This window comes from Streptomyces chlorus, from assembly GCF_042655885.1.
GTDB classification, from domain to species: Bacteria; Actinomycetota; Actinomycetes; order Streptomycetales; family Streptomycetaceae; genus Streptomyces; species Streptomyces chlorus.
Map to the genome: position 1 here is coordinate 1 of NZ_JBHSOA010000035.1, position 57314 is coordinate 57314.

The 57314-nt window shown below is 71.8% G+C and carries 45 protein-coding genes and 4 pseudogenes (1 of these 49 running past the window's edge); 23 read left to right on the forward strand and 26 right to left on the reverse strand.

Going from position 1 to position 57314, the window contains the following annotated elements:
• Positions 1–562: 562 nt before the first annotated feature.
• Positions 563–2038 (reverse strand): bifunctional aminoglycoside phosphotransferase/ATP-binding protein, encoded by a 1476-nt coding sequence (locus ACFPZI_RS16565; protein ID WP_381363746.1) that lies wholly within the window; start codon positions 2036–2038, stop codon positions 563–565.
• Positions 2039–2141: 103 nt separating this feature from the next.
• Entirely contained in the window at positions 2142–3020 is an 879-nt protein-coding gene (locus ACFPZI_RS16570; RefSeq protein WP_381363747.1) for a universal stress protein, read from the reverse strand.
• A 1115-nt stretch (positions 3021–4135) separates the two neighbouring features.
• On the opposite strand from ACFPZI_RS16570, the pseudogene ACFPZI_RS16575 reads away from it, so the two are divergent.
• Positions 4136–4423 (forward strand): annotated as a pseudogene (locus ACFPZI_RS16575) (dsRBD fold-containing protein); the annotation flags it as partial.
• A gap of 43 nt (positions 4424–4466) precedes the next feature.
• Here ACFPZI_RS16575 and ACFPZI_RS16580 read toward each other — a convergent pair.
• A complete protein-coding gene (locus ACFPZI_RS16580) occupies positions 4467–5141 on the reverse strand; it encodes a CBS domain-containing protein (protein WP_381363748.1) in 675 nt (224 codons plus the stop codon).
• A 197-nt stretch (positions 5142–5338) separates the two neighbouring features.
• Between ACFPZI_RS16580 and ACFPZI_RS16585 the strand changes: the two genes are divergently transcribed.
• Positions 5339–6268, forward strand: a complete 930-nt coding sequence (locus ACFPZI_RS16585; RefSeq protein ID WP_381363750.1) for a pyridoxamine 5'-phosphate oxidase family protein — start codon at positions 5339–5341, stop codon at positions 6266–6268.
• Between the two features lie 56 nt (positions 6269–6324).
• Here ACFPZI_RS16585 and ACFPZI_RS16590 read toward each other — a convergent pair whose 3' ends face one another.
• Both ACFPZI_RS16590 and ACFPZI_RS16595 read right to left on the reverse strand, forming a co-directional pair.
• Positions 6325–7011, reverse strand: coding sequence for a CBS domain-containing protein (locus ACFPZI_RS16590; protein ID WP_381363752.1), 687 nt, complete (start codon positions 7009–7011; stop codon positions 6325–6327).
• 20 nt (positions 7012–7031) lie between these two features.
• Positions 7032–7400, reverse strand: coding sequence for a cyclic nucleotide-binding domain-containing protein (locus tag ACFPZI_RS16595; protein ID WP_381363754.1), 369 nt, complete (start codon positions 7398–7400; stop codon positions 7032–7034).
• A gap of 274 nt (positions 7401–7674) precedes the next feature.
• On the opposite strand from ACFPZI_RS16595, the gene ACFPZI_RS16600 reads away from it, so the two are divergent.
• From ACFPZI_RS16600 to ACFPZI_RS16610, 3 genes are all read left to right on the forward strand, one after another.
• Positions 7675–8550, forward strand: a complete 876-nt coding sequence (locus ACFPZI_RS16600; protein ID WP_381363756.1) for a universal stress protein — start codon at positions 7675–7677, stop codon at positions 8548–8550.
• A gap of 75 nt (positions 8551–8625) precedes the next feature.
• A complete protein-coding gene (locus ACFPZI_RS16605) occupies positions 8626–11025 on the forward strand; it encodes a glycoside hydrolase family 65 protein (protein WP_381363758.1) in 2400 nt (799 codons plus the stop codon).
• Positions 11026–11155: 130 nt separating this feature from the next.
• Positions 11156–11455 (forward strand): hypothetical protein, encoded by a 300-nt coding sequence (locus ACFPZI_RS16610; protein WP_381363760.1) that lies wholly within the window; start codon positions 11156–11158, stop codon positions 11453–11455.
• 129 nt (positions 11456–11584) lie between these two features.
• On the opposite strand, the gene ACFPZI_RS16615 is transcribed toward ACFPZI_RS16610, so the two are convergent.
• The 6 genes and pseudogenes from ACFPZI_RS16615 to ACFPZI_RS16640 all read right to left on the reverse strand — a co-directional run bounded on the left by ACFPZI_RS16615 (position 11585) and on the right by ACFPZI_RS16640 (position 18747).
• Positions 11585–13597: a helix-turn-helix domain-containing protein gene (locus tag ACFPZI_RS16615; RefSeq protein WP_381363762.1), complete on the reverse strand. Its 2013-nt coding sequence runs from the start codon at positions 13595–13597 to the stop codon at positions 11585–11587.
• A 198-nt stretch (positions 13598–13795) separates the two neighbouring features.
• A pseudogene (locus tag ACFPZI_RS16620) lies at positions 13796–14620 on the reverse strand (3-hydroxybutyrate dehydrogenase).
• A gap of 54 nt (positions 14621–14674) precedes the next feature.
• A complete protein-coding gene (locus tag ACFPZI_RS16625) occupies positions 14675–15154 on the reverse strand; it encodes an NUDIX hydrolase (RefSeq protein WP_381363764.1) in 480 nt (159 codons plus the stop codon).
• Positions 15155–15228: 74 nt separating this feature from the next.
• Positions 15229–16833, reverse strand: coding sequence for an apolipoprotein N-acyltransferase (gene lnt, locus ACFPZI_RS16630; RefSeq protein ID WP_381363766.1), 1605 nt, complete (start codon positions 16831–16833; stop codon positions 15229–15231).
• A 464-nt stretch (positions 16834–17297) separates the two neighbouring features.
• On the reverse strand, positions 17298–17843 hold the full coding sequence (locus ACFPZI_RS16635; RefSeq protein WP_381363767.1) for a YdbT family protein: 546 nt from the start codon (positions 17841–17843) through the stop codon (positions 17298–17300).
• Positions 17844–17961: 118 nt separating this feature from the next.
• The gene (locus tag ACFPZI_RS16640; protein ID WP_381363769.1) at positions 17962–18747 is read right to left on the reverse strand and encodes a glutamate racemase; all 786 of its coding nucleotides are present in this window, start codon (positions 18745–18747) and stop codon (positions 17962–17964) included.
• 57 nt (positions 18748–18804) lie between these two features.
• Here ACFPZI_RS16640 and ACFPZI_RS16645 point away from each other — a divergent pair, with 57 nt between their 5' ends.
• Positions 18805–19980 (forward strand): glycosyltransferase, encoded by a 1176-nt coding sequence (locus ACFPZI_RS16645; RefSeq protein ID WP_381363771.1) that lies wholly within the window; start codon positions 18805–18807, stop codon positions 19978–19980.
• Between the two features lie 67 nt (positions 19981–20047).
• On the opposite strand, the gene ACFPZI_RS16650 is transcribed toward ACFPZI_RS16645, so the two are convergent.
• Complete coding sequence (locus ACFPZI_RS16650; protein ID WP_381364089.1) at positions 20048–21334, reverse strand: TerD family protein; 1287 nt, start codon at positions 21332–21334, stop codon at positions 20048–20050.
• Between the two features lie 292 nt (positions 21335–21626).
• On the opposite strand from ACFPZI_RS16650, the gene ACFPZI_RS16655 reads away from it, so the two are divergent.
• The 4 genes from ACFPZI_RS16655 to ACFPZI_RS16670 all read left to right on the forward strand — a co-directional run bounded on the left by ACFPZI_RS16655 (position 21627) and on the right by ACFPZI_RS16670 (position 26431).
• A complete protein-coding gene (locus ACFPZI_RS16655) occupies positions 21627–22058 on the forward strand; it encodes a DUF6643 family protein (protein ID WP_381363773.1) in 432 nt (143 codons plus the stop codon).
• A gap of 117 nt (positions 22059–22175) precedes the next feature.
• Entirely contained in the window at positions 22176–23006 is an 831-nt protein-coding gene (locus tag ACFPZI_RS16660; RefSeq protein WP_381363775.1) for an MOSC domain-containing protein, read from the forward strand.
• A gap of 278 nt (positions 23007–23284) precedes the next feature.
• The gene (locus tag ACFPZI_RS16665; protein WP_381363777.1) at positions 23285–23890 is read left to right on the forward strand and encodes an Rv1733c family protein; all 606 of its coding nucleotides are present in this window, start codon (positions 23285–23287) and stop codon (positions 23888–23890) included.
• Positions 23891–23998: 108 nt separating this feature from the next.
• A complete protein-coding gene (locus ACFPZI_RS16670) occupies positions 23999–26431 on the forward strand; it encodes a right-handed parallel beta-helix repeat-containing protein (RefSeq protein WP_381363779.1) in 2433 nt (810 codons plus the stop codon).
• 34 nt (positions 26432–26465) lie between these two features.
• Here the strand turns inward: ACFPZI_RS16670 and ACFPZI_RS16675 are convergent, their stop codons facing one another.
• Entirely contained in the window at positions 26466–28805 is a 2340-nt protein-coding gene (locus ACFPZI_RS16675) for a hypothetical protein (protein ID WP_381364091.1), read from the reverse strand.
• Between the two features lie 331 nt (positions 28806–29136).
• On the opposite strand from ACFPZI_RS16675, the gene ACFPZI_RS16680 reads away from it, so the two are divergent.
• On the forward strand, positions 29137–29976 hold the full coding sequence (locus ACFPZI_RS16680) for a DeoR/GlpR family DNA-binding transcription regulator (RefSeq protein ID WP_381363781.1): 840 nt from the start codon (positions 29137–29139) through the stop codon (positions 29974–29976).
• 118 nt (positions 29977–30094) lie between these two features.
• On the opposite strand, the gene cds1 is transcribed toward ACFPZI_RS16680, so the two are convergent.
• Entirely contained in the window at positions 30095–31237 is a 1143-nt protein-coding gene (cds1, locus tag ACFPZI_RS16685) for an L-cysteine desulfhydrase Cds1 (protein WP_381363782.1), read from the reverse strand.
• Between the two features lie 346 nt (positions 31238–31583).
• Here cds1 and ACFPZI_RS16690 point away from each other — a divergent pair, with 346 nt between their 5' ends.
• Positions 31584–31907 carry a hypothetical protein gene (locus ACFPZI_RS16690; RefSeq protein WP_381363784.1) on the forward strand — a complete coding sequence of 108 codons (324 nt, stop codon included), beginning with the start codon at positions 31584–31586 and terminating at the stop codon, positions 31905–31907.
• A gap of 195 nt (positions 31908–32102) precedes the next feature.
• Positions 32103–32648, forward strand: a complete 546-nt coding sequence (locus tag ACFPZI_RS16695) for an ATP-binding protein (protein WP_381363786.1) — start codon at positions 32103–32105, stop codon at positions 32646–32648.
• Between the two features lie 33 nt (positions 32649–32681).
• Here ACFPZI_RS16695 and ACFPZI_RS16700 read toward each other — a convergent pair.
• From ACFPZI_RS16700 to ACFPZI_RS16720, 5 genes and pseudogenes are all read right to left on the reverse strand, one after another.
• Positions 32682–32870: pseudogene (locus tag ACFPZI_RS16700) on the reverse strand (hypothetical protein); the annotation flags it as partial.
• A 341-nt stretch (positions 32871–33211) separates the two neighbouring features.
• Complete coding sequence (locus tag ACFPZI_RS16705) at positions 33212–33634, reverse strand: PPOX class F420-dependent oxidoreductase (protein WP_381363788.1); 423 nt, start codon at positions 33632–33634, stop codon at positions 33212–33214.
• A gap of 111 nt (positions 33635–33745) precedes the next feature.
• On the reverse strand, positions 33746–34633 hold the full coding sequence (locus ACFPZI_RS16710; protein ID WP_381363789.1) for an NAD(P)-dependent oxidoreductase: 888 nt from the start codon (positions 34631–34633) through the stop codon (positions 33746–33748).
• Positions 34634–34797: 164 nt separating this feature from the next.
• Positions 34798–36036, reverse strand: coding sequence for an ROK family protein (locus ACFPZI_RS16715; RefSeq protein WP_381363791.1), 1239 nt, complete (start codon positions 36034–36036; stop codon positions 34798–34800).
• A 35-nt stretch (positions 36037–36071) separates the two neighbouring features.
• A complete protein-coding gene (locus tag ACFPZI_RS16720) occupies positions 36072–36725 on the reverse strand; it encodes an alpha-ketoglutarate-dependent dioxygenase AlkB family protein (protein WP_381364093.1) in 654 nt (217 codons plus the stop codon).
• 85 nt (positions 36726–36810) lie between these two features.
• On the opposite strand from ACFPZI_RS16720, the gene ACFPZI_RS16725 reads away from it, so the two are divergent.
• Complete coding sequence (locus ACFPZI_RS16725; protein WP_381363793.1) at positions 36811–37953, forward strand: methyltransferase; 1143 nt, start codon at positions 36811–36813, stop codon at positions 37951–37953.
• A gap of 144 nt (positions 37954–38097) precedes the next feature.
• Here ACFPZI_RS16725 and ACFPZI_RS16730 read toward each other — a convergent pair whose 3' ends face one another.
• Complete coding sequence (locus ACFPZI_RS16730) at positions 38098–38952, reverse strand: class II fructose-bisphosphate aldolase (protein WP_381363795.1); 855 nt, start codon at positions 38950–38952, stop codon at positions 38098–38100.
• Between the two features lie 23 nt (positions 38953–38975).
• On the reverse strand, positions 38976–39857 hold the full coding sequence (locus tag ACFPZI_RS16735) for an SIS domain-containing protein (protein ID WP_381363796.1): 882 nt from the start codon (positions 39855–39857) through the stop codon (positions 38976–38978).
• Positions 39858–40049: 192 nt separating this feature from the next.
• On the opposite strand from ACFPZI_RS16735, the gene ACFPZI_RS16740 reads away from it, so the two are divergent.
• Both ACFPZI_RS16740 and ACFPZI_RS16745 read left to right on the forward strand, forming a co-directional pair.
• Entirely contained in the window at positions 40050–40829 is a 780-nt protein-coding gene (locus ACFPZI_RS16740; protein WP_381363798.1) for a DeoR/GlpR family DNA-binding transcription regulator, read from the forward strand.
• A gap of 106 nt (positions 40830–40935) precedes the next feature.
• Positions 40936–42771 (forward strand): glycoside hydrolase family 15 protein, encoded by a 1836-nt coding sequence (locus ACFPZI_RS16745; protein ID WP_381363800.1) that lies wholly within the window; start codon positions 40936–40938, stop codon positions 42769–42771.
• A 3-nt stretch (positions 42772–42774) separates the two neighbouring features.
• Here the strand turns inward: ACFPZI_RS16745 and ACFPZI_RS16750 are convergent, their stop codons facing one another.
• Positions 42775–43809 (reverse strand): hypothetical protein, encoded by a 1035-nt coding sequence (locus ACFPZI_RS16750; protein WP_381363801.1) that lies wholly within the window; start codon positions 43807–43809, stop codon positions 42775–42777.
• A gap of 219 nt (positions 43810–44028) precedes the next feature.
• Between ACFPZI_RS16750 and ACFPZI_RS16755 the strand changes: the two genes are divergently transcribed.
• Together ACFPZI_RS16755 and ACFPZI_RS16760 are read left to right on the forward strand one after the other, a co-directional pair.
• A complete protein-coding gene (locus tag ACFPZI_RS16755; RefSeq protein WP_381363802.1) occupies positions 44029–46317 on the forward strand; it encodes a heavy metal translocating P-type ATPase in 2289 nt (762 codons plus the stop codon).
• Between the two features lie 298 nt (positions 46318–46615).
• Complete coding sequence (locus ACFPZI_RS16760) at positions 46616–47287, forward strand: phosphatase PAP2 family protein (RefSeq protein WP_381363804.1); 672 nt, start codon at positions 46616–46618, stop codon at positions 47285–47287.
• A 201-nt stretch (positions 47288–47488) separates the two neighbouring features.
• Here ACFPZI_RS16760 and ACFPZI_RS16765 read toward each other — a convergent pair.
• The 3 genes and pseudogenes from ACFPZI_RS16765 to ACFPZI_RS16775 form a co-directional block, all read right to left on the reverse strand.
• Positions 47489–47823 (reverse strand): annotated as a pseudogene (locus tag ACFPZI_RS16765) (gfo/Idh/MocA family oxidoreductase); the annotation flags it as partial.
• A gap of 60 nt (positions 47824–47883) precedes the next feature.
• Positions 47884–48693 (reverse strand): response regulator, encoded by an 810-nt coding sequence (locus ACFPZI_RS16770; protein WP_381363806.1) that lies wholly within the window; start codon positions 48691–48693, stop codon positions 47884–47886.
• Positions 48690–50483 carry a sensor histidine kinase gene (locus ACFPZI_RS16775; RefSeq protein ID WP_381364095.1) on the reverse strand — a complete coding sequence of 598 codons (1794 nt, stop codon included), beginning with the start codon at positions 50481–50483 and terminating at the stop codon, positions 48690–48692. The genes ACFPZI_RS16770 and ACFPZI_RS16775 overlap by 4 nt, the downstream gene beginning before the upstream one ends.
• Before the next feature lie 354 nt (positions 50484–50837).
• Here ACFPZI_RS16775 and ACFPZI_RS16780 point away from each other — a divergent pair, with 354 nt between their 5' ends.
• From ACFPZI_RS16780 to ACFPZI_RS16800, 5 genes are all read left to right on the forward strand, one after another.
• Positions 50838–51821, forward strand: coding sequence for a Bug family tripartite tricarboxylate transporter substrate binding protein (locus ACFPZI_RS16780; protein WP_381364096.1), 984 nt, complete (start codon positions 50838–50840; stop codon positions 51819–51821).
• Entirely contained in the window at positions 51818–52354 is a 537-nt protein-coding gene (locus ACFPZI_RS16785) for a tripartite tricarboxylate transporter TctB family protein (RefSeq protein WP_381363808.1), read from the forward strand. Before ACFPZI_RS16780 ends, ACFPZI_RS16785 begins: the two co-directional genes overlap by 4 nt.
• 1 nt (position 52355) lies before the next feature.
• On the forward strand, positions 52356–53849 hold the full coding sequence (locus tag ACFPZI_RS16790) for a tripartite tricarboxylate transporter permease (RefSeq protein ID WP_381363810.1): 1494 nt from the start codon (positions 52356–52358) through the stop codon (positions 53847–53849).
• 257 nt (positions 53850–54106) lie between these two features.
• Positions 54107–55198, forward strand: coding sequence for a GDSL-type esterase/lipase family protein (locus ACFPZI_RS16795; protein WP_381363811.1), 1092 nt, complete (start codon positions 54107–54109; stop codon positions 55196–55198).
• A gap of 174 nt (positions 55199–55372) precedes the next feature.
• The gene (locus ACFPZI_RS16800) at positions 55373–57052 is read left to right on the forward strand and encodes a cellulase family glycosylhydrolase (protein WP_381363813.1); all 1680 of its coding nucleotides are present in this window, start codon (positions 55373–55375) and stop codon (positions 57050–57052) included.
• A gap of 103 nt (positions 57053–57155) precedes the next feature.
• On the opposite strand, the gene ACFPZI_RS16805 is transcribed toward ACFPZI_RS16800, so the two are convergent.
• Positions 57156–57314: the end of a class F sortase gene (locus ACFPZI_RS16805; RefSeq protein WP_381363815.1), read on the reverse strand. Its footprint extends 537 nt past the window's final position; 159 of the gene's 696 nt are visible here — the last part of the coding sequence; its start codon lies off the right edge, out of view; its stop codon occupies positions 57156–57158.

A 57314-nucleotide genomic window follows, 5' to 3' on the forward strand; every position in this document is an offset into this window, starting at 1 on the left:
TCCTCGATCACCGGATCCATGACCGTGTCCCAGGCGATCTGTCCGGGGCCGTGGTAGACGAGTGCTCGCATGATCACCCACTCCCTGACTCCCCCGGCTGCCTCCCCTCCACCGTCGCTCTCGCAGCACGTCCGGGCAACTGGGACTGGCGGACTTTGTGTGCGGCTGGGCCGCAATGGCGGACCTGTGCGGTACAGCCATCTCGCCCGGCCCGCTGCAGGACCCTTCGCCCAGCCACTGCCGAGGCGGTTCTCCCAGTACACCCTGGCCGAGGCGCCGTCGGCTGGGCGCAGCCGCGTTCCCAGGCGGTCCTGGGCGGTCCATCGGGAGGTGGCTTCAGTGCTGCGCGAGCAGCGGGAAGGGGGTGAGGAAGCAAGCAGCCACGGCCCGCCAGGGTCAGGAGTCCCGGTTCACCCACGGCGGCCTCCTCGCTTGAGGCCGTGACGGACATACGGTGCGTGGCCCTGCCGGATCGACTCGGAAACGCGCACACCACACTGCACACCACACCACACCAACGAGCTGAATCACGGGAAGCAACAGGTTGATTCTCTGCGAGCCCTCAGTCCGGCTCCGTGCAAGGGCGACGGAAGACCGGGGCCCGGCAGTCGACGTGGGGGCGAATCGCTGCCAGTGCCTGGACCACAGCGGTCTCCAGGGGGCCGCTCGTGTCGACCTTGACGGCTTCCCACCACGGCGGTTCCACGGCCGCCATGACGGTGGCCACGTCGGGACCGGCATCGGACGCCCCGGGTGCGCGGCTGGTGAGGCGGCTTGTGGTCACCTCGTCCGGAGCCTGGCAGTGCAGGGCCACCACATCGGCGTGGGTGCGTTCCGCCATCTGCAGGGCGGCTTGGCGCTGCCCCGCATCGACCCATGTGGCATCGAGGACGACGGACTCGCCGCGGGACAGCAGGGCCGACGCACGGTTGAGCAAGGCCGCGTATGTCTTGTCGGTCCACTCGGGTGAGTACAGGCCTTCGCCGTAGCCTGCGGTCGCCGACTGCTCGACCGGGATACCCGCCAGTTCCTTGCGGAGACGGTCGCTGCTGAGCAGGGTGACGCCCAGCCGGTCGGCCAGCGCGCCGGAGAGCGTCGACTTCCCACTGCCCGGGAGACCACCGACGAGTGTCAGGCCGACAGCCGAGACGCGCAGGTGGCGCAGGGCAGCAGTGATCAGCCGGCGTGCTGCCGGTTCCGCGTCGGGCGTGCCCTGGCGTGCCTGGATCAGGGAGACCTTGGCACGGACGAAGGCGCGGTACGCGACGTAGTGGTGGCGAAGGGAAGGCGGTGCCGGGTCGCCGGAGTACTCGCCGTACGCGGCGAGGAAGAACGCTGCGGCCTCCGGGGCGCCGAGCTGTTCCAGGTCCATGGCGAGGAATGCGGCGTCGTCGAGGCCGTCGACGTAACGAAGAGGGTCGGCGAACTCGATGCAGTCCAGGACGCGCGGGCCGTCGTCGAGGCAGAAGATGTCCTCGGCGAGCAGGTCTCCGTGGCCGTCGACCACCCGCCCTTGTTCGATCCTCCTGTCGAACAAGGGCTCGCGGCCGACGAGATAGCGGCGTACCAAGCGCTCGATCTCCTCCACCCCATCGGGGGCGGTGCCGTCGTCGGACAGGGCACGGACCTGGGCGAAGCTCGCTTCCCAGCGCGACGACAGCGCTTCGCGCGTCCCCTGCTCGTCCACCTCCCGGCTGCGGGGTACGTTCGCGTGGTGGGTTGCGAGCAGCCGGGCGATGGCCCGAAGGGCGTCGTCCACGACCACGCCTCCCCGTACGAGTCGGGAGAGGCGACGCTCGGAGGGCATGCGGCGCATCACCACGACGGGCTCGGGCGTGTCCGTGTCCGGACTGTGGAATTCGCCGACGCCGAGGTAGACGTCAGGGGCGAAGCGGCGGTTGAGGACGACTTCCCGCTCACACGCGGCCCTCCGGGCGGCCACCGTGGTGTAGTCCAGGAACGCCAGGTCGACCGGCTTCTTCACCTTGTAGGCGCGGTCCCCGACGAACATCACCACCGCTGTGTGGGTCTCGAGCACCTCCGCACGCGAAAGCGGCGCAGTCCCACGAGCGGCACCGGGCCGGAGTTCTGACATGTCGGCCCGCCGCTCCGGCACTACCGGCTTGCTGCCCGAGCTCGGCTCAGTCATGGGGGATGACGGCGACAGGGCAGCGCGCGTGGTGAGCGGCTGCCTGGACTACAGGGCCCAAGCGTGGCACCGGGACAGGGTGACTGCGCCGGCCGACGATCAGAAGTTCGGCGCCCTTGGCCGCTGCTACGACGGCCCTGGCGGGGCTGTCGAGACGAATGGTGTCCGTCACGGTCACGCCCGGGAACTTCTCGCGCCAAGGGCGGAGGGTCTGACTCAGGTGCTTCTGCGCGTCCTGCCTTTCCTTTTGGGTCACGGTGTGGTCCACGCCCCAAGGGGCGTACGCGTGGATCGGGATGCTGCGGCCATGGACGGCGCGGAGGGGCACGCCCCGCACCGCGGCGGTGGTGAAGGCGAATTCGAGCAGGTCGTCGCACGCCCCGTGCAGCTTCAGCCCCACCACCACCACCCCGCCTGCCGCACCTGACTCGAACGTCGAGGGCTCTTCTGCACGCTCGTCAGCACGTACGAGGACCACGGGCCGCTCGGCGCGTGCCACGACGGTCATACTGATGTCGCCGAGGAAGTAGCTCTCCACAGGAGTCAGGCCGCGCGAGCCGAGCACGAGCATCTCGGACTCCGACGCCGCCCGGAGCAGCGCGTCCGACGCGTCGTCGGCAACCAGGCTGCCGATGACGGTGAGGCCCGGGTGATGCGTATGGAGTTCCGCCTTGGCGTCGTGCACGAGCCGCTTCGCCCAGTAGTTCTGATCGATTTCCGAAGGGATGCGAGTCGGTTCCGGCGCCAGCAGGGGCCATGCGTGCAGCAGGCGCAGCGTGAGAGTGCGCCGCTCGGCTTCGTCGGCGGCCCAATGGGCGGCGGCAAGGCTCTCGGGTGAGCCGTCGAGGCCCACGGTGACGACTCGTTCCATGGCGACTGCCTCCGTCTCGTACGAAGCGGGAAGAACGGTGTGGGGCTGCTGTCAGGCTGCCGGCGCCCCGAGCGGCGGGGCCGTGCAGGTCGGTCCTGGGGTGTGCTCCGTGCGCCGCATGAGCGTCTGGTCGATGTGTTGAGCACGACGCTTCTCCGTCGAGGAGTACCCCAGATCTCCTCGTAGCGCATGTGGTCCGCGCAACGGTGGCGAACGGACGGGCATGAAGTCCGGCATGAGAGGGAGGCGAAAGCGATGGCGGTTCCTCCGGTGGTTGGCATCGACGGTCCCGAGGCGAGCCTCGAAGCGGTGGACCGGGTTGCGGACGAGGCGCTCCGGCACGGCGTCGCTCCATCTTTCGCCCACAACCGCAGCGGACCACGAGATGTCCGATCCGGTCGCCGCCGCCTCGGGGCAAGCCAGAGAGTGTGCTCCTCCGGTATGGCTGTCGAGTGAGGTGCTGAACAAGGACGCGGCATCTGTCCTGGTCGGCAAAGGGCGCCACGCCCTCGCGCCGGCGCCTGGGTCCAGAAGCCTCGGAGATCTCGCTGGACTGCTCCTCGGCTCGGTGGCCCGGCTGTGGCCGCCCATGCCGCCGGTGCAACACCGAGGCGAAGGCATCGGTGTTGCCGCAGCCACCAACGAAGGGCTGCCGGCCGCCGGCACGATGGCCCACCCGTACATCGAGCGTTCGGGACGGAGGAAGAGGAGGCGTTCCGCGCCTTCGCCCGGGCCCACCCCGGCGCCCCGTGACGTTTCTGGTGGACACCTATGACACCGACAAGGGGGCCGTGTCGCGGCCCGCGTGCTGCGGGACCTGGGTCTTGCGATCGGCTCGGCGCTACGGCTGGACAGCGGAGATTTCGGAGCCCCGGCGCTACGGGCACGCGCCCTTCAGGTTCGCCACTGACCTGGCCGGGCTTCCGTCGGCAGCACGTCCGATCCGGAAACCCCTTGCCCTACGGACGATGACCTCCGGGCGACTGGCCGCACTCACTGGCGAAATCCGCCGCCGTATCGAAGACGAGGTTCTGGCCTCAGCTGCGGAACCTGCCGGCCCGTGAACAGAGCGCGTCCGGATCACAGCAATCCATGCCGGGACGAGGAGGAAAAAGATGCCGCACACCGTGGAACGGAAGGTCCGCCTCCACCTCTTCGAGGAGGAGGAAACGACCAAAGCACGCGTGGTGTTGAACACCGGCACTACAGAGTTCACCGGGCGCGGGGCCGCGCACCCGAACCCCGCCGACACGGTCGTTCCGAAGGCCGGTGACGAACTGGCGGCGGGCAGGGCCATGCACGACCTCGGCCGCCGGCTGGTGGACATCGCCGAGCGCGACCTCGACGACCTGGGCACGGCTGCGGCAGGGCGGAGTGCTCGCCCGGAGGGAGCCCGGCCGATGCCGGGCCGGAAACACGGAGGATGCCGTAGAACGCGGACAAGGGTCATGTGCCGTCGGGAGATTTTCGGGAGTCGTCTCCTCCGTGCGCGATGTGTTCGGAGACCGAGACCACGCCGTCAACACTCCGGCACAGCCGCTCGATCACCGGGATCAGGTTCTCAACTTCGACGGAGCCACCGAGCGTGATCAGCCCCTCGCGTACGTGGACCGTGACCCCCGAGGCTGCGGGGCCGAGTGTCTCCCGCAGCACGTCTTTGGTGATCTCGTCGCGGATGGCGTCGTCGGAGCGCAGGAAGACCCTTAGCAGGTCACCGCGGCTGACGATGCCCTGAAGCCGGTCCGTCTCGTCCACCACCGGCAGTCGCTTGACATTCTGCACTTCCATGAGGCGAGCCACCTCGACCACGGTCCACTCCGGGCGCGCGCACACGGCGGGGGCCGACATCAGCTCCTCGGCCCGGGCGCCTTCGGCCTTTGCCCGCTCCCACGCCTCCAGATGAGGAACCGGTGTCCGGCCGGCCGGGTCGGCCTGAGCCGTGGACTTGCGCAGCAGGTCGGCTTCGGACACCACACCGATGGGGCGGTCCAGTGCGTCGACCACGGGCACGGCGGTGACATCGTTCTCCGCGAGCAGCTTGACGATCTCCTTGAAGGGCATGTCGCGCTGTGCTCGCACGACGTTACGGGTCATGAGTTCTGCGACCGTGCGATGGTGCATGTCGCTTCTCCGTCCGGGTGGGGACAGGCCGGTGGTCGGCCATGGTCGGGTGCTGAGCGGGTCGGGAGCCATGCACGCGAGGGTTCAGCCCCGAACCGGCTGTCGTGCTCCCCGGATCCGGGTTTCTCATCCCATGCGGTGGCACCCCGTGCGTGGCACGTTGGGTACAACAGCATTTTCAGGAAACGGCGGCGATCATGCGAGCTCAACTCGGCGATCAACTCGTTGTCGAAAGCCATGCCACCGGTGTCACCAAGCGTGACGGCGAGATTGTTGGACTCCACCACGCGGACGGATCCCCTCCCTACGATGTGCGCTGGTCGGACACGGACGAGGTGACCCTCGTCTTTCCCGGGCCCGACGCACACATCCGTCACATCGAGCACAGGCGTCGCGGTAGAACGTCAGAGTCGTCCCGACCGAGCACGGACGGGGGAAGTCGGCAGGAGGACGCCGAGTCGGGCAGGATTCCGCCCGGCAGGCCCTCCAATCCGGGGGACGTCGGCCGACGCGTAGCTGCCGAGCGCGTACGCCAGGGACTGACCCGGGCGGAGACGGCCCACCGCGCCGGAATGACGCCGGAGTACCTGACGTACCTCGAAGAACAGCCGGCCGACCCGACCATGGCGAGTCTCATCGGTCTGGCCGACGCGCTGGGAACCGGCGTCACCGCCCTGCTCGGGGGTGGCATCGATCTGCCTCCCGGCCAGGGCCGGGCACTCCTGCATCCTCAGCTGCGAGACCTGGACCCCGAGGAATGCCGCGCCCTGATCTCCACACACGGCGTGGGACGCGTCGCGGTGTCGACGCCTGACGGCCCGGCGGTGGTTCCGGTCAACTACGACGTCATCGACGGTGAGATCGCGTTCCGCACCGCGCCGGAGTCCACCCCAGCGGCGGCCGTGGGATCACAGGTCGCCTTCGAGGTCGACCATGTGGATGAGGCCATGAGCCAGGGCTGGAGCGTGCTCGTCGCCGGACATGCGCGGGTGGTCACCGAGCCCGACACTGTGCGGAGGCTGGCCGGCCGGGCCCACACCAAGCCGTGGCCGGGGGGCGAACGCGAGATGTGGGTGTCGATCGAGCCCACGCGTATCACCGGGCGCCGCATTACTTCGGTCGCGTGAGGAATGCCTGTCGGACTCGCGTGCCCGGTACGTGCTGTGCTCGACCGCACGGTGCCTCATTCCGATGCCGGCCCGGCCCCCGGTCCGGCCGGAGTGGCGGACTCACCGGCGAGTCGGGGCTCGACGTCCACGACGCCCTCCACGGCACGCACCAGGCGCACGGCGACCGAGATGAGCGAGGTGTCGCGGATGTGCCCGCGGAGGGTGACGACTCCCTCGTGCACGTTCACATGGACGGCGTGACTGAAGGCCGGGAAGAGGCAGGACACCACGGTGCGGCGAACCTCCTCCTCGATGTCCTCGTCGGACCGCAGGAACACCTTCAGCAGATCGGCACGGCTGACGATGCCCTGGAGCATGCCGACGTCGTCGACCACGGGCAGACGCTTGACGCGCCGGACGGCCATGATCCTGGCTGCCTGGGCCAGGGTGACGTCGGGGTGGACCGTGATGGCCGGGGTGCTCATGAGCTCCTCCGCCTTCGCCGCTCCGGCCTTGGCGACGTCGGACAGACTCCGGCGTTGCTCGAAGAGGCTCGAGTCGCTGTCACGGAACTCCTCCTTGGTCAGCAGGTCGGCTTCGGAGACGACACCGATCACGCGGCCTTCGCCCTCGAGGACGGGCAGGGCACTGACTTTCCACTGTTCCATGGTCCGGACGATCTCTTTGAAGGGCGCGTCGCGTCCGACAGCCACGACCGTCTGGGACATCACATCGCTCACGATGTGCGGAGTCTGCGGCACTTCGAAGCACCTCGTCTCATTCAGGGAACCTCGTCCGCACCGTAGGGCGCGCGCAGGTCGAACAGTCGCACCCGGGCGGACCCGGAGCCGGCGCGTGAGCACGCCGGAGACATGAGCGCACAGCTCGTGAGCCCGCCTCGGGTCCTTCGCGCACATCTCACGAACCGTCGCCGCGTCGAACTCGTGGGCACACACCGGGCTGCCCGCCGGCCCGGCACGTGGAGGCCGAGAGTCACCGTGCCCGTGCGGATGATCCAGAAGCGGTCCGCCTTGCCGCCCTCGTCGAGGATGCGCTCGCCCTCCGCGAACGACACCTCACGAGCGAGCGAGATGAACTGCTCGCGATGCTCCTTGGTCATGGCACCGAAGACGCCGGTCCGCACAACCATGATGGCCGTCCCTTCTCCGCGACCTCGAAGTGGAGCCGGGCTCCTCCTGTCCGGCCACGGACGTCTCGGCACGCGGCCGAGCCATGACTGCGGGGGCTGATCCAGCGGTGTCCTCCTGGCGGCCGCATGACTCCACGATCGCCGCAAACCGGCGTGGCGCAACCCGGGCGGAGGCGCTCCGGGAGCCGGAGCATGTGTCGCGGTGGGCCGAGGGCGGTGCGACGGTATTGACAGGGGATTCTCACGGTGACTGGGCAGAAAGGCGGTGGGGACGATGGAGCTCCCGCTGGTCGTGGGCGTCGACGGGTCGGATTCCAGTCTGGAGGCGGTGGACTGGGCAGCGGACGAGGCGGCGCACCACGGGCTGCCGGTGCGGCTGGTCCACGGCTTCCTGTGGGAGCGGTACGAGCGGCGCCTTCCCTCCTTCAGCACCGACTTCCCGTCCGGGGAGATCATGGCGGAGAACATCGTCGCCTCGTGCGCGGAACGCGTCCGGCTGCGCCATCCGGAGCTGAAGGTCTCCAGCGAGGTGCTGCCCGAGGACCCCGTGTCCGTGCTGCTGCACGCGGGGCCTGAATCCTTTGCCCTTGTCACAGGCTCCCGAGGCCGCGGAGAGGTCGCCGGGATGCTGCTGGGATCGGTGAGTCTCGCGGTTGCCGCCCGTGCGGTCTGCCCGGTCGTCGTGGTCCGTGGCGGGAAGCGGAATCGCCAGGGCTCCCTCGGCCGGGTCGTGGTCGGCGTCGGCGAATCCACCGTGAGCCCGGCCGCCGTAGGATTTGCCTTTCAGGAGGCGGAAGCACGCGGCTGCGAGCTACATGCCGTACGGGCCTGGCGCCGTCCCGCCCACAAGCACGTGGACCACTCTCCGGTCGGGGAAGACGCCGCCGGTGTCCATGAGGAACGAGCCTCCACCCTTCTCACCGACGCACTCCGCAACCCCGTACGGGAGCACCCGCAGGTCGACGTACATCGGCAAACGGTCGAAGGCTCCGCTCACACAGTCCTTCTGGACGCATCGGCCGACGCCGACCTGATCGTCGTGGGTGAGCTGAGGCGGCACGGCCATTTCGGTCTGCAACTCGGCAGGGTCGTCCACACCCTGCTGCATCACGCCGAGTGCCCGGTCGCCGTCGTCCCTCAACGGGTCTGAACTCCGGTCCTCGGGCCGCGCTCCTGCACGGCTCGTCGAGGAGAGCGTCTCCCGAGGAGAGGATGAGTGCGACGGATGTCGGAATGGACCTGGGAGTACGAGGGATACGACCCCGCTGCCGAACGGTTGCGTGAATCGCTGTGCACGCTCGGCAACGGCTACTTCGCCACCCGCGGTGCCGTGCCCGAGTGCAGGGCGGGCCTGGTGCACTACCCGGCCACCTACGCGGCGGGAGTGTACAACCGCCTGCAGTCGACCGTGGCGGGACGGCAGGTGGTGAACGAGGACCTGGTGAATCTTCCGAACTGGCTGCTCCTGCGGTTCCGTTTCCGCTCGGCGGACGAATCGGCGGGCCCCTGGTTCTCTCCTGACGGGGGACAGCCATTCGACTACCGGCACACCTTGGACCTGCGCCGTGCCACGCTGACGCGCACGTTCCGTTACCGGGACGCCGAGGCAGGTGTGCTGGGCGTGCAGCAGATCCGCCTGGTGCACATGGCGGATCCTCACCTGGCCACGCTGCGGACCGTTTTCACGGCCGAGGAGCGGTCGGGACAGATAGAGGTCGAGTCCGTCCTCGACGGCGGCGTCATGAACAGCAACGTGCACCGCTACCGGTCCCTCAACCGGCACCATCTGGCCCACGTACGGGCCGGTGCTGTCGGAGCCGACACGACGTGGTTGCGGTGCCGCACCAGCGCCTCCGACGTCGGCATCGGTATGGCGGCCCGCACGGTCGTCATTGGGCCGCCGCCCGAGTCGTCGGAGGTTCGTCTGTCCCGCCACCGTGCGGTACACCGGCTACTGATACCGGTCGCCCCGGGGCAGCCTGCCGTCGTGGAGAAGATCGTTGCCCTGCACACCTCTCGTGACCTGGCGATCAACGACCCGTACGGGGATGCCGTCGACCGGGTGACTACGGCTGGGGACTTCACTGCGCTCGTGAACTCCCATGTCGCCGCGTGGGCGCGGTTGTGGCGGCGCGCGGACATCCAGGTGCCCGGTGAGGCGGGCCGCGTGCTGCGGCTGCATCTGTTCCACGTGCTGCAGACACTTTCCCCGCACACTGCGGAGCTGGACGTGGGAGTGCCGGCCCGGGGTCTGCACGGCGAGGCGTACCGGGGTCATGTCTTCTGGGACGAGCTGTTCGTGCTGCCTTTCCTGAACTTGCACTTTCCAGAAGTGTCTCGAGCCCTGTTGAATTACCGGCACCGGCGCCTGCCCCAGGCATGCCGCGCGGCCGGCGAGGTGGGCCGGGCGGGGGCGATGTACCCGTGGCAGAGCGGCAGCGACGGGCGTGAGGAGACCCAGCAACTGCATCTCAACCCCCGTTCGGGGCGCTGGCTGCCCGACAACTCCCGGCTCCAGCACCACGTCGGCTCGGCGATCGCCTACAACGTGTGGCAGTACTGCGAAGCGACCGGCGACACCGAGTACCTGCACACCAAGGGCGCGGAGATGCTGCTGCAGATCGCCCGCTTCTGGGCGGACACCGCGGACTTCGCCCCGGACATCGGCCGCTACCGCATCCGCGGCGTGGTCGGTCCCGACGAGTACCACGACAGCTATCCGGACGCCGCCCGCCCCGGCATCGACGACAACGCGTACACCAACGTCACCGCCGCCTGGGTCCTCAGCCGCGCCCTGGAACTGGTGCGGAGAATTCCTGTATGGCGTCGGCAGGAGGTGCTCGAGCGCATCGAGCTGGACAGCGGCGAACTCCCGAAGTGGGAGGACATCTCCCGGCGGCTGCTGGTTCCCTTCCACCACGGGGTCATCAGCCAGTTCGACGGCTACGGCGACCTCGCCGACCTGGACTGGGACGGCTACCGCGCACGTTACGACAGTATCCGGCGGCTGGACCGGATCCTCGAGGCCGAAGGTGACACCGTCAACCGCTACCAAGCCTCCAAACAGGCCGATGTCCTGATGCTCGGCTATCTCTTCTCGCCCGCCGAGCTCCGGGACCTGTTCCGCCGCCTCGGCTATGACGTGGAAGACGAGATCTGGCGCAGGACCGTCGACTACTACCTGAAGCGCACCAGTCATGGCTCCACCCTGAGCAGTCTCGTCCACGCATGGGTCCTCGCACGGGTCAGCCGGGCCGAGGCATGGACGTACTGCCAGGAAGCCCTGGAACAGGATGTCGCCGACCTCCAGGGCGGCACGACCGGCGAGGGCATCCACCTTGGCGCCATGGCGGGGAGCCTGGATCTGGTGCAGCGCGGCCTGACCGGCCTGGAGACCAGGGAGGACGCCCTGCGGCTGGACCCGGTGCCGCTTCCAGCCCTGTCCGAGTACGGATTCTCACTGCGTTACCGGGGCCACTGGGGTGTCGGCGTACGGCTGCGCCCCGGAAAGTTGCGGATCGGTGTGCCCGGCTCGGAGGAGGCACCGATCCGTGTCGTCCTGACCGACCGGGCCGTCACCGTCGCGCCAGGAGAGACCTGCACGCTGCTACTGCCGGAGGACTGATCCACCGGACTCGAGGTATCCACGGTTCGCCGAGGCCGACCGGCCCCTACGGCGCACCCCGACCAGCCCCTGGGGCGGGGCCTTGGGCGGCTGGATGCTCAAGTCCGGAGAGGTTTCCAGGAGGCCCGCGATGACTGACCACGGACGCAGTCGACCCATGGTTCACGCCCTGCTCTCGGACGGCACGACTGTGTCCCTCCGCCCCGTGCCGCCGCGAGATCACGGACAGTTGCAGAGGTTGTACGAGGAGCTGTCCCCGGAGAACCTCCGGCTGCGGTTCTTCGGCGCGAGCCGGCGCTCCGCCACGATGTCGGCCGACCGGGCCTGCGCGCCGCCGCGCCCCGGCTGTCGGGCGCTGCCGGCCGGGACGCAAGGCCGGGTGCCGCTGCTGTTCGGCGCGGACACGGGCGCGGGGGATACTCCGGCATGAGGCTGGGATCGGTGGCGCACGGCCTCCTGCACCGGGCGGAATGCCCGGTGATCACCGAACCCGAGTCCCGGCACGACCGACCGGTGGCGGAGCCGGAGCCGGTGCTGCTACCCAGGCCGGTACGGGTACCTACTCCCGTGCCGACGCCGGTGCCGGTGCCGAGAACCGGTACAGGCGCAGGGCGAGTTGGATCTCCAGGGCGCGGGACGGGCTCTGCCAGTCGTCGCCGAGGAGGCGGCCGACGCGGTCCAGGCGCTGGGCCACCGTGTTCACGTGCACGTGCAGGTCGTCCTTGGTGCGCGCGGGGCTCATGCCGCAGGCGAAGTACGTGTCGAGGGTGCGCAGCAGGTCGGTGCCGCGCCGCTGGTCGTACGCGACGACCGGGCCGATGGTGCGGTCGACGAAACCCGCGATGTCCCCCTCCCCGGCCAGGAGCAGCCCCAGGAAGCCGAAGTCCTCGGCGGCGGCACCGTCGCCGGACCGGCCGAGCACGCGCAGGGCGTCGAGGCAGCGCCGGGCCTCCGCATAGGCCGCCGCCACGGTGTCGGGGCGGGCGGTGAGGTGCTCGACCGGGGCGGAGGCTCCGACGGTGACCGGCTCGTGGACGGCCGTGCCGAGCTGGCGGGCGGTGCGGCGGGCCAGGTCGGTGGCGGTGTCGCCGTGGCCGAGGGGTAGCAGCAGAACGGTGCCGCCGTCGCGTGCGGCGGCGAGACCTTGGTGGGTCGCCGCGAGGTGCGACGCCGCGGCCCACAGACGCCGGCGGGCATCCGCTTCCTCGTCGGCGTCGGCGGCGGAGCCCTCGAGGCGGGCGGAGAGTACGGCGTGGGTCGCGTCGAGGTCGGCGTGCAGCCGGGCCGCGCGCTCGCGCAGCAGGCGCGGATCGCGGTCGCGGGCGTCGAGCAGGTCGTCGAGCAGCTCGCCCCGGACGCGCTGCTCGGCCTCGGCGGCGGAGCGGCGGGCGAGCAGCAGGAGCGAGGTGACCATGGCCGCGCGTTCCAGAGTGCGCTGGTCGACGGGGTCCAGGCCTGGGTGGCCGCGCAGTACAAGGGCTCCGAGGAGTTCGTCGCCCGCGGCCACGGCCGCGACCCAGTCGCGACCGTGGCGCACCGCGTGTGCTTCCTCGCGGGACGCCTCGAGGGCCCGGGCGGGTGCGGTGGCGGCTTCGGTGAACTCGACCGTGCCGTCCAGGACCTCGGAGACGGCAGCGGCCACGTCGTGGACCCCGCCACCGCGCAGGACGAGTTCGGCGAGCCGGTCGTGGATGTCGGAGGCGCGTTCGATGACTCCGCTGCGGTCCTGGATGATCTCGTTGGCGCGCTCCAGGCCGGCGAGGGCCGAGCGGGTCTCGGCGAGCAGGTTCGCGGTGTCGAGGGCGGCCGCGGCGAGTGCGGCGAAGGAGCCGAGCAGGGCGATCTGTTCCCGCTCGAAGACCCGGGCCCGCCGGTCCGCGGCGAACAGCACGCCGATAACGGTGTGCCCGAGCATGAGAGGCACCCCCAGGATGGCCACGAGGCCCTCGTCCCGGACGCCGGTGTCGATGGTGAGGGTGTGGTCGAAGCGGTCGTCACGGAAGTAGTCGTCGGTGACATAGGGTCGGGCGGTCTGGGCGACCAGGCCGCCGAGCCCCTCCCCCATGCCGAGGCGCAGCTGCTGGAAGCGGGCCGCGACCGAGCCCTCGGTGACCCGCATGTAGGTGTCGCCCCGGGCCGGGTCGTTCAGGCTGAGGTAGGCGACGTCGGTGCCGAGCAGTGAGCGGGCGCGCTGCACGATCGCCTGGAGCACGGCGTCCAGGTCCCGCAGGCCGGCGAGGTCGTGGGCGGTCTCGAAGAGCGCGGACAGCTCGGCCTCCCGGCGGCGCCGCCCCTCCAGGTCGGAGCGGACGCGCAGGGCGAGCCTCCGGGCCTGTTCGAGGGCGGTGATCCGCTCGGTGGGCAGTCCCTCGGCACGGGCCAGGAGCACCGGCTGCTCATAGGCCTCGGCGGACGCGTCCCGGGCCAGGAGCTCCAGGAACGGCGTCTCGGCACTGCCCTGTGCGGGACGGTCGTGTGGCTCGTGTGCGGGACGGTCGTCGGGGCGCGCCCCGCCCGGCACTCCGGCACCGGGGGCCGGGCGCTCGGCGGACTGCACGTGATCGCGGGACATGGTCACAGGATTCCTTATCCCACGGCCGCCCCGTCAGGCCTGTGGACAAATCGGCGGGCGGGGGGCCGTGGACCTGTGGACAACATGGCCGAGCGGGCACCGGGTCATCCGGCGTGGGTTCCTGGGTGAGGGCGTCGGCGGTGGGCGCCACGGCCGACGTCGGCTCTCCCTTCACTCTCGTCACCGGTCGGTCGTGGCTCAGTGCGCGGTCCAGCCACCGTCCAGTACGAACGACGTTCCGGTGACGAAGGACGCCTGCGGGGCGCACAGGTACGCCACCGCCTCGGCGACCTCCTCCGGTTCGATGAGCCGCTTGACCGCGCTGTCCTGCAGCATGACGGTGGACACGACCTCCTCCTCGGGGACGCCGTGCGCCCGTGCCTGGTCGGCGATCTGCTTCTCGACCAGTGGGGTGCGCACATAGGCGGGGTTCACACAGTTCGAGGTGACACCGGTGGGGTGCGCCTTCGAGAGCAGCGGTCTTGGACAATCCCTCGAGAGCATGTTTGGCGGACACATAGGCGGACTTATAGCCCGAGGCGCGCAGCCCATGGACCGAGGAAACATTGACGATGCGACCCCATCCCTGTCCGTACATGCGACCCCATCCCTGTCCGTACATATGGGGCAGGGCGCCGCGGATGAACCGGAACGGTGCCTCGAGCATCACGGTGAGCACCGTGTGGAAGACGGCGGGCGGGAAGTCCTCTATCGGGCGGACCAGTTGCAGCCCGGCGTTGTTGACCAGCACGTCCGTGCCCGCGGCGGCGAGTTCGGCGGCGTCCAGGTCCATGAGGTCGAGTACGTGCGGCTCGATACTGCCGTCGAGGCCTTGGGCCTGCTCGGCCAGCGCCTCCAGGCCGACGGCATCCCGGTCGACGGCTCTCACCTTGGCGCCGGCGGCCGCGAGCCGCAGCGCGCAGGCGCGGCCGATGCCGCCGGCTGCACCGGTGACGAAGGCGGTACGGCCACCGAGGTCGAGCAGGGGGCCACGGGGGTGGAGAGGGCGTGGGGCGCGGTCATGTCCCGACCCTAGGCAGCGCCCCTACCCCACCCCATGTGGTTGCGCCCCACAGTTCAGCCAGAAGTAGTGGGGTCGAACCATGTGGGTACGTCCGTCATGGCTTGCTTGATGCGGAAGCGCCCGAACTCGTTCAGCTCCGGCAGCGCGTCCACGGCGAACCAGGCGACGTCCAGCGATTCGTCGTCGTTGACCCGGGCCTCACCGCCGACAGCACGGCAGCGGAAGGTGATGTCCATGTACTGGCAGATATCGCCGTTGCCGTACGTCACCGGGTTCAGCGCCTGGACCAGCACGACCCGCTCGACGACGCAGCGCACCGAGGTCTCCTCCTCGACCTCGCGCACCGCGCAGGCCGCGGGCTGCTCCCCCGGGTCGGGGATGCCGCCGAGCACCGACCACTTACGGGTGTCGGACCGGCGGTTCAGCAGCACTCTGCCCTCGTCGTCGAAGACGAGGGCGGTGACCCCGGGGAGCCAGAGCAACTGGTGACCGGCGGAGGCGCGCAGGGTGCTGATGAAATCAGGAGTAGCCATGCCCCGACCCTAACGGGCAGGTCGGGCCGCTCCACGCCTCTTCAGGGGGTGTGCGTACTCCGTACGCCCGCGCGTCACCGGCGCGCCCGCCCGCGCACACCGGCGCCGACGGCCCGCCCCAGGCCGCCCGCGGCGACCAGGACGAGGGCGATCTCGGGGAGAACGCCGAGGCGGGTGGCAGGGGTCTGGAAGGAGCGCAGCGGCACCTCCTGCACCAGGGAGTCGGCGACGAACATGCCGGTCTTCTGGCTGACCCTCCCGTCCGGCATGATGATCGCGCTGACACCGCTGGTCACCGGGACGGTGACGGTGCGGCTGTGCTCGACGGCGCGGACCCTGGACATGGCGAGCTGCTGGTGGGTCATCTCGCTGCGGCCGAAGGTCGCGTTGTTGCTGGGTACGGAGATCAGCTGGGCGCCGCCGGTGACCGTGTCGCGCACCGCCCAGTCGAAGGCCGCCTCGTAGCAGGTGACGAGTCCCACCCCGGTGCCGGCCATGGTGAACACGCCCGGTTCGGTGCCCCGGCTGAAGTCCTGGCGGACCATCGACGTCCACTCGTCGTTGATCGCCCCGACCAGGGGGCGCAGCGGAAGGTACTCGCCGAAGGGCTGGATCTGCCGCTTGTCGTAGGTGTCGACGGGGCCCTTCACCGGGTCCCAGAGGACCTGCTCGTTGAGCAGTTTGCCGTCCTTGCCCACCACGGCGCCGACCGAGACCGGGGCCCCGATCGCCTGGGCCGCGCGGTCGATGACGGCACGCGCGTCGGCGTTGGCGAAGGGGTCGATGTCGGAGGAGTTCTCCGGCCACAGCACGATGTCGGGCCGCTCGGCCCTGCCCGCGTCGACGGCGGCGGCCAAGCGCTCCGTCTCGCGCGCGTGGTGGTCGAGGACGGCACGCCGCTGGGAGTTGAAGTCGAGCCCCAGACGCGGCACGTTGCCCTGGACGACCGCGACGGTCACCGTGCCCTCCTCGGCCGTGTCGCTCACCAGTGGCCGGGCGGCGACCGCGGCCACGAGGGGCAGCGCCACGCTCAGCGCGCCGACGGCCGCCGCGCCGCGCCGCACGGTCCCGGTACGGCGGGCGTCCAGGGACACGCGCGCGATCTCGTACAGGCCGAAGCCGCACAGGACGACCGCGAAGCCGAGCACGGGGGTGCCGCCCAGCGCGGCAAGCGGCAGGAACACGCCGTCCGCCTGCCCGAACGCGATCTTGCCCCAGGGGAAACCGCTGAACGGCACGCGCGCGCGGGCCGCCTCCCCCGCGGTCCAGAGCGCGGCGGCCCACACCGGCCACCCGGGCAGCTTCGAGACCGCGGCGACACCCGCGCCGACCAGCGCGACGAAGACCGCCTCGATCGCGGCGAGGGCGATCCACGGACCGGGGCCGACCTCCACACCGGTCCACACCAGCAGCGGCAGCAGGAAGCCCAACCCGAAGAGATAGCCGAGGCCGAGCCCCGCCTTCCAGCTCCGCCCGCGCAGCAGCAGGCCGAAGACGGCGAAGGCGGGCAGCGCCAGCCACCACAGAGTGCGCGGCGGGAAGCTGACGTAGAGGAGCAGCCCGGAGAGTGCTGCCGCTGCGGCCGGAACGAGGCGCACGAGCCACCGGCGCCACGCGCTGGGCGCGGCCTGCGGGGGCATCGGATCCAACTCGCCGACGGAGGTTGCGGTGACGGTCACTCCGCGAGTCTACGGCGGCCGACCTGGGCACCGACCGTGCCGGCCGCGCGGGCGACCGGCCGTACGGGGACGGGCCGCAGGCGGAGGCGGTGTCCCCGAGCGCGGCTCGTCACAACACGTCCCCGCACATCCCCAAACCGCCCACCAGCCGTTACCGTGTGCCGGTGCCTCTGCCGTGCCGGCCCGTCGCGGTGTCGGCGGCCGGGGCCCGTCACCGTCGGGGGCGACGCGGTGCGGGGTGCGGGGTGGGTTCCACGGGGATGGTTTCCGCCGGTCCGGATGCGGACGGCGAAAGACGGAGCGGTCTGGACACGGCGGGCGTCGTGGTGTTCGGGGCGTGCGCGGCCTGATCGCTGATCACGGCGGCGGCCCGTCCGCGGGACCCGGCGCACCGGAGGTGAGCGGACGGACACTCCCGTACGCGGGACCCGGCCCACACCGTGACCCGCCTCCGGCGCGGCGGCTCAGTCTGCCGGGTCCGGCCGGTGCGGGTGAAGACGGCCGCGGATGACGGTCACCGCCGCCTCCGCGTCGTCCACGGTGATCGTGAAGGTGTGTCCGTCCCACAGGCTCAGGGCGATGCCCTCGCCCCGGCGCACGACGACCGCGGTGCCCTTCTCGGGCCTCCAGCGGTAGCCCCAGCCGCCCCAGTGCCGCGGGGTGACGTACGGGACGAACTCGGCTCCGGCGACGTGCGACAGCGGGATGCGGCGGCGCGGCACTCCTATGTGGCCGCAGCGCACTTCCAGGTGGTCCTCGTCGACACGCAGCGCGACGTGCACGAAGGCGAGGGTGCCGAACAGGACCAGCAGCCCGGCGGCGATGCACCCGACGACGGCCATGGCCAGCGGCGCGACGCCGCTCGACCAGGCCGAGTCGACGGCCAGCACGATGCCGAGCGCCAAACAGGCGGCACCGATCAGCGCCAGCAGCCACTGCATCCGGTTGGTCGCGCGACCGGTCCAGACGTAGGGGTACGGGGCGGGGGCGCCGCGGGGGTGGTCCCTCATACCGTCGAGATTACCCACGTTTCGCTCCGCGGGTACCGCGGAGCCCGGCGCCACTGCGCCGACCGGGTGCGAAGGGCCGTGGTGCGGACGAAGGGCCGGGGCGCGGGTGGCCGGTGGCTCACACCGCGGGGGTGACCTGTTGGAGAAGCCGGCCTTCCGCATAGGTGAGGGCGCGCAGGGGGAGCGCGCCTTCGCGGCCGCTCAGCAGCACGGTGAGGGTGCCGGTCGCCGGGGCCTCGGGGGCGGGCTGCTCACCGAGGCGGCGCATGGCCTGGGCGGCGACCGCTCCGGCGGAGCCGTGCAGGACGAGCGGCGGCAGGCCGGGGCGCTGCACGGCGGCCCGGATGCGTTCGGCGACCAGTTCGTAATGGGTGCAGCCCAGGACAACGGTCGTTACATCGTCCGGGGTGAGTTCGGCGGCGGCGTCGACGGCAGCGGCGATCGCGCTCTCGTCCGCGCGTTCCACGGCCTCCGCGAGCCCCCAGCACGGCACCTCGGTGACGTCGACGCCGCCGGCGAAGTCCTGGATCAGGTTCCGCTGGTACGGGCTGCCGGTCGTGGCCGGGGTCGCCCAGATCGCCAGCGGTCCGCCGCCGGCCGCCGCCGGCCTGATCGCCGGGACAGTGCCAATGACGGGCAGGGCCGGTTCGAGGCGGGCGCGCAGGGCGGTGAGCGCGTGCACGGTCGCGGTGTTGCAGCCGACGATCAGGGCGTCGGGCCGGCGCGCGGCGGCCGCCTCGGCGACGGCGAGGGCTCGGGCGGTGAGGTCCTGCGGGGTCCTGGGCCCCCAGGGCATGCCGTCGGGGTCGAGGGAGAGGACGAGATCGGCGTCGGGGCGGAGGCGCCGTACCGCTGTGGTGGCCGCCAGCAGGCCGATTCCGGAGTCCATGAGCGCGATCTTCATCCGGTCACGATAGTCGATGGGCCGTGTCCGGCCCCTCGTCCGGGGCAGAATGCGCACGTGAGCGCCCTTGTGTGGACCGCCGTCGTGTCCCTCGCCGCCTGGCTGTGGCTGCTGCTCGGCCAGGGCTTCTTCTGGCGTACGGACGTCCGGCTTCCGCCCCGGCGGGAGCCGGAGCCGTGGCCGTCGGTGTGCGTGGTCGTTCCCGCGCGGGACGAGGCGGCGGTGCTGCCGGTGAGCCTGCCGTCGCTGCTCGCCCAGGACTATCCCGGGCGGGCGGAGGTCTTCCTCGTCGACGACGGCAGTACGGACGGCACCGGGCGGCTCGCGCGTGAGCTGGCGGACCGGCACGGCGGACTGCCGCTGACCGTGGGTTCGCCCGGCGAGCCGCCGGCCGGCTGGACCGGCAAGCTCTGGGCCGTGCGGCACGGCATCGGCCTGGCACGCGCGCGTGCGCCCGAGTATCTGCTGCTCACGGACGCCGACATCGCGCACGCGCCCGACAGCCTGCGCCGGCTGGTCGCGGCGGCCCGCACCGGCGGGTTCGACGTCGTCTCGCAGATGGCGCGGCTGCGCGTGGAGAGCGGCTGGGAGCGGCTGGTCGTACCGGCGTTCGTGTACTTCTTCGCGCAGTTGTATCCGTTCCGCCGGGTCGGGCGGGACGGATCGCGGACGGCCGCGGCGGCCGGGGGCTGTGTGCTGCTGCGCGCGGAGGCGGCCGAGCGGGCGCGGATCCCGGACGCCGTCCGGCAGGCCGTCATCGACGACGTGGCGCTCGCGCGGGCGGTCAAGGCCGTCGGCGGACGGGTCTGGCTGGGGCTGGCGGAAGGGGTGGACAGTGTGCGCCCGTACCCGCGGCCGGCCGACCTGTGGCGCATGGTGTCGCGCTGCGCGTACGCGCAGCTGCGGCACAGCCCGGTGCTGCTGGCGGGTACGGTCGCGGGTCTCGCGCTGGTGTATCTGGTGCCGCCGGTGGCGGTGGCCGCAGGACTCGCGGCAGGGAACACGCCGGCCGTGGCCGCCGGTGCGGCGGCCTGGCTGGTGATGACGGGGACGTACGTCCCGATGCTGCGCTACTACCGGCAGCCGCTGTGGCTCGCTCCCCTGCTGCCGTTCACCGCGTTCCTGTACCTCCTGATGACGGTCGACTCGGCGGTGCAGCACTACCGGGGGCGGGGGGCGGCCTGGAAGGGCCGCACCTACACGCGTCCGGGCGCCGTGCCCGACGAGGGCTGAACCGGCGGCCCGTCAGGCGTCGTGGCGATCGGGGATCACGTGCCGCCGGAGCCGCTCGTGGCCGGGATCACTTGCGGCCAGGGGTCCAGTTCATGCCCCAGCCGTAGGCGCGGTCGACGGTGCGCTGCGGGCTGACGCCCCGGTCGGGCACCAGGTAGCGGGCCTCGCGCTGGACGACGAGGTCGCCGCCGGTGTTGGTGATGAGGGCGAGGGCGCACACCGTCGAGGGAACGGTGCACTCGTCGAGCGAGAAGTCGATCGGGGCGCCGTGCTGCGGCTGGAGGGTGACCGTGGCGTGCAGGTCGGCGAAGGAGCGGGCGCCCTCGTAGATGGTGACGAAGACGAGGATGCGGCGGAAGTACCGCTTGTGGTCGAGGCTGACGGTGAGGTTCTCGCCGGAGTCCACGGCGCCGGTGCGGTCGTCGCCGTCGAGGTGGATGAAGGGGGGCCGCTGCAGTGACCCGTACGCGTTCCCGAGGGCCTGGACGACTCCCTTGCTGCCGTCGCTGAGTTCGAACAGGGCGCACAGGTCGAGGTCGAGGTCGGAGTGCGTGGCGACCGGGCGGCCCAGCTTGCCCGCCCAGCCGGAGAACTGTTTGCGCACCTGCCAGTTGAGGTTCACCCGGAGGGCGCCCGAGGTTCCGCCCTGCTTGGCCAGTGAGACGGAGGGAGCGGCCTTGGTGAGCGTCACCTTGGTGAGCCGGACCGGCGACGCGGCGGGAGGCGCGGCCGACGGGAGCGGCCCGGCCGGCCGGGCCGCCGGGGGCGGCGGCGTGGCGACCGGGGGCGCCGGGGCCGGTGGAGCCGCCGCCGGGGAGGCGGGAGCGGCGTGCTGAGGCTCGTCCACGGTGATGCCGTAGTCGGTGGCCAGTCCCTCGAGTCCGCTGCTGTAGCCCTGTCCGACGGCGCGGAACTTCCAGGCGCCCTGGCGGCGGTAGAACTCGCCGAGTACGAAGGCGCTCTCGCTGGTCGCGCCCGTGCTGTCGAAGCGGGCCGCGACGGTGCCCTGCGCGGCGTCCTTGACCTCGATGTACAGATCCGGGATCCGGCCGAAGGTGCCGCCGTCGGAGGAGGCCGCGAGGATCACCGTCTCGATGCCGGGCTCCACGCGCGCGAGGTCGACGAGGACGGTGTCGGTGACCTGCCCGCCGTCGTTCCGCTTGCCCTCGTGCCGGACGGCTCCGGAGGAATGGGCGGGCTGGTTGTAGAAGACGAAGTCGGCGTCGGAGCGGACCTTGCCGCCGACCAGCAGGAGCGCGGAGGCGTCCGCGTCGGGTACTCCGGGGCCGGTGCGCCACCCCAGTTCCACCCGGAGTGCCGTGGTCGGCACCGGCGTGTTCGACCCCTTCGGCATTGACATGTCCGCCCCCATCACGTGTCACCCCGCCAGGCAGTGCCCGGCATGCGTCGTGTTCCGTCCGCACAACCTAGTACCCGCACGCGGGAACTCCCATGGGGCATGCGTGGAGAGGCCGATCTCCCCCGGGTAACCCCACCGGAACTCGGCTTTTACCAGATAGCCATCCGGACGTACAGCCGTTTCATCCAAGTTCGCCCGAATTAGCTATCCCAGGGCACGTCGGGCACGGAAAACAACCCTCTTATCGGTCTCCCCAACCAGCACATCGTGGGCTTAACTTATGGCCATGACCTCCCCCCGCTCCACTTATGGCGGCGGCTACTACTCCGCCTCCTTCCCGGACACCCCGATCTACGACTCCCTCGTGGCCGAGCGGGGCACCCCGCAGATCGCCCCGATCCGGGTCCCCTCCGTCTATGACGCGCCGGGCAGTCATCTGCCCGCGCTTCCCTCGGCGTTGCCCGCGCTCCCGGCCGGCCCCTCCCAGCCCGCCTACGGTTATCCGCAGGCGCAGCAGCCGGCCCCGCTCCAACAGGCGCACGCGCCGTACATTCCGCAGCAGGCCACCACGCCGCGCGGTTACCCCGGGCCCCAGCCGCAGCAGCCGCGTCCGGCCGCTCCCGGTGCGGGCTACGAGGCCATGCGCCCTGCGGCCCCGCGCCCGGCGCCTGCTCCGTACCAGGACCCGTACAACAACCAGCAGTACCGCGGGTACTGAGCAGTACTCGGCACTCACCAAATACTGAGCCGTTCCAGGCAGTGAGCCCCGGGCCCTGAGCCGTCCCGCGGGCCGCCGACCCCCGAAGCCGTCGTCGCCGGCTGGCACGATGACTCCATGGGGAACGCGCTGCTGCACTCGATTCACGTACATCCGGTCAAGGCCTTCCGGAGCCTGCCTCTCCGGGAGGTCGTCGTGGAGCCCTGGGGACCGACCGGAGACCGGCGCTGGATGCTGATCGACGACGGGGGGAGGGTCGTCACACAACGCGGGCATCCGCGCCTCGCACTGGCCGCTGCCGAGCTGTTGCCCGGCGGCGGTCTACGGCTGTCCGCGCCCGGCAGGGACCCGGTGACCGTGCCCGTGCCCGCGCCGGGCGGCCGCACCGAGCGGGTGGAGATCTTCCGCGACAAGATCGACGTGGTGCCGGCCGAGGGCGACGCCGTGCACACCTGGTGCAGCGCCTTCCTCGGCGCCGACGTACGTCTGGTGCACCTGGACGACCCCGCCGCGCGCCGGCCGGTCGATCCCGAGTTCGCGCTGCCGGGCGAGACGGTCAGCCTCGCCGACGGCTATCCCCTGCTGCTCACCACGACCGCGTCCCTCGACGCCCTCAACGCCCTGGTCGCCGGGGGTGATCACGCGGACGAAGGGCCCCTGCCCATGAACCGCTTCCGACCGAACCTGGTCGTCGGGGGCACCACCGCCTGGGCCGAGGACACCTGGTCGCGCATCACGGTCGGCGAGGTCGCCTTCCGTGTCGCCAAGCCCAGCGGCCGGTGTGTGGTGACGACCACCGACCAGCGCACCGCCGAGCGCGGCCGGGAACCACTGCATTCGCTCGGCAGGCACCGCAGGTTCGGCGACAGGCTGGTGTTCGGGCAGAACCTGGTGCCCCTCGCGCCCGGTACGGTCCGGGTCGGCGATCCGGTCACGGTCCTCGCCTGACGAATGCGGTGCAGGCCCGCCCGCCGGACGGACCCGGCCGCGGTCCTCGCCCGGCGGGTTCCGTGCACCTCCTGGCCCGGTGGACGCCGTGTCAGTCCTCCTCCGCCACCGCCCGATTCCCTGAGCGTGTGCGGGAACCGCGTCCCGGGCCCGCCCGTTGGCCTTTCTGAGAAGTCGAGGAGAGGGCCTCGGGAGTGACGTCCCTCTCTCTTCGGCAGAACCTCGGGTGAACGGCTCCGCCGCGGGGTTGTCATGGATGGGGGGAGGGGGTGCGGCCGGTGCGGGTGATCAGCGGGCTCTGGCGCTGGCGGCGCAATCCGCTGTGCCGCCCGACCGACCTGGCCGAGGGACTCCTGGCGCTCGTGACGCTGCTGCTCGTTCTCGTCGCCGCTCCGCTCGTCGGTGCCCTCGCCGGGGGCGCCACCGAGGACGCCCTTCAGCGTTCCGTGCGCGAGCAGCACAAGGCACGGCACCAGGTGCGGGCCACGGTGGTGCGGGTTCTCGAGCCCGCCCCTCCGGGCCTCGACCCGGAGGGTTCGTCCGGCCAGGTCCTGCGCACCCGGGTCATGGCCCGCTGGACCGCCCCGGACGGCACCGGGCACCAACGCCCGGCCCTGGTGCGCCTGAAGGACCCGCGGCCGGGCGGGCGTTTCCCCCTGTGGACCGACGACGGGGGCCGCATAACGGCCCGCCCGCTGGACACCGCGACGGCGACGACGCACGCCGTGCTCGCCGGCTTCGGCGCGGCCCTGCTGACGGCGGCCCTGACCGAGGGCGCAAGACGGCTGATGGTCCGGCGCATGGTCCGGCACCGGTACGCCGTCCTGGACCGGGCATGGGACAAAGCAGGCCCCGACTGGGGCAGGACCGGCACCGGAAGCTGACCGCCTTCCACCTCTGGTCAATCCGGCGGCCGTGCGCACGCTACGGTGGAGCGGCCGAAGCAATCGACGACAAACCCGCGTACAACAAGGTGGGGGCACAGCTACGCCATGGCACAGGGCACGGTCCAGGTGACGCACACCGGCACATCGCGGTGGCGGCGCCGCACAGGTGAGTACGCGTCGCTCGCCGCCGCCCTGGAGGCCGCGGCCGAAGGCGACGTCCTCACCGTCGCTCCGGGCACCTACCGGGAGAATCTCGTCGTGGAGCGGGCGGTGACCCTGCGCGGTCCCGAGGGCTCGCCCGGCTCGGTGCGCATCGCGCCCCTGGACGGGGTTCCGCTGACCGTACGCGCTTCGGCGGTGGTCCAGGACCTGCATGTGGAGGGGCAGGACGCGGCGGCGCCCGCCCTGCTGGTCGAGGACGGCACGCCGGAGCTGCGGGACATACGGGTGGTCACCCGGTCCGCGGCCGGCATCGAGGTGCGCGGCAGCGCCCGGCCGACGGTCCGCCGTTGCACGGTCGACAACCCGGCGGGGGTCGGCATAGCCGTGCTCGACGGCGGGGGCGGAGTGTTCGAGGAGTGTGAGGTCGTCGCCGCGGGGCAGGCGGGCGTCGCGGTGCGCGGGGGCGCCCGTCCCCGCCTCGAGCGCTGCCGCGTGCACCATGCCGCGGGCTCGGGCCTGACCGCGACCGGGGAGAATTCGGCGCTCGAGGCGGTGGGCTGCGAGGTCTACGAGGTGCGGGGCAGCGGTGTCCAGGTGACCGGCCGGGCGACCGCGCACCTCACCGACTGCGATGTGCACCGCATCACCGGCGACGGGGTCACGCTCGACACCGACGCCGTGCTGACGCTGGCCGACTGCCGTATCCACGACATCCCGGAGAACGCGGTCGATCTGCGGTCCCGCTCCGTGCTCACCATGACCCGCACCACCGTGCGGCAGTTCGGCCGCAACGGCCTGTCGGTGTGGGACCCGGGCACCCGCGTGGACGCCAATCAGTGCGAGATCTTCGACAGCACCGGCGACTATCCGGCGGTGTGGGTGAGCGACGGTGCCACCGTCGTCCTGGACTCCTGCCGGGTGCACGACGTGCCGGACGCCCTGTTCGTCCTCGACCGCGGTTCGCGCGCGGACGTGGTCGACAGCGACCTGTCGCAGGTGCGCAACACCGCCGTGTCGGTGAGCGACGGCGCCACCGCCCAGCTCGACGACTGCCGGATCCGGGAGGCGGCCACGGGCGCCTGGTTCCGGGACCACGGCAGCGGGGGAACCCTCAACAACTGCACCCTGGACGGGATGCAGACCGGCGTGATCGTCACCAAGGGCGCCGACCCGACCGTGGAGCGCTGCACCATCGACTCCCCCGCCGAGGCCGGTGTCTACGTCTCGGCCGGCGGTCGCGGCAGCTTCCTCGATTGCCGGGTCACGGGCAGCGGCGGCTACGGCTTCCACGTGATAGACGGCAGCCGGACGACGCTGCGGAAGTGCCGCACGGAACGCTGCGCGCGCGGTGGGTACGAGTTCGCCGAGAGCGGCGCGGCTCCCGGCGCGGGGGGCCCGGTGGTGGAGGACTGCGCCAGCGACGAGAGCGGCAGTCTCGCGTCGCCGGCGGCACCGGAGCCGGCCCTGCAGACCACGAGCCACTCCCTGGGCCTGCTCGGCGCCGTCCCCGGGCAGCCGGCCGAGCGGACGCCGCCCGAGTCGGTGACCGAGCCGGAGAAGGAACTGCGCCCGTCGAAGACCGTGCTCGGCGAACTCGACGCGCTGGTGGGCCTGGAGAGCGTCAAGCGGGAGGTGCGGGCCCTCACGGACATGATCGAGGTGGGCCGGCGCCGGCAGCAGGCGGGGCTGAAGGCCGCGTCCGTCAAGCGTCACCTCGTCTTCACGGGTTCCCCGGGCACCGGCAAGACCACGGTCGCGCGGCTGTACGGCGAGATCCTCGCCTCCCTCGACGTACTGGAGAAGGGGCATCTGGTCGAGGTCTCGCGTGTCGACCTGGTCGGCGAGCACATCGGCTCGACGGCGATCCGTACCCAGGAGGCGTTCGAGAAGGCGCGCGGCGGCGTGCTGTTCATCGACGAGGCGTACGCGCTCTCCCCCGAGGACTCCGGGCGTGACTTCGGCAAGGAGGCCATCGACACGCTCGTGAAGCTGATGGAGGACCACCGGGAGGCGGTCGTGGTGATCGTCGCGGGGTACACGGCCGAGATGGAGCGGTTCCTGTCCGTCAACCCGGGTGTGGCGTCCCGTTTCTCACGGACCATCACCTTCGGCGACTACGGGGCCGGTGAGCTGTTGCGGATCGTGGAGCAGCAGGCCGAGGAGCACGAGTACCGGCTGGCGCCGGGTGCCTCGGAGGGCCTGCTGAAGTACTTCACGGAGATCCCCAAGGGCCCCGCCTTCGGCAACGGCCGTACGGCGCGGCAGACGTTCGAGGCGATGGTGGAACGGCACGCGAGCCGGGTCGCCCAGCTGCCGGAGCCGAGCACGGACGACCTGACCCTGCTCTTCGCCGACGACCTGCCCGAACTGCCCTGACCCGGACGGCACCGCACGCGTCGCGACTCGCCCCTCACGCGGTGGGCGCCTCCGTGCCGGTGCGGAGGCCGTCGTCGGGGTCTCCCGTGCAGCGCGGTGCCGGGACGTCCGGCCGCAGCCGGGCGAGCAGCCGCCGGCGTTCCTCGGCGAAGGCCGGGTCCGCCTGATAGTCGGAGTGGCCGAGGATCGGCGCGGGCAGTGGATGGCTCTCGGTGCGGCCGTACGCCAGCGGGTCCTTGAGCGGGGGACGGTCCACCTCGGGGCCGCGGTCGCCGGACAGCCGCACCGGGCCGCCGATGGGGTCGGTGCGGCGGTGGAGGTTGCGCCAGCAGTCGACGTCCTGGTGCAGCGCGCCGAGCGCGTCCGGTCCGAAGTGGGCGGGGAACCAGCGGCCGTACAGCCGCTCCAGCGGGGATCCGTAGGTGAGCAGGGCGACGCGCCCCCGGGTGGACGGGGTGAGCTGCCAGGCCGCCGCGGCGGCGAGGACGCTGCCCTGGGAGTGGCCGGAGAGCACCAGGCGTCCGCCGGTGGCCCGCGTCCAGGTCTCGATCCGCCAGGTCAGGTCGGGCACGGCGCGTTCGGCGTAGCAGGGCGGGGCGAAGGGGTGGGCGGCGCGCGGCCAGAAGGTGCCGACGTCCCACAGGATACCGATCGTGCGCCGCGCGGAGGCGTCCTTGTAGGCGCGTCGGCCCCAGGTGACGAACAGTACGAAGCCGAGTCCGATCAGCCAGGAGCCCAGCGCCTGCGCCGTCTCGGCGGCGCCGTGGGCGACGGCGTAGGTGCCCTGGGCGGCCTCGCCCGGCGTGCGGTCGGTGGCCAGCGCGCCGACGAGGGCGCCCGCGCCCAGCAGCAGGGTCGCGGCGGAGGTGACGGCGACGATGCGGGGTCCCCGGTCGGTGAGGGAGGCCATGGCGCGGGCGTTGGCGATCCGCCGGGTGCGGGCGGGGTCGCCGGTTTCGCCCGGGAACTCACGTGCCACGGCGGCGCGCTCGTCGCGGGCGATGTGCCAGGCCCGCCGGGCCAGCCAGCAGCAGAGCCCGAGGATCAGGACGAGCAGCGGCGGGATCACGGTCGCCTGCCAGGTCAGGACCACCGGCGGCCCGGGGATCGACACCCCGGTGCCGTCCAGCCAGTCGGAGACGCGCTGGGCCACGCCGCCGGACATCACGCCGCCCAGCGCGCAGGCCAGCATCGCGACGGCCGGTCCGGCCAGGCCCCGCATGGCGGCGCGCCGGTCGGGGGCGCTGCGGTGCAGGGCGTGGGCGACACCGGCGAGGACGGTCACGAGCAGGCCCTGGACGAGGGCGATCGCGTCGAAGGTCATGTCGCCGGGCAGCCGGCCCGTCGATTCCCAGCCGGGGCGTCGCCATCCGGTGTACACCAGAGTGAGGGCGAGCAGGAGGAGCGCGGCGAGGGGCAGCAGGCGCAGCAGGTGTGCGTCGAGGGCGTCGTCCAGACGGCGGTCGGTGCGGCCGCGGCGGCAGACCACCCACACCACGACGGCCGCGGCGGCGATCAGGGTCGCTTGCACGAGTGGGCCGAGGAGGGCCAGTGCCGCGGATCCGCCCGGTGCGCGGTCGTACCGGGCGGCCGCGGGGGCGAGCGCGAAGGCGACGGTGAGCAGTCCGGCGGCGGTGTGCGCGGCACGAAGCCGGGCGACCAGGCGACGGCCGTACCAGAAACCGGGCCGGCCCAGGGCGGTGGGGCCGCCGTCCTCGGGCTCGGTCTCGGGCTCGTGGGACATCGGCTGCTGGGACTCGTACGCGCTCCAGGTGCGCAGGGACAGGTACCACAGCAGCCCGGTCAGGGCGGTGGGCACCAGGGCGGCGAGGCCGAGCCGGCGGCCCGGCTCGCTCCACCAGCCGTCGTCCGATGCCTCGGGCGAGAGGAAGCCGAGCCAGGAGTGCCGGTCGGCGCACGCCTGCGTGCCCGCGCACTGCCAGGCCGCCAGGTCGAGGGCGACCTCGCACGCCGCCGCGACGAGCAGCACCGTCAGACTCAGTCCGGCCAGCCGCACCAGCAGTCCGTACAGCCGGGTGAGCCGTCTGCGGCCTCGGGCCGCCGGGCGCATCCAGTGGGCGAGGTTGACCACCATGAAGGGCAGCAGCAACAGCCACAGGGCACGGGTGCCGTTCCCGGAGGTGAGGTTGCACCAGACGTAGGCCTCGGGGACCGGTCCGTCCCGGTGGCCGGCGGGCAGGCGCTCCGCCTGCACGTCGTCGGCGCGCCGGAATATGGCGGCGATGTCGTCGCCGGCGATCCGCACGGTGCGCGGATCGTTCAGCATGTCCTGTGGGGTGGCGCCGCCCACGCCGTGGACCAGGAGTTCCAGGGCGGTTCCCGAGTCCTTCGGCCGCTCGGCGGGGCCGTCCATGCTCTCGGCCCGCTCGGCCGGTCTGCCTTCCTGCGCACGTTCCACTGCTTCGCACTTCCCCCGTGACACGCCGTCGGATCCGTCCGTGCGGGCAACAGGTTTTCCCCTGCCGGAGCGGCTGACACCTCTCCTCACGGAATCTCCCCGATCCGGGTGCCGAACGCGCAACCCACGAGACAATAATGACATGTACGCGACGAATATTGGGTGCGCCGCCCTTGCCCCGGCATGCGAGGATGGGACGCCGACGCACTGGCGGAAGGAACGCGCCAGTCGGACCGGGTGCGCGGGGTGTGTCGGACGGCTTGGCGGCGAAAGGACCGGAGCGTACGTGAGCGAGAATCAGAACCTCCTCGCGGAGCAGCGGCGCACCCTGATCCTCGACGAGGTCCGGCGGCGCGGCGGAGTCCGGGTCAACGAACTGACCCGCAAGCTCGGCGTGTCGGACATGACGGTCCGCCGCGACCTCGACGCCCTCGCCCGGCAGGGCGTGCTGGAGAAGGTGCACGGCGGCGCGGTCCCGCTGGTCGAGGCCAGCACCCATGAACCCGGCTTCGAGGCCAAGTCCGGTCTGGAGCTGAGCGCGAAGGACGACATCGCGCGAGCGGCGGCCGAACTGGTCTCGCCGGGTGCGGCGATCGCCCTCTCGGGCGGTACGACGACATACGCGCTGGCCGGTCAACTGCTCGACGTGCCCGACCTCACCGTGGTCACCAACTCGGTGCGAGTGGCGGACGTCTTCCACGCGGCGCAGCGCACCTCGGGCCCCCGGCAGGGCGCGGCCACGGTCGTCCTGACCGGCGGTGTGCGCACGCCGTCCGACTCACTGGTGGGGCCGGTGGCCGACCAGGCGATCGCGGTGCTCCACTTCGATCTGCTGTTCCTCGGTGTACACGGGATATCGATCGAGGCCGGGCTGTCGACGCCGAACCTCGCCGAGGCCGAGACGAACCGGCGACTGGTGCAGTCGGCGCGGCGGGTGGTCGTGGTCGCCGACCACACCAAGTGGGGCACGGTGGGCCTGAGTTCGTTCGCTTCCCTGGACCAGGTGGACACGCTGGTGACGGACTCCGGACTGCCGGCCGAGGCCCGCGACGAGATCTCTGAGCACCTGCCGCGGCTGGTCGTGGCGGGCGAGCCCGAGGAGTCGGCGGAACCCTCGGGCGTCTGACCGGGCCCCAGGAACTCGGGCTCCGGCTCGGCTCCCGGTTTCTCAACTCTTCGGCTCTTCGGCCAGAAGTCACCCGACATCACGGGGTCACGCGACCGTACGCGCGCGGCGGTCGCCGTCAGTCCGGCCAGGTTCCTGTCCGCAGCAGCGTTTCGATCGTCGCCGTGTACGGAGCGATGTCCAGGCCCTGGTCGGCCAGCCAGGCGTCCGAGTAGTACTTGTCGAGGTAGCGGTCCCCCGGGTCGCACAGCAGCGTCACCACGCTCCCCTGCCGCCCCTCGGCCACCATCTCCGCGACGATCTTCAGCGCGCTCCACAGCCCGGTGCCGGTGGAGCCGCCCGCCTTGCGGCCGATCGCCTGCTCCAGGAATCGTACGGCGGCGATGGCTGCCGCGTCGGGGACCTTCATCATCCGGTCGATCGCGCCGGGCACGAAGCTCGGTTCCATCCGGGGCCGGCCGATGCCCTCGATGCGGGAGTCCCGGTCGCAGGTGACGTCCGGATCGCCGGTGGTCCAGCCCTCGAAGAAGCAGGAGTTCTCGGGGTCGGCGACGCAGATGCGGGTGTCGTACTGCATGTAGCGGACGTAGCGGGCGAGGGTCGCCGAGGTGCCGCCGGTGCCGGCCGTGGCGACGATCCAGGCGGGCTCCGGATGGGGCTCCAACTTCAACTGGCGGAAGGTGGATTCGGCGATGTTGTTGTTTCCCCGCCAGTCCGTGGCGCGTTCGGCGTAGGTGAACTGGTCCATGTAGTGGCCGCCGGTCTCCGCCGCGAGGGCGGCCGACGCCTCGTACATGGTGCGCGGGTCGTCCACGAAGTGGCACCGGCCGCCGTGGAACTCGATCAGGCGGCACTTCTCGGCGCTCGTCGTGCGTGGCATGACGGCGATGAAGGGCACCCCGATCAGCTTCGCGAAGTACGCCTCGGACACGGCGGTCGAGCCACTGGATGCCTCGATCACCGGGCGGCCCGGACGGATCCAGCCATTACACAGTCCGTAGAGGAAGAGCGAGCGGGCGAGCCTGTGCTTGAGGCTGCCGGTCGGGTGCGTCGACTCGTCCTTGAGGTAGAGGTGCACGCCCCACCGCTCGGGCAGCGGGTAGCGCAGCAGGTGGGTGTCGGCCGACCGGTTGGCGTCGGCCTGGACCCTGCGCACGGCTTCTTTCAGCCAGTCGCGGTAGCCGGGGTCGCTGTGATCGGCGTCGAGGGTGGTGCCATCCGGGGCTTGCTGGGGCTGTGGAGACTGCTGGGGAATGCTCACGACAGGGCTCCTTACGCTGAGCGCGCCGACGGCGTCCCGCGCGGCCGACGCACCGATCATAGAACCCTGCGGACCATCTCCCATCTGCATAAACGTCCCTTTGGGGGGCTCAAAGGAAGCCCTGGACCCCACCTCGGCGCCACCTTCCGACACACGGCGGCGGGGGCGCATTCGCGCGAGTGCTTCGGACGCCCCCGGAAGGGGAGCGTGCGTACTGGTGCTCAACGGCGGGGGCGGGCAGACTTCCCGCGGAGCAAGGTCCCGGACGAGAGCACACTGGATCAGGACATGAGCCGGCCCGCGGAGCACGGTCCGGTACACCGACGCGCACAAGGGGGCGGGTGGCATGGCCGAGCTGGAGTTCACGGCCAGGGGCGTGCGGATCGGCAGGCGGCTGCGGTCGCTCACCCGGGCCGGACAGGTACGGATCAGCGACGGCAGGCTCGAGCTGCTCACCAGCTACGGAAGCGAGATCGACAGCGCGCCGGTGCAGGCCGTGCGCGCCTCCCGGCCCTGGTTCGCCCCAGGGGGCCGCGCCCTGGCCGACCTCAACGGCCACCGCTACCTGCTGACCCTGGGGGACCACGACCCGGCGCCGGGCGAGCCGGGGCCGCCCGCGGCGCGCCGCTTCATCGAGGCCGTACGCCGGGCATCGGGGCGCGGCGCCTGAGATGCCCGCGAGTTGCGCCGCCCCAGGCCCTGCGTCACGCTGTTCTCACGTCACTCTGGGTTTACCGGCGATAACGCTGCGAACCAGCCCGCCGGCCACGACAGCAGGCGGCCATGTCACGCAGGCACCCTGCTGGATCCGTACTCCGTGTTCTTCCGGACGTCTGTCCGGACCTGACACCGGGGAGTCGCAGCTGTGATCACTCACCCAAGCAGACACTGCACGGTGGAGCTCCAGGCTCTGCCGTCGCGGATCGGCCAGGTCCGCAGAATCGTATCTGCGCAATTGCGCTACTGGCATATGGACCCTTTGATAGACCGGGCCTCGCTCGGTGTGACGGAGCTGTTGTCCAACGTCCACCGGCACGCCCAGCCCGACAAGACCTGCAAGGTCGAGCTGGAGGTGCTGCTCGACCGGCTCAAGGTCTCGGTGCGCGACCACGACCCGCGGCTGCCGGTCGTCGGGGACGCCGCTCCGCTCGCCACCTGTGGGCGCGGGCTCGCGATGGTGGCCGCGATGAGCGAGAGCTGGGGCGCCCTGCCGGACGGCGAGTCCGGCAAGGTCGTGTGGTTCACGCTGCCGGCGCCGTCCGCGGCTCCCGTCGCGGACTGGGACCACTATCCGCGGATTACCACCGGTGAGCACGCCGTGCGCCGGTTCGCGGAGGTCACGCTCGTCGAGCACGCCGTCGAGGACCGCCGGACCGAACCCGCTCCCGCCCGGTCCGCCGTTGTCGGCTGACCGGGCGGTGACCTCCTCCGGTACGGGGGGTCCTCACTCGGCGGCGACCGCCCGCGGTACGTCCATGCGGGCCGCACGCCGGGCCGTGCGCAGCACCACCAGGGCTCCGGCCGCAAGACCCACCAGCGCCACCACGGCGAGTTGCAGCGGCGGCATCGCGAAAACGAAGCTGCTGTCGCTCGCACCGTCGGAGGCCGCGACGAGCACCCAGCCGAGGAACGCGCAGGGGGGTGAGCCGGTGGTCTCCGAGGCGGTGGTCTTGGGGAGGTGGTCTTGGGGAGGTGGCCCCGGGGGCGTGCCGCGCCGATTTGTTGTCGTCGTCGTGCGAAGCGTCGTGCTTCCTCGTTGTGCTGCAACGATGCCGGGGCGTCGTACGGCCAGCGGCACTGTGCGTACCCCAGGGGGAGTGCGCGGGACGGCGACGCCTGCTCCCCTCCACCTCGACTGCTGTACCTACTGGTACGTACAGTGCAGCGGCTGCCCCCATGGCGTCCCTGGGAGCCGGTTCCCCGGGACGCCATGGGGGCAGCCCTGAGGATGGGCCCGTTCCGGGCAGCCGAGGCTCAGGTGGACGGCTGGTCACTGTCCTTCATCGCGCCCCAGCCGTGCCAGCGTTCGACCTCGATCCAGGCGCTGACCCGCGCCCGCACCCGGTCCGGGTACGGATTGCCGGTGTAGTGCCGGGAGAGGCGGTCGATGTCAGCCAGTCCTTCGTCGTCCTTCAGCTCGACGACGCGGCCGATGAGGGTGACGTGGGTGTACCAGTCGCCACCGGCCAGCACCGTGAGGGTGACGCGCGGATCGCGGCGCAGGTGCTTCAGGCGCACCCGGCCCTCGTCCAGGCTGATCAGCACGCGACCGTCCTCCCACACGTACCAGGTGGGCGTGGAGACGGGTGCGCCGTCGGAGCGGAGAGTGGCCATGACACAGGGGTTGGGGCGGCTCAGCAGGGCGTCGGCCTCGGGCGGCAGCGGGGGCTTGGACACTACGGACTCCTCGGAGGTTCTTCGGACAGGTCCCCGGACGTTGCGTACAGGTGCTCGGAAGGGAATGCGGCGGCCGCTGAGGGCAGCGGTGCGGGCGACCGGGGCGGCCGTTCAGACGGAGGGCTCGTCGAAGCTGGCGTAGTAGGCGGCGGCCATGTCCTCGTCGCCGTGGCCCTGGGCGGCGGCGCGTTCCATGCGCTCGGCGCCGGCGGTGGCTACGTCCAGGCGTACACCGTGCTGTTCGCCGGCCCGGACGATCAGACGGGCGTCCTTGGCGGCGGTGTTCACGGCGAACTGGGCCGGGGACAGCGGCCCGTCGAGGATCAGCCCCGCCTTGGCGCGGAGGTAGCCCATGTCGAGCGGGCCATCGGCGATGAGGTCGAAGAAACCGTCGGGCTCGACGTCCAGTGCCTTGGCCAGGGCGAGGGTTTCACCCACCGCCGACGTGACCGCGAGGACCCAGCTGTTGGCCACCAGCTTGAGGCGGGTCGCGCTGCCGGCCGCTCCGTCCTCCCCGGTCCACACGGTGCGGGCGCCGACGGCGTCGAACACCGGCGTCACCGCGTCCCGGCCCTCGGCCGGCCCGGCGGCAAGCACGGTCAGCTGTCCGGCCTCGGCCGGCTGACGGGTCCCCAGCACCGGGGCGTCGTAGAAGAGCAGGCCGTGCTCGCGCGCGAAGCCGGCCAGCTCGGCGACACCCTCGAGACCGGCGGTGGTGGACTGCGCCCAGACGCTTCCGCGCCGCAGCGCGGGTGCGGCCAGCCGCATCGTCTCCAGGGTGGCGGAACCGTCGTACAGCATGGTCAGGACGATGTCGGCGGACTCGACCGCCTCGGCGGGGGTGCCGGCGATGTGCACGCCGTCGGCCGCGAGCGGGTCGGCCTTGGCGCGGGTGCGGTTCCAGGCACGGACGGTGTGGCCGGCACGGGCGAGGTTGCGGGCCATCCCCGCGCCCATGATGCCGGTGCCCAGGACGCTCACGGTGAGCTTGTCGGTCATGACCTCGGCTTTCTGTCGGTCGGTCGGGGACGTACCCCTGGGCCGGTTCGCACAACCTGTTCCCACGGCCCGCGCGTGCAGCCCGTTCGTACGTCGTGGGTCATTGTGCGACGGTCGGCGCAGGGTGCGCCTGTCGGCACGGGCATTCGCCTCCCGCCTGCCTGTTACGCCAGGGCCCCCAGCGGGTCGTCCAGGACCGGCTGCCAGGCGAGTTCGGCGGCGCCGGCCAGGCTGTTGTGAGCCAGAGTGCACGCCAGGATGGGGACGCCACCGCTGCGGCCCCACAGGCTGCGGTCGGCGACGACGGCGCGCAGCCGGTCGGGGGCGGCGTCCAGGAGGATGCCGTGCAGGCCGCCGAGGATGATCCTGTCCGGGTTCAGGATGTTCACCAGGCCGGCGAGGCCCAGGCCCAGGCGGTCGATAAGGGTGGCTACGGCGGAGCGGACGGCAGGGTCGTCGTAGTGCTCGCGGATCAGCGTGTCGGCCTGTTTCAGGAGGGACACCTCGGGGCCGGGTTCGCGTCCGGCCGCGGTGAGAAAGGCCAGCGGGTCCGCCTCCACGTCCAGACAGCCCCGGCTGCCGCAATGGCAGGGGCGGCCGCCGGGGTTGACGGCGACGTGGCCGACCTCCAGGGCGAGACCGGAACTGCCGGTGTGCAGGCGGCCGTCGAGCACCAGCGCGCCGCCGACACCCCGGTGGCCGGTGGCCACGCACAGCAGGTCGCGCGCGCCACGCCCGGCACCGTGCCGGTGTTCGGCGAGGGCGGCGAGGTTGACGTCGTTCCCCGCGAAGGCCGGGCCGTCGAGGCCGGCGGCACGCACCTGCTCGGCGAAGATCTCCCGGACCGGGGCTCCCGCGGGCCACGCCAGGTGCATCGGGTTGAGGGCCAGCCCTTCGGGTTCGGCCATCGCGGACGGTACGGCGAGCCCCGCTCCGACACATCGGCGTCCGGTCACCCGGAGCAGGTCGGCGCCGGCCGCGACGACGGAGCCGAGCACCTTCGCCGGGTCGGCGTCGACGACCTCGCATCCGGGGGCGGTGGCCACGATCCGGCCGCCGAGGCCGACCAGGGCGGCCCGGAAGCCGTCGGCGTGCACCTGCGCGGCCAGCGCCACCGGACCGTCCTCGGCGACCGAGAGCCGGTGCGAGGGGCGGCCCTGCGAGCCGGCTGCCGCGCCGGGCCGGGCGTCGACCCGGATCAGGCCGAGCGCCTCTAGTTCGGCGGCGACCGCGCCGGCCGTCGCCCGCGTCACGCCCAGCTCCGCGGTGAGCACCGCGCGGGTCGGCGCACGCCCGGTGTGCACGAGCTCCAACGCGGGCCCGAGCGCACCGCGTCCCCGGTCCAGCCGCGTCCTCGAGGTGGTTCCTTCCCCCGTCGGCCGGGGGTCCGCCTTCCCGCTCATGAGGGCGAGTCTCCCATGATCGCGACCGCGTCCGGTTACCGGCCGCTGACCCGGAGTGTGATGTTCAGCCTCCCTGTCAGTCCCAGTTCCGGTGGCGCCGTGCCCGCGTGGACGCGCGGGACTCCGTGGTACGCCGGCCGGGACGGCCCGCCGAAGACGAAAAGGTCACCGCTGCGCAGCTCGACGTCCGTGTAGGGGCGGGTGCGGGTCTCCGGGTTGCCGAAGCGGAAGACACAGGTGTCGCCGAGGCTCAGCGACACCACGGGCGCGTCGCTCTCCTCGTCGCCGTCACGGTGCATGCCCATGCGGGCGTCGCCGTCGTAGAAGTTGATCAGGGCGATGTCGTACGCGGTCCCCGCCGGCGCCGCGTCCGTGCCGAGCGCGTCGGTCACCGCGCGGTGGCCCAGTTCGCCGAGGCGGGCGGGGAACGGCTTGACCGGGGTGCCGTCGCCGTCGACGACGGTGCGTGCGTAGCCGTACGGGTACCAGTGCCGGCCCAGGCACACCTGCCGGGCGGTCATCGTGCCGCCGCCCGGTGTGCGGACCGTGCGCAGGCCGGCGGGCGGGCGGGCCCACGCGCGGCACGCGTCGAGCAGGGTGCGCTGTGTCCGGGCGTCCAGCCAGTCCGGCACATGCACCGCGCCGGGCGCGACCTCGGCGCGGGGCCGGGGGAAGAGTTCGCCGTCCATGGAATCCATCCTGCCCGACGGCTCCTCCTGCCCGGCACGGTCCGAGCTGGGGCTCGGCTAGCCTGGTCGCACGATGAACGACCGTATGACGACTGCGTGGGGTGCGCCGTTCCTGGCCCGCTTCCCCGAGGATCCCCGCGACAGGCTGCGCGCCTGGGACGCCTCCGACGAGTACCTGCTCGGGCATATCCACCGGGAAGAGGTGTCGCTGGACGGCACGGTCGTGGTCGTCGGGGACCGGTGGGGGGCGCTCGTCACGGCGCTCGCCGCGTACCGGCCGACGCAGATCACCGACTCCTGGCTGGGGCAGGAGGCCACCCGCGCGAACCTGGCACGGGCCGGTGTCGAGCCGGGTACGGTCCCGCTGCTCACCACGCAGGACCCGCCGCCGGGCCGGATCGACGTGCTGCTGGTGCGGGTGCCCAAGAGCCTGGCGCTGCTGGAGGACCAGCTGCTGCGGCTGGCGCCCGCGGTGCACGCCGACACGGTCGTCGTCGGCACCGGCATGGTGAAGGAGATCCACACCTCGACGCTGAACCTCTTCGAGCGGATCATCGGCCCCACCCGGACCTCCCTCGCCGAGAAGAAGGCACGGCTGATCCTCTGCACACCGGACCCGGCACTGGTGCGTCCCGCCGGCCCCTGGCCGTACAGCTATCGGCTGCCCGACGGCATCGGCACGGTCTCCGGCCGGACCGTCGTCAACCACGCCGGGGTCTTCTGCGCGGACCGGCTCGACATCGGCACCCGGTTCTTCCTCCAGCATCTGCCGCAGCCGCCGTCGGAGCGGCCGGGCCTTCGGGTGGTGGACCTCGGGTGCGGCAACGGCGTCGTCGGTACGGCGGTGGCGCTGGCCGACCCGCGGGCCGAGGTGCTGTTCGTGGACGAGTCGTTCCAGGCGGTGGCGTCCGCGCAGGCCACGTACCGGGCCAACGGCGTACCGGGGCATGGCGAGTTCCGGGCCGGCGACGGACTGACGGGCGTACCGGACTCCAGTGTCGACCTGGTGCTCAACAACCCGCCGTTCCACTCCCACCAGGCGACCAGCGACGCCACCGCCTGGCGCATGTTCACCGGCGCCCGGCGCGCCCTGCGCCCGGGTGGCGAGCTGTGGGTCGTCGGCAACCGGCATCTGGGCTACCACGTGAAGCTGCGACGGCTGTTCGGGAACAGCGAAGTGGTCGCGAGCGACCCGAAGTTCGTCGTCCTGAGGGCCGTGAAGGAGTAGAACGTCGGGAGGCCGGGCGGCGGCGCGTAGGGCCTTCGGCCGTCGGGCCGCCGACCAGAGGGGTTCCTGGTCGGCGGGGCGCGTCCGTGGGGCGATGCGGTGGCGATTCGGCGGGGCAGGCCGGTGGGCCGAGACGGCAGGGGGTCAGGGTGCCGTGAGTGTCCCGATGATGTCCGCCACTGCGCGGGTCATCGCCTCGCGGCCCACCGTCAGGTAGCCGCGGGAGTCGACCGCTTCGGGGCGGGCGGCGAGGAAGTCCCGGATGGCGCCGGTCATGGCGATGTTCAGCGCCGTTCCGATGTTCACCTTGGCGATGCCCGATCCGACGGCAGCGGTGAGTTCGGCGTCCGGGAGGCCGGAGGAGCCGTGCAGGACGAGGGGGACGTCCAGGGTGGCGGACAGTCGTCCGAGGAGGGCGTGGTCGAGGGCGGCGGTGCGGGTGGTCATCGCGTGCGTGGTGCCGACGGCGACGGCGAGCGCGTCCACGCCCGAGTCGGCGACGAAGGCGCGGGCCTGGTCGGGGTCGGTGCGGGCGCCGGGCGCGTGGGCGTCCAGCGGAGGCCTGCCGCCCTTGCCGCCGATCTCCCCCAGTTCCGCCTCGATCCACAGGCCCCGGGCGTGCACCCAGTCGACGGCAGCCCGGGTGGCGGCGAGGTTCTCGGCATAGGGCAGCCGGGCGGCGTCGTACATCACGGAGCCGAAGCCGGCGTCCGGGGCCTGGCGCAGGAGGGTGTCGCTCTGGACGTGGTCGAGGTGCAACGCGACGGGTACGGAGGCCTGTTCGGCTGCGGCGACGGCGGCGCGGGCGAGTGGCAGCAGGCGGCCGTAGCGGAACTTGACCGCGTTCTCGCTGACTTGGAGGACGACGGGGGCGTTGACCGACTCGGCGCCTGCGATGACGGCTTCGATGTGTTCCAGCGTGATGACGTTGAACGAGGCGACCGCCGATCCGGCCGTGGCGGCGCGGCCGACGAGTTCGCCGGTGGTGGTGAGGGGCACGGCCTGTCCTTCGGCGGTCGGTGTCAGGAGTCGAGGACGACGGAGCGGGTGAGGTGGCGGGGGCTGTCGGGGTCGAGACCGCGGGCCGCCGCCACGGCGACGGCGAGACGCTGGGCCCGGACGAGTTCGGCCAGTGGATCGAGGGTGCCCTGGATCCACAACGCGCCGGTGTCCCTCACCTGTTGGGCAAGGCCGTCCGGTGGGTCGCCCAGCATCCAGGTCGCCGTGGAGTGGGTGGTGACGCTGATGGGGCCGTGCCGGTACTCCATCGCCGGGTAGGCCTCCGTCCACGCCAGCGCCGCCTCCCGCATCTTCAGCGCGGCCTCGTTGGCGAGGCCCACGGTCCAGCCGCGGCCGAGGAAGGTGAACTGGGTGCGGTGCACGAGCCCTTCGGGCAACGGCCGCGCGAGCGCGGTGCGCGCGTCCTCGACGGCCGTGTCGCGGTGCAGGCCGAGATGGGCGCGGAGCAGGGTGAGTGCCGTGGTCGCGAACCGGGTCTGGACGACGGAGCGTTCGTCCGCGTAGTCGAGTACGACGGCTTCGTCCGCCGACGACATCACGGGGGTGTCCGGGTCGGCGGTGAGGGCGGTGGTGCGGGTGCCGCCCTTCAACCGGTCGAGCAGGCCGAGGACTTCGGTGGTGGTGCCGGAACGGGTGAGGGCGACGACATGGTCGTAGGTACGCCCGTACGGGAACTCCGAGGCGGCGAAGGCGTCCGTCTCGCCCTGACCCGCGGACTCGCGCAGGGCCGCCACCGCCTGTGCCATGAAGTACGAGGTGCCGCAGCCGACGACCGCGACCCGCTCCCCCGGTGCCGGGAGCGCCCTGGTGTGCTCGGCCGCCTGCGTCGCGGCACGCGTCCAGCACTCGGGCTGACTCGTCAGCTCGTCCTCGACATCCGTCATGACCGCCCCCACCCTGCTCGGTGATTGTTCTTGCAAGATAGAGTGAGGTTTCGAGCATAATCAAGCATTCGAGCGGAAGTGGGGTGCGCTAGGGTCGCCGTAGATCCAAAGACGTCCCGAGCCGGCCCGGAACGACCGGAGGTCCGAGGTCCGAGGCCCTGGGACGACAGGAACCGCACGACGGGAGGGCGGATGTCGCGGGACGCCCGCTGGCAGGCACTGCTGGAACTGCTCGTCGAGCGGGGCCGGTTGGACGTCGACGAGACCGCCGCCGAGCTGGCGGTGTCGGCCGCGACGATCCGCCGGGACTTCGACCAGCTCGCCGGGCAGCAGATGCTGGTACGCACCCGGGGCGGGGCGGTGGCGCACGGGGTGTCGTACGAGCTTCCGTTGCGTTACAAGGCCGCGCGCCGCGCCTCCGAGAAGCAGCGCATCGCCCAGGCGGTGGCTGATCTGCTCGCGCCGGGCGAGGCGGTCGGGCTGACCGGCGGTACGACCACCACGGAGGTGGCGCGTGCGCTGGCGGTGCGCGGTGATCTCGCGTCCGGGTCGCCCGCGCTGACCGTGGTGACGAACGCGCTCAACATCGCGGGCGAACTCGCCGTGCGGCCGCAGTTCAAGATCGTGGTGACGGGTGGTGTGGCGCGGGCCCAGTCGTACGAGCTGGTCGGGCCGCTCGCGGACGGTGTGCTGGGGCAGATCACGCTCGACGTGGCGGTGCTCGGTGTCGTCGCCTTCGATGTCGCGCACGGCGCGGCGGCACACGACGAGGCGGAGGCGGCGATCAACCGGCTGCTGTGCGAGCGGGCCGAGCGGGTGATCGTGGCCGCCGACTCCAGCAAGCTGGGCCGGCGGGCGTTCGCCCGGATCTGCTCGGCCGAGTCGGTGGACACCTTGGTCACGGACTCGGCGGCGCCTCCGGAGACGGTGCGCCGGTTCGAGGAGGCGGGGCTGCGCGTCGTCGTGGCGTAACCGCTCGCCACGGACTGCCGGGCCGGCCTGATCTGCCTAGGCTGGCAGTGCGGCCACGCGGGCCGGGTCGCAGTACGGCGACGCGGGCCGGAGCAGGGAGGCTGTGATGGACGGGACGGCCGAGGAGCGGGGTGCGTTCGGCGGGCGCCGGTACGTGCCGATCGCCGATCACGGGCTGATCGGCGACCTGCGCAGTGCGGCGCTGGTGGGGACCGGCGGCACCATCGACTGGTACTGCTGTCCGGACTTCGACGCGCCGAGCGTGTTCGCCGCGATCCTGGATGCCGAGCGCGGCGGCTGCTTCGAGCTGGCGGCGGCCGTACCGGCGCGTACCAGGCAGTTCTACTTCCCCGACACCAACGTCCTGATCACCAGGTTCTTCACCGAGGACGGCGTGGGGGAGGTGCAGGACTTCATGCCCCTCGCCGGGGGGTCGGCCGAGTCGGGCCGACACCGACTGATCCGGCGGGTGGTGTGCGTACGCGGGTCCCTGCCCTTCCGGATGCGGGCGGCTCCAAGATTCGAGTACGGCACCCGGCCGCACACCCTGCGGTTGACCGACGGCATGGCGCTGTTCGCCTCCGAGGCGCTGTCCCTCGCACTCACCTCGACCGTCCCCCTGGAGGCAGACGGCCCGGACGCGTGGGCCGACTTCAAGCTCGCCGAGGGCGAGACGGCGGTGTTCGCCCTGGACCAGGTCGGCGGTGAGGTGGTCCCCCGCCGCTGCGCGCAGCGGGAGGCGGAGGACCAGTTCTGTGAGACCGTGCGGTACTGGCGGCGCTGGCTGTCCTCCTCGCGCTACCGCGGCCGCTGGCGGGAGATGGTGCACCGCTCCGCCCTCACCCTGAAGTTGCTCACCTACGCGCCGACCGGGGCGATCGTGGCGGCACCCACGACGAGCCTGCCGGAGGAGCTCGGCGGGGAGCGCAACTGGGACTACCGGTACGTGTGGGTGCGGGACGCGGCCTTCTGCGTATACGCGCTGCTGCGGCTGGGCTTCTCCGAGGAGGCCGAGGCGTTCATGGGGTTCGTGTCCCGGCACATCAGCCCGGGCTCCGACTGCCCTTCCGGCCCTCTGCAGATCATGTACGGCATCGACGGCCGCACCGACCTGTCCGAGCGCGAACTCGGGCATCTGGAGGGGTACCGGGGCTCGGCGCCGGTGCGGGTCGGCAACGCGGCGTCCGACCAGTTGCAACTCGACATCTACGGGGCGTTGATCGACTCCGTCTACCTGTACGACAAATGGGCCGAGCCGATTTCCAGCGAGCAGTGGGACCATGTGTGCGCGCTGGTGGACTGGGTGTGCGCGCACTGGGACCAGCCCGACGAGGGGATCTGGGAGACGCGCGGCGGCCGCAAGAACTTCCTTTACTCACGGCTGATGTGCTGGGTGGCGATCGAGCGGGCCATCCGCATGGCCCATCGGCGCGGGCTGCCCGCCGACCTCCCCCACTGGCAGGCGAGCCGCGACACCGTCTACCGGCGGATCATGAGCCATGGCTGGTCCGATACGCGCCGGGCCTTCGTGCAGCACGAGGACGGCGATGTGTTGGATGCGGCGGTACTGATGATGCCGCTGGCGAAGTTCATCGCGCCGACCGACCCGAAGTGGCTGTCCACCCTGGACTCCCTCACCGAGGACCTGGTGTCGGACTCCCTGGTCTACCGGTACGACCCGCGGACGAGCCCGGATGGCCTGCACGGCGACGAGGGCACGTTCTCCATCTGCACGTTCTGGTATGTCGAGGCGCTGACCCGGGCCGGCCGGCTCGACGAGGCGTCCCTCGCCTTCGAGAAGATGCTGACGTACGCCAACCATCTCGGCCTGTACGCCGAGGAGATCAGCCACAGCGGGGAACAGCAGGGCAACTTTCCGCAGGCGTTCACGCATCTCTCGCTGATCAGCGCCGCGTTCAATCTGGACCGCGCCCTGGGCTGAGGTTCAGTGGCCGTGGCCTGCACCTTGGCCGTCGTCGGGATGATCCGAGGTGCCGGTGTCCGGTGCGCCCGGTGCGCCCGGTGCGGGAGTCCTCGTCTCCGTGTCCGTTCCCGCTTCCGCCCCCGGCTGCGTGCCCGCCCGGACCGTGAACGCCGCGGTGTGGACGACTCCGTCGTGCTTGAAGTCCAGGAACAGCCGGTAGGTGCCGGCACTGGGCGCCGTGGCCGTGAAGGAGACCGCCGGACCGGGCTCGGTCCTGCCGTCGCCGGGTTCGCCGTTCGGGTGGACGTGCAGGTAGGCCAGGTCTCCGGAGCGCAGGGCCACCAGATGGCCGTAGGCGCCGAGGTAGGGCTGGAGGTCGGTGACCGGCTTGCCGTCGCGGGAGACGGCCAGGTTCAGTTCGGTCCTCCGCCCCGGTCGCAGTGTCCCGTCCAGCCGGACCTCGTAGCCGTCGACGCGGGCCGTGTCGCGGGGTTCGGGCAGTCGCTGCGGCCGGTAGGGGCCGGAGGCGGCGAGGTCCGCGCCGAGGGTGACGTTCTCGGCACCCTTCTTCGCCGGGGTGAAGTCGGCGAAGACCCGGTAGCCGCCGGCCCTCAGCAGGTCGACCGGGGCGCTCCAGGTGCCGTCGGCGGCGCGCGTGGGATGCAGATGTCGGTAGGTGAGCAGGTCGCGCGAGGCCACGATGAGATGGAGTTCCTTGTCGTGCTCGCGCTGGTACTCGGTGACCGCCCGCCCGTGGTCGTCCCGGACGGTGAATCGCAGGCCGGCTCGATGGCCGGCCTCGGCCCTCGGGGTCCGCAGATCGAGGGTGTACCCGTTCTCGGAGATCTGCAGGCCGCCCGCCGGGGTGGTCGCGTGCCCGCTGTGGCCGTCCTGCTCATGCGGCGCGGATGACGCGGGGGCGTGCTGCTCGTCGTGCGCGGAGGCGGGTGCGCTGTCCTTGACGACCGGGTCCAGCCCCTGGCCGACACCGTACGCCGCGCCGAAGGTCGCGGCCAGGGCTGCGGCGAATGCGGTGGTCTTCAGTCCGGTCTGCATGGCCGTCTCTCCTCGGGAACAGCGTGTCCGGTCCGGCTCCGGGTCGGTGTCCACACACCTCACCATACCCCTGGGGGGTACCGATTCAAGGCCGGACGGCCCTTGAATCACATACCTCTGGGGGGTATACCTGAACATGCGGGAGCGGATACCCCCGGCCCGTATACTGCGACCCGCCGTCGGGTACGTCCCGGCCGGCCCTCGTCATCAGGAGCGCTCATGACCGTCCATACAGCCGGCCCCGGTGAAGAGACCGGTGCCGGGGCCGCCGAGGGACAGGTGGTGCTGGTCATCGGCGGGATGACCTGCGCATCGTGCGCAGCGCGGGTCGAGAAGAAGCTCAACCGGATGGACGGGGTCACCGCCACCGTCAACTACGCCACCGAGAAGGCCCGGGTGTCGCACGGCGAAGGCGTCACCGTTCAGGACCTGATCGCCACCGTCGAGGCCACCGGGTACACGGCACAGGAGCCCGCGCCGCCGACGCTGCCCGCGGGCGAGGACACTCCGGCTCCAACCGCCCCCGACGAACTCCGGTCGCTACGGGAGCGGTTGGTCACGGCTGTGGTGCTGTCGGTGCCCGTCGCGGCGATGGCGATGGTCCCGGCCCTGCAGTTCGAGTACTGGCAGTGGCTGTCCCTGACACTCGCGGCACCCGTCGTGACGTACGCGGCGTGGCCCTTCCACCGGGCCGCGTTCACCAACGCGCGGCATGGCGCGGCCACCATGGACACGCTGATCTCGGTGGGTACCTCGGCGGCGTTCCTGTGGTCCCTGTGGGCACTCTTCTTCGGCACCGCGGGCACCCCGGGCATGACCCACCCCTTCGAGCTGACCATCACCCGTTCGGACGGCGCCGGGAACATCTATCTGGAGGCCGCCGCGGGGGTCACCGCGTTCCTCCTGGCCGGGCGGTACTTCGAGGCGCGCGCCAAGCGGAAGGCGGGCGCGGCGCTGCGGGCACTGCTGGACCTGGGCGCGAAGGACGTCACCGTGCTGCGCCCGGACGGGCACGAAGAGAAGCTTCCCGTCGAGGAGTTGGCGGTCGGCGACCGTTTCCTGGTGCGTCCGGGCGAGAAGATCGCGACCGACGGTACCGTTGTCGAGGGCACCTCGGCGATGGACGCCTCCATGCTCACCGGCGAGTCCGTCCCCGTCGAAGTGGGTGCCGGGGACGCGGTCACCGGGGCCACGCTGAACGCGGGCGGACGTCTTGTCGTGGAGGCCACCCGGGTCGGCGCCGACACCCAACTGGCCAGAATGGCGCGGCTGGTGGAGGACGCGCAGAACGGGAAGGCCTCGGCGCAGCGGCTCGCGGACCGGATCTCCGCGGTCTTCGTGCCGGCGGTGATCGCGCTGGCGCTGGCCACGCTGGGCTTCTGGCTGGGCAACGGTGCCGGACTCACCGCCGCCTTCACCGCGGCCGTCGCGGTGCTGATCATCGCCTGCCCGTGCGCCCTCGGCCTCGCCACCCCGACCGCGCTCATGGTGGGCACCGGGCGCGGCGCGCAGCTCGGCATCCTCATCAAGGGCCCCGAGGTCCTGGAGTCCACCCGCCGCGTCGACACCGTCGTCCTCGACAAGACCGGCACGATCACCACCGGCCGGATGACCCTGCTGGCCGTGCACCCGGTCGCGGGCACCGACGAGGCCGAAGTACTGCGACTGGCAGGCGCGTTGGAGCACTCCTCCGAGCATCCGATCGCCCGCGCCGTCGCCGACGGGGCGCTGGAGAAACTGGGAACCCTGCCTGCTCCGGACGACTTCGCCAATGTGCCGGGACTCGGCGTCCAGGGAGTCGTGGACGGCCACGCGGTGCTCGTCGGCAGGGAGCGGCTGCTGAAGGAGTGGGAGATGGAGCCGCCGGCGGACCTGGGTCGGGCCCGGGAGGCCGCCGAGGCGGCCGGGCGCACCGCCGTCCTGGTGGCCTGGGACGGCGAGGCGCGCGCGGTGCTGGAGATCGCCGATGCCGTGAAGGAGACCAGCCCCGAGGCGATACGCCGGCTGCGCACGCTCGGGCTGCGGCCCGTCCTGCTGACCGGTGACAACGAGGCGGTGGCCCGGTCCGTCGCCCACGAGGTCGGGATCGCGCCGGAGGACGTCGTCGCGGAGGTGCTGCCGCAGGACAAGGTGGATGTGATCAAGCGTCTTCAAGCGGAGGGCCGTTCGGTCGCGATGGTCGGTGACGGGGTCAACGACGCCGCCGCGCTGGCCCAGGCCGACCTCGGGCTGGCCATGGGCACCGGTACGGACGCGGCGATCGAGGCCGGCGACCTGACCCTCGTACGGGGCGACCTGCGGGCCGCCGCGGACGCGATCCGGCTTGCCCGCCGCACCCTCGGCACGATCCGGACCAATCTGTTCTGGGCCTTCGCCTACAACATCGCCGCCCTGCCGCTTGCCGCGGCCGGCCTGCTCAACCCGATGATCGCGGGGGCGGCGATGGCCTTCTCGTCGGTCTTCGTGGTCGGCAACTCCCTCCGCCTGCGCACCTTCCGGGCGGGCTGACGGGGAGCTGCCGGTGAGCGGGGGCGGGCAGCGCGCTGGAGCACTCGGGCGGGCGCGGGTCACCCGTACGGCCGTGTCCGGGAGCTCGCACGTACGACCCCGTACGGGTGCCTGTCCGCGCCGCTCCGGGCAGGCCGGTGCGGCGCGGCCGCCGGGCGTGGCGGCGGGGGTGCGCGAACGCATCGGGCTGACCACGCGTACCGTGGGCACCTGGTGATTCCCGGTCCGCGGCGCGGGTGTGCCCAGCGGGCCCCGGACGCGCGGACCCTGCTCCACAACACCACCGCGGGAGAGACGAATGAGCGAGCCGACCACCACCGACCAGGGCGGAACCCGCCCGCTCACGACGCCTGTACCGCCTGCCGACGGCCTCCGCCGGGTGGTGTCCGCCGTCTTCAGTGATCTCAGGTCCGTCGACGGCGCCCTGTACGCGGCGGTGGCCGCCACTCCCACCCCCACCCTCGACCGGGCGCTGCGTCACCTCTCGCACGCCGCCGACCACTCGAAGATCTCGTTCGCCCTCGCCGGTGCCCTCGCCCTGGGCGGGTCGCGGTCGCGTCGGGCCGCGCTCATCGGGGTCGGGGCAATAGCTGTGGCGTCGGCGTCGGCCAACATCCTCGGCAAGCGCCTCGTCCGCAGGGACCGGCCGGACCGGGAGGCGGCCCGGGTGACCGTGGACCGGCACGTCCCGATGCCGACATCGGCCTCCTTCCCGTCCGGGCACACCGCGTCGGCGGTCGCTTTCGCCACCGCCGTCGGTACGGTCCTGCCCGCCGCCTCCGTCCCGCTCGGCGCACTGGCCGGCGCGGTCGGCTACTCACGCATCCATACGGGCGTGCACTACCCGGGTGATGTCGCCGCCGGCGCGGTTCTCGGCATCGCGAGCGCGGCCACCGCCCTCGCCGTGGCATCGGCCCGCCTCCCCCACTCGTACGGGAGCTCGAGGCCGCAGCCGGTGCGGGGGCAATGACCGGCGTCCGTCCCAGGGACCGCCGCCGAAAGCCCGGTCGTTCACTCGTACGGCTTGTGGGACTCGAAGGCGTCGGGGCCGGGGCGGTGATCGTGGCGCAGGATCTCCGCGCCGCCCGTGGAAGTGGCCGTGACGGCCTCACCGTGGGGTGACCGACACGGAGACCGCGGGTGGCACGATCGGCGTGCTCGGCGCGGATGCTCATGCGTGCTCCTTCGGGGCCCAGTCGGGGTGGTCGCCGTGCATGGCCGTGTGGAAGGGGTCGCCGGCCGTGATGTCGCCGGCCCGCACCGGGCGGCCGGTGAACGCGGACTTGTACAGGGCGGCGGCGAACTCGAGGGTGTCCCGGGCCTCTCGGCCGCTGCCCGGCGGCCGGACACCGGCGTCGTAGGCGTCGAGGAGGGCGCCGAGCTGGGCCGTGTGCGAGCTGGGTACGTCGTGCGGCGGGGTGCGCCAGGCAGCAGCGCGTTCGGCGGGAACGTGCCGCGCCGGGGTGTACGACCAGTCGTCGTTGCGTGTCCGTACAGGTGGGTGAGCCCCGCGCCGTGGGCGAATTCGCCCCGCACGAGGTCGCGCCGGGGCGTCGACCCGTACCTCTACGCCCGCGCCCCGCCACCCGACCGGAGCCCGCCGGCCTGCGGTTCGGGCTGCCGCCGGGTCCCCCGGCCGGGCCGGTCCTTCGGCGGTCCCAGGAAGCGGTAGCGACGTTCCGGCCGCCCTGCCGCCCCGTACCGCAGGGAGACCTCGGCCCTGCCCACGGTGTGGAAGTGCTCCAGGTAGCGGCGGGCGCTGACCCTGGAGACGCCGGTGAGGGCGGCGCACTCGGTGGCCGACAGCGTGCCGTCGGCCTCGCGCAGGATGCGCTCGACGAGTTCGGCGGTCTCCACGCTCATGCCCTTGGGCAGCACCGGTGCCGTGGCCACCGGTGCCTTCGCTCCGGCCAGGACCCGGTCGACGTCGGCCTGGCCCCGCACGACCGCGCCGAGCAGCCGGCCGCGCCGGACGGCGTACCGCTCCAACCGTGTCCGCAGGTCCTCGGACTCGAACGGCTTCAGCAGATAGTCGACGACCCCCTGCCGGACCGCACCACGCACTGTGCCGGCCTCCCGCGCGGCGCTGATGACCATCACGTCGCAGTCGTGACCGGCGCTGCGCAGCCGGGGAATCACGTCGAGGCCGAACAGGTCCGGCAGATACAGGTCGAGCAGGACCAGATCGGGACGGAGTCCGTCCACCGCGGCGACCGCCTGCTCGCCGGTGCTGGCGACGCCGACGACCCGGAATCCCTCGACGCGTTCGACGAAGGCGCGGTGCACCCGGGCCACCATGAAGTCGTCGTCGACCACGAGCACGTCGATCGCGTCGGCGCGCGCGGACCCTGCGTGCTCGCCGTGTGTGCTGGTCATCGGCCGGCTCCTTCCGCCACCGCGTCGGCGAGGTGGCTGACGGTCATGCGGGCGGTGAACATCGCCCCCTCCGGGGTGTTGGTCACCGAGATCTCACCGCCGTGACGTTCGCAGACGAGGCGGGTGAGCGCCAGGCCGATACCGCGCTCGCCCTCCTGGGCGGCCTTGGTGGTGAAGCCGTGCTGGAAGACCTCACGGGCCAGCTCGGGGGCGACGCCGGGGCCGGAGTCACGGACGACGATCTCCACGCTGGCGGCGTCGTGGCGCAGCTCGACCTCGACCCAGGCCCCGTGCCCGTCGTCCCCGGCCCCACCCCCGGGGTCACCCGCGGTGGCCGCCGCCGCGTCCACCGCGTTGTCCACGAGGTTGCCCACGACCGTCGCCACATCGGCGGCATCCTCGGGGGCGAGCCGGTCCAGGGCGGTGCTGTCGGAGATGCGCAGGGTCACCCTGCGTTCGGCGGCGAGCGAGGCCTTCGCCGTCAGCAGGGCGGCGAGGGCGGTGTCCCGCACCCGCCGGCTCAGCGTGACGTCGAGGGACTGGCGGCGTCGGCTCAAGGCCCGGATGTAGCGCACGACCTCGTCCTGTTCACCGATCTGGATGAGCCCGGAGATAGTGTGCAGTTGGTTGGCGAACTCGTGGGCCTGGGCGCGCAGCAACTCGGATGAGCTGCGGAAGGACCCGATCTCCCGTTCCAGCCGGGCGAGTTCGGTGCGGTCCCGCAGGGTGGTGACCGAGCCGAGGGAACGCCCGCCCTTGGTGACGGTCATCCGGTTCATCACCAGCACCCGACCGTTCCGGACGACGACCTCGTCGCGCCGCCGGCCCGCCTCGCGTGACGGCCGGTCACCCGCTCGGGGCCGCGGCCGGTCACCCTCCCGGTCCTGCGACCGGTCACCGCCATACTCCTGCGACCGATCGCCTGCCCGGTGCGGTAGCCGGTCCCCCGCTTCGTACTGCGCCCCGGCGAGCACGTCCCGCAGCCGCCCGTCGATACCGAGGGCGTCCAGGCTCTGGCCCACGCAGTCCTCGGGCAGGGACAGCAGACGGCGGCCCATCTCGTTGACGAGGGTGAGCCGGTGCTGCGGGTCGAGGGCGATCACGCCCTCGGCGATGCCGTACAGCATGGCTTCGCGGTGTTCGGCGAGTCCCGCGATCTCGCGCGGCTCGAGGCCGAGGCTCTGCCGCTTGACGCGTCGCGCGAGCAGCCAGGAGCCGGCCACCCCGAGCCCACTGGCGATACCCAGGTAGGCCAGCAGATACGAGGACGCGCCGCTGAGCCGCTGCCACACCGTCGGGTCGGCCGCGCCGATCATCACCGTGCCGAGGTGGCGCCCCAGATTGTCCTGGGCCGCGCCGAGGACCGGCACCTGGGCGGCCCGCTCACGGCTGCCGTCGAGCGTCAGCGGGCCCGACCAGCCGCGACCGCGCACGGCGCCGTCGCCCGGGGGCAGCCGGTCGCCGATCACCGTGGGGTTCGTGGAGGCGACGATCCGGCCGTCCGGGCCGGCCACGGTCACCGAGGTGACCCCGGACTGGGTCTGGGTGGAGTTCACCAGCGCGGCCAGGGCCTTCCCGGGCACCGGCCGCGCCAGCCGGCTGCGCACCAGCGGGTTCGCGGCCAGTTGTTCGGCGAGCGCGCCGACCCGGCGGCCCTCGACCCGGTTGAAGGTCGCCTCCGACTGCGCCAGGGAGACCGCGGCGACCGCCAGCAGAACCATCACCACGATGGCGAGCTGGAGCACCAGCATCTCGCCCGCGAGGGTCTGACGACGGAAGGTGGCGGCCACGACGTACTCGATCTCTCCTGCCGACGGGCTCTCCTTGCCGACGGACTCTCCGGTCGGCGATACCCTCACGCCCCGGCGGGCACGACGAGGTGCAGCGCAGGTGGCGGGTGCCCCATCATGGCGCCCCCCTGTGTCTCGCGGGAAGGGATGTGCCCAGGTGAACGTGCGGAGGCGGACGTGCGGAGCGCCCGGCGACGCAATGACGCGTTGACGCGTTGACGCAATGACCAAAACCTCCGTTGGTTCCGCAACGGAGACAGCCGAGCGGTGCGCGTGCACCATGTGGCGCACGTCACCCACCCCCACAGGGCTCTGCGTGACCTCCAGACGATCGACCGACAGGTGGTGGCATTCGTGCGCCCGCGCACTCCCCTCGCCCTGCTCGGGGCCGCCGTGCTGGTACTCGTGGGTCCGCCGCTGCTCACGACCGGCAGCGGCACCGAGACCGGCACACAGATCCCGGGCCTGCGCTTCATGGTTCCCAACACGCCCGGCGGCGGCTACGACATCACGGCCCGTACGGCCGCGAAGAACGCCGAGGACGCCGGGCTCACCCACAACATCGAGGTGTTCAACCTGCCCGGCGCCGGCGGCACCGTCGGCCTCAGCAGGCTGGTGAGCGAACACGGCAACGGCAAGCTCGCCATGTCGATGGGCCTCGGTGTCGTCGGCGCCGTCCGGTCCAACCACGCGCCGAAGACCCTCGCCGACACCACCCCCGTCGCCCGGCTCACCGAGGAGCAGGACGTCGTCGTGGTCGCCAAGGACTCCCCGTACAAGACGATCGACGAACTGATCGGCGCCTGGAAGGAGAACCCCGGCAAGGTGCCGGTGGGCGGCGGTTCCTCGCCCGGCGGGCCCGACCATCTCGCGCCGATGCTGATGGCGCGGGCCGCCGGGATCGCCCCGAAGCAGGTCAACTACATCCCGTTCGACGGCGGTGGCGAACTGCTCGCCTCGATCCTCGGCAACAAGGTCGGGTTCGGCGTGTCCGGCGTGGGCGAGTACCTCGATCAGATCAAGGCGGGCGAGCTGCGACTGCTCGCGGTCACCGGACCGGAGCGGGTCCCCGGACTGGACGCGCCCACACTGCGGGAGGCGGGATACGACGTGAACTTCACCAACTGGCGGGGCATCGTGGCCCCTCCCGGTCTGACCGACGCCGAGCGCGACCAACTCGTTGCTCTGGCAGAGGGGTTGCATGACTCGGACGAATGGCGCGCGTCCATGAAGCAGAACGGCTGGGACGACGCCTTCCTGACCGGTGAGGAGTTCGGTGACTTCCTGGACGCCGAGGACAAGCGCGTGGTGTCCGTTCTGAAGGAGCTCGGGCTGTGACGACACCGACCACCGACCTGTCCCCCGCACCCGCCGGACGGCGCTCCTGGCTGCGCGACCACTCCGAACTCGGGGTATGTGTACTGCTGTTGGTGCTCGGCGTGCTCGTCCTGACCGACGCCCTCACCATGGACGTCGACCTCACCCAGCGCGGCCCCGTCGGGCCTAGGACGGTACCCGTCGTGGTCGGCGCCGGACTCCTCGTCGTCGCCGCCCTGCTCGCAGTGGACGTATTGCGCGGCGGGCGGGGCCAGGCCGAGGCCGGCGAGGACGTCGACCTGTCCGAACCCGCCGACTGGCGCACGGTGCTGTTGCTCACCGGGGTGTTCCTCGGCTCGGCCGTGCTCATCGAACCGCTCGGCTTCCCCGTCGCCGGCGCGCTGCTCTTCTGGGGTGCGGCCTTCGCCCTCGGCAGCCGCAGATTCGACCGCGACCCGCTGATCGCCGCGGTCGTCTCCCTCGTCGCCTACACCGTGTTCAACAACCTGCTCGGAGTGCCGCTGCCCGGTGGTCCGCTGATGGGAGTGCTGTGACGTGAACGCCCTCTCCTCCCTTCTGGACGGCTTCGGTACCGCCCTGACCCCGATCAACCTGCTGTGGGCCGCGATCGGTGTGCTGCTGGGCACCGCGATCGGCGTGCTGCCCGGCATCGGCCCGGCGATGGCGGTGGCGTTGCTGCTGCCGGTGACGTACGGACTCGACCCGATCGGCGCGTTCATCATGTTCGCGGGGATCTACTACGGCGCGATGTTCGGTGGTTCGACCACCTCGATCCTGCTGAACACACCGGGGGAGAGCGCCGCCGTGGTCGCGGCCATGGAGGGCAACCCCATGGCCAAGTCGGGTCGTGGCGCGCAGGCACTGGCGGCCGCCGCGATCGGTCACTTCGCGGGCGGCATGGTCGGCACGATTCTGCTGGTCGCGCTGGCACCGACGGTCGCCGAACTCGCCGTGGACATCGGTGCTCCGGACTACCTCGCCATCATGGTGCTGGCGTTCATCGCCGTGACGTCGGTGCTGGGTTCCTCACGGATCCGGGGGCTGGCCTCGCTGCTGATCGGCCTGACGATCGGCCTGGTGGGCCTGGACCAGATGACCGGCCAGCAGCGGCTGACCTTCGGCTCCCTCCAACTGGCCGACGGCATCGACGTGGTGATCGTCGCGGTGGGCCTGTTCGCCATCGGCGAGGCACTGTGGGTCGCCGCGCATCTGCGGCGCAGGCCGCCCGAGCCGATTCCGGTGGGCCTGCCGTGGCTGAGCCGCGCCGATGTGCGGCGCACGTGGAAGTCCTGGGCACGCGGCCCGTTCATCGGCTTCCCGTTCGGTGCGATCCCGGCGGGTGGCGCGGAGATCCCGACCTTCCTTTCGTACGTCACGGAAAAACGGCTGTCCAAGCACAAGGACGAGTGGGGCAAGGGCGCCATCGAGGGCGTGGCGGGACCGGAGTCGGCGGCGTCCGCCTCGGCGGCCGGCACGCTGGTGTCCATGCTGACGCTGGGCCTGCCGACCACCGCGGTCGCGGCGGTGATGCTGGCCGCCTTCCAGCAGTACGGCATTCAGCCGGGCCCGCTGCTCTTCGAACGGGAGCCCGACCTGGTGTGGGGTCTGATCGCCTCGCTGTTCGTCGGCATGGTGCTGCTGCTCGCCCTCAACCTGCCCCTGGCGCCGGTGTGGGCGAAGCTGCTGCACATCCCCCGGCCGTACCTCTACGCCGGGATCCTGTTCTTCGCGGCGATCGGTGCGTACGCGGTCGGTGGCGAGGTGATCGATCTGGTGATCCTGCTGATCATCGGTCTGATCGGCTTCGGTATGCGGCGATACGGTCTGCCGGTCCTGCCCGCCATCATCGCCGTCATCCTCGGCCCGGCCGCCGAGCAACAGCTCCGCCGCGCGCTGCAGATCAGTGACGGCAGTATCTCGGGCCTGGTCAACACCCCCTTCTCGGTCACCGTGTACGCGATCATCGTGCTGCTGCTGGCCTGGCCGCTGCTGAGGAAGGTGGTGACCCGCCGGCGCGCCGAGCCCTGATCCCGGTCGCGGAGTTCTCCCCCGAGGGCATGTCATGGGCGTGGCGCACATGTGCGCCACGCCCATGAGGCACATGGAACCCATGGGGGACCAACCGCACGACACCCGACGGAGCGACCGCACGCACACCACCGGACCAACCGTACGGACACCGCCACACCCGGCGCTCCCTCGCGCCAACCTCTTGACGCGTTACCGACAAGGTGGCTTGATACCCCCATGGGAGCGCTCCCATATTGTCCAGGGAAGGGAACATCATGCGCGTCATCGACCACTTACCGCTACGGGCTCTACTCGCACTGACCGCTCTGCTCCTCCCGCTCGGACTCACCCTCACCTCCCCCTTCGCGCCACGCGCGGCCGCCGCACCGGACGCGACCCCCGTCCGCATCATGCCGCTGGGCGACTCGATCACCGGCTCACCGGGCTGCTGGCGGGCCCTGCTGTGGAACCGGTTGCTGGACGCCGGCCACACGGACATCGACTTCGTCGGCACCCTGCCCGGCCAGGGCTGCGGCGTGGCGTACGACGGCGACAACGAGGGTCACGGCGGCGAACTGGTGACCAACCTCGCCGACCAGAACCTGCTGCCCGGACGGCTGGCGGCGACTCGGCCGGACATCGTTGTCATGCACTTCGGTACGAACGACGTCTGGAGCAGCATCTCCCCCGACCGCATCCTCGCCGCCTACACCAAGCTGGTGACTCAGATGCGGGCGGCCAACCCGGACACGCGGCTCCTGGTCGCCCAGGTCATCCCGATGAACCCCGCCGGCTGCACCGGCTGCGCCCAGCGCGTCGTCGACTTCAACGCGCGGATTCCCGGGTGGGCCGCGGAGACGAGCACCACCCGTTCCCCGGTGACCGTGGTCGACCAGTGGACGGGCTTCGACACCGCCACCGATACCTACGACGGCGTGCACCCGGGCGACGCCGGCAACAAAAAGATCGCCGCCCGCTGGTACCCGGCCCTGGCAGACGTCCTCGACCAGGGCGTCCCAGGTGATCCCGGCGGACCCGGCGGCGACGCCACCTGCGCCGCGTCGTTCCGGGCCGGTTCGGCCTGGCAGGGCGGCTATCAGGCCGAGGTGACGGTACGGAACACCTCCACCGTCGTGCTCACCGGCTGGACCGTGACGGTCGCACCGGCCGACGGCGCGCGGCTGACCCAGGTGTGGGGCGGCACGCTCGGCACCGCCGCCGACGGCACGGCGACCGTCACCAACGCGGGCTGGAACGGCACCCTGGCTCCCGGCGCGAGCACTTCCTTCGGCTTCATCGCGAGTACCCCGGCAACGTCCGGGGCTCCGGCGGCAACCGTCGGCTGCACGGCCACGGCAACCTTTTGACCCACGGCGCACTTACAGCAGTCCCCCGCGCAGCAGTCCCCCCGCACAGCCGCCGCACCGGCGCACGCCCCCGCACCGCCCACGGCACCAATGACGCTCCCTCATGAACCACGGCACGGACACGAACCAGGACCGGATCCGCCGTATCACCCGAACCGCCCCTCTGGAGCCGCCATGAGATCCCGCACGCCCACACCCACCCACACACCCGCCCCGACGTCCACCCGTACCACCGCACTCCCCCGTGCAGCCGGTCTGGTCGCCGCCCTCCTGGGTTTCCTGCTGCCGCTGCTCTCCCTCGGCACCCCGGCACACGCGGCATTCACCGGCTTCCGCGTCGAGAACGGCCGGCTGCTGGAGGCTTCCGGGAACGACTTCGTGATGCGCGGAGTCAACCACGCCCACACCTGGTACGCGGACCGGATCAGTTCCCTCGCGCACATCAAGGCCAAGGGCGCCAACACCGTGCGCGTCGTCCTCTCCAGCGGTGATCGATGGACAGCCAACAACGCGGCCGACGTGGCGAATGTCGTCGCACAGTGCAAGCAGAACCGGCTGATCTGCGTCCTGGAGGTGCACGACACCACCGGTTACGGCGAGCAGAGCGGAGCGGTCACCCTCTCCCGCGCCGCCGACTACTGGATCAGCGTCCGGAGCGCGCTGGCCGGCCAGGAGGACTACGTCGTCGTCAACATCGGCAACGAGCCCTATGGCAACACCAATTACGCGAACTGGACGGCCGACACCAAGGCCGCCATCCAGAAGCTGCGCAATGCGGGCTTCCACCACACGCTGATGGTCGACGCCCCCAACTGGGGCCAGGACTGGGCATTCACCATGCGTGACAACGCCGCCTCGGTGTTCGCCGCCGACCCGGACGCCAACACGGTGTTCTCCATCCACATGTATGGCGTCTTCGACACCGCCGCCGAGATCAGCGACTACCTGGGCCGCTTCGTCGCCGCGCGACTCCCCATCGTCGTAGGCGAGTTCGGGCACAACCACTCCGACGGCGACCCCGACGAGGACACCATCCTGGCCGTCACCCGGCAGCTCGGCCTCGGCTACCTCGGCTGGTCCTGGAGCGGCAACGGCGGCGGGGTCGAGTACCTGGACATGGTCACGAACTTCGACCCGAACCAGCTGACCAGTTGGGGGCGCCGTCTCTTCAACGGCGCCAACGGCATCGCCGCGACCTCGGAGGAGGCCGAGATCTACTCCTCCGGATCGGGCGGTGACACCACGGCCCCGACCGCCCCCGGCACGCCGACAGCCTCCTCGGTGACCTCGTCGTCGGCCACGCTCACCTGGGCGGCGGCCACCGACGCGAACGGTGTGACGGGCTACGACGTCGTCCGGATCAGCAATGGCGGGGAGACGGTCGCCACCACGACCGCGAGTACCTCCGCCACCCTCACCGGCCTCTCCCCCGCGACCTCCTACACGTACGCCGTGTACGCCCGGGACTCGGCCGGCAACCGCTCGCCGCGCTCCGGCACGGTGACCGTCACCACCCCCTCCGGCGGAAGCCAGGGCGCCTGCGAGGTCCGGTACCGGGTGACAAACGAGTGGCCCGGCGGCTTCCAGGGCGAGGTCATCATCCACAACACCGGCAGCTCGGCGGTCGCCGGCTGGACTCTGAACTGGACCTTCCCCGGTGCCCAGCGCATCACCAACATGTGGGGCGGCACCCCTGTCCAGACCGGTTCCGAGGTCAGTGTCGCCTCGGCTCCCTATACCGCGTCGATCCCTGCGGCGGGCTCCGTCACCCTCGGCTTCACCGCCACCACGACGGACGGCAACCCCAGGCCGTCGGCGTTCGCTCTCAACGGAGCCGTCTGCTCCGCGGCCTGACGAACGCGCTGCCCGGAAGGGTGTCCTGGTCCCCTTCCGGGCAGCGATCCATTCGAATCGGCCCGGCCGTTCCGTACGGATCGGTGCCGCCGCTCCGTACCAGTCAGACCAGGTGGGCGAAGACCACCAGATTCTCGGTGTAGTCCTTGGCCTTGCGGTCGTAGTCCCCGGAGCAGGTGATGAGCCGGACCTGGGCCTCGTCCGTGTCGGCGTAGACACGCTCGTCGGGGAAGTCGTCCTTGGCGAACGACTCCGCGTGGTC

Excerpts from the sequence above, each read along its gene's own strand:
- ACFPZI_RS16640 (WP_381363769.1), bottom strand. The coding sequence starts at position 18,747 with ATGAAGATCGCGCTCATGGACTCCGGAATCGGCCTGCTGGCGGCCACC.
- ACFPZI_RS16675 (WP_381364091.1), bottom strand. The coding sequence starts at position 28,805 with ATGGACGGCCCCGCCGAGCGGCCGAAGGACTCGGGAACCGCCCTGGAA.
- ACFPZI_RS16650 (WP_381364089.1), bottom strand. The coding sequence starts at position 21,334 with ATGCCGAAGGGGTCGAACACGCCGGTGCCGACCACGGCACTCCGGGTG.
- ACFPZI_RS16715 (WP_381363791.1), bottom strand. The coding sequence starts at position 36,036 with ATGAGCGGGAAGGCGGACCCCCGGCCGACGGGGGAAGGAACCACCTCG.
- ACFPZI_RS16720 (WP_381364093.1), bottom strand. The coding sequence starts at position 36,725 with ATGGACGGCGAACTCTTCCCCCGGCCCCGCGCCGAGGTCGCGCCCGGC.
- ACFPZI_RS16735 (WP_381363796.1), bottom strand. The coding sequence starts at position 39,857 with ATGACGGATGTCGAGGACGAGCTGACGAGTCAGCCCGAGTGCTGGACG.
- ACFPZI_RS16710 (WP_381363789.1), bottom strand. The coding sequence starts at position 34,633 with ATGACCGACAAGCTCACCGTGAGCGTCCTGGGCACCGGCATCATGGGC.
- ACFPZI_RS16610 (WP_381363760.1), top strand. The coding sequence starts at position 11,156 with ATGACTGACCACGGACGCAGTCGACCCATGGTTCACGCCCTGCTCTCG.
- ACFPZI_RS16795 (WP_381363811.1), top strand. The coding sequence starts at position 54,107 with ATGCGCGTCATCGACCACTTACCGCTACGGGCTCTACTCGCACTGACC.
- ACFPZI_RS16800 (WP_381363813.1), top strand. The coding sequence starts at position 55,373 with ATGAGATCCCGCACGCCCACACCCACCCACACACCCGCCCCGACGTCC.
- ACFPZI_RS16745 (WP_381363800.1), top strand. The coding sequence starts at position 40,936 with ATGGACGGGACGGCCGAGGAGCGGGGTGCGTTCGGCGGGCGCCGGTAC.
- ACFPZI_RS16670 (WP_381363779.1), top strand. The coding sequence starts at position 23,999 with ATGGCACAGGGCACGGTCCAGGTGACGCACACCGGCACATCGCGGTGG.
- ACFPZI_RS16725 (WP_381363793.1), top strand. The coding sequence starts at position 36,811 with ATGACGACTGCGTGGGGTGCGCCGTTCCTGGCCCGCTTCCCCGAGGAT.
- ACFPZI_RS16635 (WP_381363767.1), bottom strand. The coding sequence starts at position 17,843 with ATGAGGGACCACCCCCGCGGCGCCCCCGCCCCGTACCCCTACGTCTGG.
- ACFPZI_RS16750 (WP_381363801.1), bottom strand. The coding sequence starts at position 43,809 with ATGCAGACCGGACTGAAGACCACCGCATTCGCCGCAGCCCTGGCCGCG.
- ACFPZI_RS16570 (WP_381363747.1), bottom strand. The coding sequence starts at position 3,020 with ATGGAACGAGTCGTCACCGTGGGCCTCGACGGCTCACCCGAGAGCCTT.
- ACFPZI_RS16760 (WP_381363804.1), top strand. The coding sequence starts at position 46,616 with ATGAGCGAGCCGACCACCACCGACCAGGGCGGAACCCGCCCGCTCACG.
- ACFPZI_RS16740 (WP_381363798.1), top strand. The coding sequence starts at position 40,050 with ATGTCGCGGGACGCCCGCTGGCAGGCACTGCTGGAACTGCTCGTCGAG.
- ACFPZI_RS16585 (WP_381363750.1), top strand. The coding sequence starts at position 5,339 with ATGCGAGCTCAACTCGGCGATCAACTCGTTGTCGAAAGCCATGCCACC.
- ACFPZI_RS16580 (WP_381363748.1), bottom strand. The coding sequence starts at position 5,141 with ATGCACCATCGCACGGTCGCAGAACTCATGACCCGTAACGTCGTGCGA.
- ACFPZI_RS16625 (WP_381363764.1), bottom strand. The coding sequence starts at position 15,154 with ATGGCTACTCCTGATTTCATCAGCACCCTGCGCGCCTCCGCCGGTCAC.
- ACFPZI_RS16655 (WP_381363773.1), top strand. The coding sequence starts at position 21,627 with ATGACCTCCCCCCGCTCCACTTATGGCGGCGGCTACTACTCCGCCTCC.
- ACFPZI_RS16605 (WP_381363758.1), top strand. The coding sequence starts at position 8,626 with ATGTCGGAATGGACCTGGGAGTACGAGGGATACGACCCCGCTGCCGAA.
- ACFPZI_RS16755 (WP_381363802.1), top strand. The coding sequence starts at position 44,029 with ATGACCGTCCATACAGCCGGCCCCGGTGAAGAGACCGGTGCCGGGGCC.
- ACFPZI_RS16770 (WP_381363806.1), bottom strand. The coding sequence starts at position 48,693 with ATGACCAGCACACACGGCGAGCACGCAGGGTCCGCGCGCGCCGACGCG.
- ACFPZI_RS16690 (WP_381363784.1), top strand. The coding sequence starts at position 31,584 with ATGGCCGAGCTGGAGTTCACGGCCAGGGGCGTGCGGATCGGCAGGCGG.
- ACFPZI_RS16595 (WP_381363754.1), bottom strand. The coding sequence starts at position 7,400 with ATGGTTGTGCGGACCGGCGTCTTCGGTGCCATGACCAAGGAGCATCGC.
- ACFPZI_RS16600 (WP_381363756.1), top strand. The coding sequence starts at position 7,675 with ATGGAGCTCCCGCTGGTCGTGGGCGTCGACGGGTCGGATTCCAGTCTG.
- ACFPZI_RS16660 (WP_381363775.1), top strand. The coding sequence starts at position 22,176 with ATGGGGAACGCGCTGCTGCACTCGATTCACGTACATCCGGTCAAGGCC.
- ACFPZI_RS16615 (WP_381363762.1), bottom strand. The coding sequence starts at position 13,597 with ATGTCCCGCGATCACGTGCAGTCCGCCGAGCGCCCGGCCCCCGGTGCC.